At 71.5% G+C, this 55255-nt stretch carries 56 protein-coding genes, 1 tRNA gene and 1 pseudogene (1 of these 58 cut by a window edge); 36 read left to right on the top strand and 22 right to left on the bottom strand.

Going from position 1 to position 55255, the window contains the following annotated elements; genetic code table 11:
- On the top strand, positions 1-437 hold a 437-nt coding region (locus KIS93_RS13325), incomplete at its 5' end, for a TIGR03667 family PPOX class F420-dependent oxidoreductase (RefSeq protein ID WP_222107465.1).
- A gap of 367 nt (positions 438-804) precedes the next feature.
- On the opposite strand, the gene KIS93_RS13330 is transcribed toward KIS93_RS13325, so the two are convergent.
- A complete protein-coding gene (locus tag KIS93_RS13330) occupies positions 805-1656 on the bottom strand; it encodes a hypothetical protein (RefSeq protein WP_080046173.1) in 852 nt (283 codons plus the stop codon).
- A 50-nt stretch (positions 1657-1706) separates the two neighbouring features.
- Positions 1707-2864: a helix-turn-helix transcriptional regulator gene (locus KIS93_RS13335; protein WP_080046174.1), complete on the bottom strand. Its 1158-nt coding sequence runs from the start codon at positions 2862-2864 to the stop codon at positions 1707-1709.
- 46 nt (positions 2865-2910) lie between these two features.
- On the opposite strand from KIS93_RS13335, the gene KIS93_RS13340 reads away from it, so the two are divergent.
- Complete coding sequence (locus KIS93_RS13340) at positions 2911-3363, top strand: hypothetical protein (RefSeq protein WP_080046175.1); 453 nt, start codon at positions 2911-2913, stop codon at positions 3361-3363.
- A gap of 42 nt (positions 3364-3405) precedes the next feature.
- On the opposite strand, the gene KIS93_RS13345 is transcribed toward KIS93_RS13340, so the two are convergent.
- The gene (locus tag KIS93_RS13345) at positions 3406-3729 is read right to left on the bottom strand and encodes a hypothetical protein (protein WP_155129367.1); all 324 of its coding nucleotides are present in this window, start codon (positions 3727-3729) and stop codon (positions 3406-3408) included.
- Positions 3730-3806: 77 nt separating this feature from the next.
- On the opposite strand from KIS93_RS13345, the gene KIS93_RS13350 reads away from it, so the two are divergent.
- Positions 3807-4574, top strand: a complete 768-nt coding sequence (locus KIS93_RS13350; protein ID WP_080046177.1) for an SDR family oxidoreductase — start codon at positions 3807-3809, stop codon at positions 4572-4574.
- 10 nt (positions 4575-4584) lie between these two features.
- On the opposite strand, the gene KIS93_RS13355 is transcribed toward KIS93_RS13350, so the two are convergent.
- The 7 genes from KIS93_RS13355 to KIS93_RS13385 form a co-directional block, all read right to left on the bottom strand.
- The gene (locus KIS93_RS13355) at positions 4585-5079 is read right to left on the bottom strand and encodes a hypothetical protein (RefSeq protein ID WP_080046178.1); all 495 of its coding nucleotides are present in this window, start codon (positions 5077-5079) and stop codon (positions 4585-4587) included.
- Positions 5080-5118: 39 nt separating this feature from the next.
- Positions 5119-6915 carry a Na+/H+ antiporter NhaA gene (nhaA, locus tag KIS93_RS13360; protein WP_080046179.1) on the bottom strand — a complete coding sequence of 599 codons (1797 nt, stop codon included), beginning with the start codon at positions 6913-6915 and terminating at the stop codon, positions 5119-5121.
- 54 nt (positions 6916-6969) lie between these two features.
- Entirely contained in the window at positions 6970-7662 is a 693-nt protein-coding gene (locus KIS93_RS13365; protein ID WP_186404210.1) for a GAP family protein, read from the bottom strand.
- A 128-nt stretch (positions 7663-7790) separates the two neighbouring features.
- On the bottom strand, positions 7791-9161 hold the full coding sequence (locus KIS93_RS13370; RefSeq protein ID WP_080046181.1) for a Dyp-type peroxidase: 1371 nt from the start codon (positions 9159-9161) through the stop codon (positions 7791-7793).
- Between the two features lie 158 nt (positions 9162-9319).
- The gene (locus KIS93_RS13375; protein WP_080046182.1) at positions 9320-10279 is read right to left on the bottom strand and encodes a lytic polysaccharide monooxygenase auxiliary activity family 9 protein; all 960 of its coding nucleotides are present in this window, start codon (positions 10277-10279) and stop codon (positions 9320-9322) included.
- A 97-nt stretch (positions 10280-10376) separates the two neighbouring features.
- Positions 10377-11687: a HAMP domain-containing sensor histidine kinase gene (locus tag KIS93_RS13380; RefSeq protein ID WP_080046183.1), complete on the bottom strand. Its 1311-nt coding sequence runs from the start codon at positions 11685-11687 to the stop codon at positions 10377-10379.
- A 10-nt stretch (positions 11688-11697) separates the two neighbouring features.
- Positions 11698-12375 (bottom strand): response regulator transcription factor, encoded by a 678-nt coding sequence (locus tag KIS93_RS13385; RefSeq protein ID WP_080046184.1) that lies wholly within the window; start codon positions 12373-12375, stop codon positions 11698-11700.
- A 27-nt stretch (positions 12376-12402) separates the two neighbouring features.
- Between KIS93_RS13385 and KIS93_RS13390 the strand changes: the two genes are divergently transcribed.
- Positions 12403-12864, top strand: coding sequence for a hypothetical protein (locus KIS93_RS13390; RefSeq protein ID WP_155129370.1), 462 nt, complete (start codon positions 12403-12405; stop codon positions 12862-12864).
- Between the two features lie 82 nt (positions 12865-12946).
- Entirely contained in the window at positions 12947-13327 is a 381-nt protein-coding gene (locus KIS93_RS13395; protein WP_080046186.1) for a hypothetical protein, read from the top strand.
- On the opposite strand, the gene KIS93_RS13400 is transcribed toward KIS93_RS13395, so the two are convergent.
- The gene (locus KIS93_RS13400) at positions 13303-13797 is read right to left on the bottom strand and encodes a 2-thiouracil desulfurase family protein (RefSeq protein WP_080046187.1); all 495 of its coding nucleotides are present in this window, start codon (positions 13795-13797) and stop codon (positions 13303-13305) included. The two genes, KIS93_RS13395 and KIS93_RS13400, sit on opposite strands and share 25 nt — an antisense overlap.
- A complete protein-coding gene (locus tag KIS93_RS13405) occupies positions 13767-15125 on the bottom strand; it encodes a DHA2 family efflux MFS transporter permease subunit (RefSeq protein WP_155129373.1) in 1359 nt (452 codons plus the stop codon). The genes KIS93_RS13400 and KIS93_RS13405 overlap by 31 nt, the downstream gene beginning before the upstream one ends.
- Positions 15126-15169: 44 nt before the next feature.
- Here KIS93_RS13405 and KIS93_RS13410 point away from each other — a divergent pair, with 44 nt between their 5' ends.
- The 6 genes from KIS93_RS13410 (at position 15170) to KIS93_RS13435 (ending at position 19521) form a co-directional block, all read left to right on the top strand.
- Entirely contained in the window at positions 15170-15871 is a 702-nt protein-coding gene (locus tag KIS93_RS13410) for a TetR/AcrR family transcriptional regulator C-terminal domain-containing protein (RefSeq protein ID WP_168018972.1), read from the top strand.
- Positions 15872-15882: 11 nt separating this feature from the next.
- On the top strand, positions 15883-16245 hold the full coding sequence (locus KIS93_RS13415) for a hypothetical protein (protein ID WP_080046190.1): 363 nt from the start codon (positions 15883-15885) through the stop codon (positions 16243-16245).
- Complete coding sequence (locus tag KIS93_RS13420; RefSeq protein ID WP_222107466.1) at positions 16242-16619, top strand: hypothetical protein; 378 nt, start codon at positions 16242-16244, stop codon at positions 16617-16619. Before KIS93_RS13415 ends, KIS93_RS13420 begins: the two co-directional genes overlap by 4 nt.
- Before the next feature lie 31 nt (positions 16620-16650).
- Positions 16651-17313, top strand: coding sequence for an SRPBCC family protein (locus KIS93_RS13425; RefSeq protein ID WP_080046191.1), 663 nt, complete (start codon positions 16651-16653; stop codon positions 17311-17313).
- A gap of 157 nt (positions 17314-17470) precedes the next feature.
- Positions 17471-18700 carry a CynX/NimT family MFS transporter gene (locus KIS93_RS13430; protein ID WP_230465889.1) on the top strand — a complete coding sequence of 410 codons (1230 nt, stop codon included), beginning with the start codon at positions 17471-17473 and terminating at the stop codon, positions 18698-18700.
- Positions 18697-19521, top strand: coding sequence for an alanyl-tRNA editing protein (locus KIS93_RS13435; RefSeq protein WP_080046192.1), 825 nt, complete (start codon positions 18697-18699; stop codon positions 19519-19521). The genes KIS93_RS13430 and KIS93_RS13435 overlap by 4 nt, the downstream gene beginning before the upstream one ends.
- Before the next feature lie 3 nt (positions 19522-19524).
- Here the strand turns inward: KIS93_RS13435 and KIS93_RS13440 are convergent, their stop codons facing one another.
- Positions 19525-20415 carry an RNA polymerase sigma-70 factor gene (locus KIS93_RS13440; protein ID WP_080046193.1) on the bottom strand — a complete coding sequence of 297 codons (891 nt, stop codon included), beginning with the start codon at positions 20413-20415 and terminating at the stop codon, positions 19525-19527.
- Positions 20416-20489: 74 nt separating this feature from the next.
- On the opposite strand from KIS93_RS13440, the gene KIS93_RS13445 reads away from it, so the two are divergent.
- From KIS93_RS13445 to KIS93_RS13455, 3 genes are all read left to right on the top strand, one after another.
- Positions 20490-20562 (top strand) — tRNA-Ala (locus KIS93_RS13445).
- 18 nt (positions 20563-20580) lie between these two features.
- Positions 20581-21021 (top strand): GNAT family N-acetyltransferase, encoded by a 441-nt coding sequence (locus tag KIS93_RS13450; protein ID WP_222107467.1) that lies wholly within the window; start codon positions 20581-20583, stop codon positions 21019-21021.
- 54 nt (positions 21022-21075) lie between these two features.
- Complete coding sequence (locus KIS93_RS13455; RefSeq protein ID WP_080047617.1) at positions 21076-22023, top strand: helix-turn-helix transcriptional regulator; 948 nt, start codon at positions 21076-21078, stop codon at positions 22021-22023.
- A 3-nt stretch (positions 22024-22026) separates the two neighbouring features.
- Here the strand turns inward: KIS93_RS13455 and KIS93_RS13460 are convergent, their stop codons facing one another.
- The 3 genes from KIS93_RS13460 to pdxR form a co-directional block, all read right to left on the bottom strand.
- Positions 22027-23478, bottom strand: a complete 1452-nt coding sequence (locus KIS93_RS13460) for a pyridoxal-dependent decarboxylase (RefSeq protein ID WP_080046195.1) — start codon at positions 23476-23478, stop codon at positions 22027-22029.
- A gap of 114 nt (positions 23479-23592) precedes the next feature.
- Entirely contained in the window at positions 23593-23790 is a 198-nt protein-coding gene (locus KIS93_RS13465; RefSeq protein ID WP_080046196.1) for a DUF4236 domain-containing protein, read from the bottom strand.
- 23 nt (positions 23791-23813) lie between these two features.
- Positions 23814-25250, bottom strand: coding sequence for a MocR-like pyridoxine biosynthesis transcription factor PdxR (pdxR, locus tag KIS93_RS13470; RefSeq protein ID WP_155129376.1), 1437 nt, complete (start codon positions 25248-25250; stop codon positions 23814-23816).
- A gap of 76 nt (positions 25251-25326) precedes the next feature.
- On the opposite strand from pdxR, the gene KIS93_RS13475 reads away from it, so the two are divergent.
- On the top strand, positions 25327-26073 hold the full coding sequence (locus KIS93_RS13475; RefSeq protein WP_080046198.1) for a metallophosphoesterase: 747 nt from the start codon (positions 25327-25329) through the stop codon (positions 26071-26073).
- 45 nt (positions 26074-26118) lie between these two features.
- On the opposite strand, the gene KIS93_RS13480 is transcribed toward KIS93_RS13475, so the two are convergent.
- Positions 26119-29508, bottom strand: coding sequence for an alpha-L-arabinofuranosidase C-terminal domain-containing protein (locus tag KIS93_RS13480; RefSeq protein ID WP_155129379.1), 3390 nt, complete (start codon positions 29506-29508; stop codon positions 26119-26121).
- 229 nt (positions 29509-29737) lie between these two features.
- On the opposite strand from KIS93_RS13480, the gene KIS93_RS13485 reads away from it, so the two are divergent.
- From KIS93_RS13485 to araA, 12 genes are all read left to right on the top strand, one after another.
- Positions 29738-30718 carry a LacI family DNA-binding transcriptional regulator gene (locus tag KIS93_RS13485; RefSeq protein WP_080047619.1) on the top strand — a complete coding sequence of 327 codons (981 nt, stop codon included), beginning with the start codon at positions 29738-29740 and terminating at the stop codon, positions 30716-30718.
- A 76-nt stretch (positions 30719-30794) separates the two neighbouring features.
- Positions 30795-31787: an ABC transporter substrate-binding protein gene (locus KIS93_RS13490; RefSeq protein ID WP_186404211.1), complete on the top strand. Its 993-nt coding sequence runs from the start codon at positions 30795-30797 to the stop codon at positions 31785-31787.
- Positions 31788-31889: 102 nt separating this feature from the next.
- Positions 31890-33401: a sugar ABC transporter ATP-binding protein gene (locus KIS93_RS13495; protein ID WP_080046200.1), complete on the top strand. Its 1512-nt coding sequence runs from the start codon at positions 31890-31892 to the stop codon at positions 33399-33401.
- Complete coding sequence (locus tag KIS93_RS13500; RefSeq protein ID WP_080046201.1) at positions 33398-34411, top strand: ABC transporter permease; 1014 nt, start codon at positions 33398-33400, stop codon at positions 34409-34411. Before KIS93_RS13495 ends, KIS93_RS13500 begins: the two co-directional genes overlap by 4 nt.
- Positions 34408-35391 (top strand): galactofuranose ABC transporter, permease protein YjfF, encoded by a 984-nt coding sequence (gene yjfF / locus KIS93_RS13505; RefSeq protein WP_080046202.1) that lies wholly within the window; start codon positions 34408-34410, stop codon positions 35389-35391. The genes KIS93_RS13500 and yjfF overlap by 4 nt, the downstream gene beginning before the upstream one ends.
- Before the next feature lie 195 nt (positions 35392-35586).
- On the top strand, positions 35587-36696 hold the full coding sequence (gene chvE, locus KIS93_RS13510; RefSeq protein WP_080047620.1) for a multiple monosaccharide ABC transporter substrate-binding protein: 1110 nt from the start codon (positions 35587-35589) through the stop codon (positions 36694-36696).
- Positions 36697-36747: 51 nt separating this feature from the next.
- On the top strand, positions 36748-38277 hold the full coding sequence (mmsA, locus tag KIS93_RS13515; RefSeq protein WP_080046203.1) for a multiple monosaccharide ABC transporter ATP-binding protein: 1530 nt from the start codon (positions 36748-36750) through the stop codon (positions 38275-38277).
- 5 nt (positions 38278-38282) lie between these two features.
- Positions 38283-39542, top strand: coding sequence for a multiple monosaccharide ABC transporter permease (gene mmsB, locus KIS93_RS13520; RefSeq protein WP_186404212.1), 1260 nt, complete (start codon positions 38283-38285; stop codon positions 39540-39542).
- Between the two features lie 35 nt (positions 39543-39577).
- The gene (locus KIS93_RS13525) at positions 39578-40591 is read left to right on the top strand and encodes a LacI family DNA-binding transcriptional regulator (RefSeq protein ID WP_230465890.1); all 1014 of its coding nucleotides are present in this window, start codon (positions 39578-39580) and stop codon (positions 40589-40591) included.
- A gap of 56 nt (positions 40592-40647) precedes the next feature.
- Positions 40648-42267, top strand: coding sequence for a ribulokinase (gene araB / locus KIS93_RS13530; RefSeq protein ID WP_080046204.1), 1620 nt, complete (start codon positions 40648-40650; stop codon positions 42265-42267).
- Positions 42267-42923 carry an L-ribulose-5-phosphate 4-epimerase gene (locus tag KIS93_RS13535; RefSeq protein ID WP_080046205.1) on the top strand — a complete coding sequence of 219 codons (657 nt, stop codon included), beginning with the start codon at positions 42267-42269 and terminating at the stop codon, positions 42921-42923. The genes araB and KIS93_RS13535 overlap by 1 nt, the downstream gene beginning before the upstream one ends.
- The gene (gene araA / locus KIS93_RS13540; RefSeq protein WP_080046206.1) at positions 42920-44386 is read left to right on the top strand and encodes an L-arabinose isomerase; all 1467 of its coding nucleotides are present in this window, start codon (positions 42920-42922) and stop codon (positions 44384-44386) included. Before KIS93_RS13535 ends, araA begins: the two co-directional genes overlap by 4 nt.
- Positions 44387-44572: 186 nt before the next feature.
- Here the strand turns inward: araA and KIS93_RS13545 are convergent, their stop codons facing one another.
- Positions 44573-44923: a PLD nuclease N-terminal domain-containing protein gene (locus KIS93_RS13545; RefSeq protein WP_168020513.1), complete on the bottom strand. Its 351-nt coding sequence runs from the start codon at positions 44921-44923 to the stop codon at positions 44573-44575.
- A gap of 80 nt (positions 44924-45003) precedes the next feature.
- Between KIS93_RS13545 and KIS93_RS13550 the strand changes: the two genes are divergently transcribed.
- The 3 genes from KIS93_RS13550 (at position 45004) to KIS93_RS13560 (ending at position 47514) form a co-directional block, all read left to right on the top strand.
- Positions 45004-46212, top strand: a complete 1209-nt coding sequence (locus KIS93_RS13550) for an FAD-binding protein (protein ID WP_080046207.1) — start codon at positions 45004-45006, stop codon at positions 46210-46212.
- 91 nt (positions 46213-46303) lie between these two features.
- A complete protein-coding gene (locus tag KIS93_RS13555; RefSeq protein WP_080046208.1) occupies positions 46304-47086 on the top strand; it encodes an LLM class flavin-dependent oxidoreductase in 783 nt (260 codons plus the stop codon).
- 35 nt (positions 47087-47121) lie between these two features.
- A complete protein-coding gene (locus KIS93_RS13560) occupies positions 47122-47514 on the top strand; it encodes a DUF3224 domain-containing protein (RefSeq protein WP_080046209.1) in 393 nt (130 codons plus the stop codon).
- Between the two features lie 12 nt (positions 47515-47526).
- Here KIS93_RS13560 and KIS93_RS13565 read toward each other — a convergent pair whose 3' ends face one another.
- On the bottom strand, positions 47527-47943 hold the full coding sequence (locus tag KIS93_RS13565; RefSeq protein WP_080046210.1) for a hemerythrin domain-containing protein: 417 nt from the start codon (positions 47941-47943) through the stop codon (positions 47527-47529).
- Entirely contained in the window at positions 47940-49262 is a 1323-nt protein-coding gene (locus tag KIS93_RS13570) for an MFS transporter (protein ID WP_080046211.1), read from the bottom strand. Before KIS93_RS13570 ends, KIS93_RS13565 begins: the two co-directional genes overlap by 4 nt.
- A gap of 22 nt (positions 49263-49284) precedes the next feature.
- Here KIS93_RS13570 and KIS93_RS13575 point away from each other — a divergent pair, with 22 nt between their 5' ends.
- Positions 49285-49923 carry a TetR/AcrR family transcriptional regulator gene (locus KIS93_RS13575; RefSeq protein WP_080046212.1) on the top strand — a complete coding sequence of 213 codons (639 nt, stop codon included), beginning with the start codon at positions 49285-49287 and terminating at the stop codon, positions 49921-49923.
- 75 nt (positions 49924-49998) lie between these two features.
- Entirely contained in the window at positions 49999-51084 is a 1086-nt protein-coding gene (locus KIS93_RS13580; protein WP_080046213.1) for a 50S ribosomal protein L11 methyltransferase, read from the top strand.
- 80 nt (positions 51085-51164) lie between these two features.
- Here KIS93_RS13580 and KIS93_RS13585 read toward each other — a convergent pair whose 3' ends face one another.
- Positions 51165-52136, bottom strand: a complete 972-nt coding sequence (locus KIS93_RS13585) for a helix-turn-helix domain-containing protein (protein WP_080046214.1) — start codon at positions 52134-52136, stop codon at positions 51165-51167.
- A 42-nt stretch (positions 52137-52178) separates the two neighbouring features.
- On the opposite strand from KIS93_RS13585, the gene KIS93_RS65100 reads away from it, so the two are divergent.
- The 4 genes and pseudogenes from KIS93_RS65100 (at position 52179) to KIS93_RS13600 (ending at position 54260) form a co-directional block, all read left to right on the top strand.
- Positions 52179-52829 carry a hypothetical protein gene (locus KIS93_RS65100; protein WP_246005278.1) on the top strand — a complete coding sequence of 217 codons (651 nt, stop codon included), beginning with the start codon at positions 52179-52181 and terminating at the stop codon, positions 52827-52829.
- The gene (locus KIS93_RS65105; RefSeq protein WP_246005279.1) at positions 52829-53197 is read left to right on the top strand and encodes a 3-oxoacyl-[acyl-carrier-protein] synthase III C-terminal domain-containing protein; all 369 of its coding nucleotides are present in this window, start codon (positions 52829-52831) and stop codon (positions 53195-53197) included. The genes KIS93_RS65100 and KIS93_RS65105 overlap by 1 nt, the downstream gene beginning before the upstream one ends.
- A gap of 228 nt (positions 53198-53425) precedes the next feature.
- Positions 53426-53706, top strand: a pseudogene (locus KIS93_RS65110) (isoprenylcysteine carboxylmethyltransferase family protein).
- A gap of 5 nt (positions 53707-53711) precedes the next feature.
- Positions 53712-54260 carry a TIGR03086 family metal-binding protein gene (locus KIS93_RS13600; RefSeq protein ID WP_080046217.1) on the top strand — a complete coding sequence of 183 codons (549 nt, stop codon included), beginning with the start codon at positions 53712-53714 and terminating at the stop codon, positions 54258-54260.
- Here KIS93_RS13600 and KIS93_RS13605 read toward each other — a convergent pair.
- Positions 54229-55255: the 3' portion of an asparagine synthase-related protein gene (locus KIS93_RS13605; RefSeq protein ID WP_230465892.1), read on the bottom strand. 698 nt of this gene lie beyond the right edge of the window; only the last 1027 of its 1725 coding nucleotides appear in the window; the start codon falls outside the window, past its right edge; the stop codon is at positions 54229-54231. The genes KIS93_RS13600 and KIS93_RS13605 overlap by 32 nt on opposite strands.

Raw genomic sequence — 55255 nt, forward strand, 5'->3', positions numbered from 1 at the left:
GAGCGATCGGAGGGGTGATGGCCGGAGTGATTCCCGACAGCGCGTTCGGTGAGCGCGTGCGTGAGCGGCTGGCGGAGGAGCGGGTCATCTGGTTGACCACGATCGGGCCCGATGGGACGCCGCAGCCCAATCCGGTGTGGTTTCTCTGGGAGGGTGGGGACAGCCTGCTGATCTACAACCGGGCCAACGCTCGGCGTCTTGCCCATCTGCGTCGCGGGCCGCAGGTGTCGTTGCACTTCAACACCGATGAGGCTGGTGGGGACGTGGTGGTTTTCAAGGGGGAGGCGGAGATACTCGAAGGGCATTTGCTGGCGGGGGGAGTGCCTGGGTATGTCGGCAAATATCGGGATGGGATCGCGAGGTGGGGGCTGGAGAACTTCGAGCAGGACTATCCCATCGCGATGCGGGTGCGGCTCACCGCCGTCAGGGGTTTCTGAGGAGGGCTGAGTGCAAGGCCGGCGCCCGAGGCCGTGAGGGGGCGGCTGCCCGAGAGGATGGCGGGCGGCGTTGGTGGGCGGGCCTCAGCGGGAGCCGGTGTCCGAGGGGATGGCTGGCGGTGCCCGAGGGGACGGGTGGCGGTGTCCGAGGGGATGGGTGGCGGTGCCCGAGGGGATGGGTGGCGGTGCCCGAGGTGGGAGGGGTGGCGGAGTCCGAAGTGGGAGGGGTGATGCTGAGGCGGTGGCTGGCGTGCGGGCGGGGGTGGTGAGCGGTGCTGAGGGGTTTGTGGGGTTGCTTGTCTGTGGCGTTATGGGCTGTGTTGGTGCGTGTGGGGCGTTGCCGGGAGCGTCAGTGCTCGTTCAAGGGCTAAGTGGTGGTGGCTGTCAGGGAGTGCCACCAGTGTTCTCGGTGGGTGGAACGTAAGAGGCGGTTGTGGAGGACGTGTAGCACCTTGGCGTTGTGGGTGTTCACGTGGAGTTCATCGGACTCGGTGAGGTGGCGGAGGGGGCGGCCCTGGCAGGTGGAGCAGGCGCATGTGCCGTCTCCCAGGCGTTCCACCGGGACGAATTCCAGCCGGTCCGGGACGAATGCGCTGCGGGCGCCGCCTCGGCGCCAGCCGCCCTGGGTTTCGTGCGGCTCCGGGTAGAGGTGGCGCAGGACCTCGCGGACGCCGATGGCGGCCCAGTCCGCGCCGTACGCCAGCGCGCCCAGGGCGGCGATCCCGGTCGAGAGCAGGGGGAACGGGAGCGGGCGGTGCGGGGGGCCGTCCTCGATCACCAGTGCCACCGGTGATCCGTAGTCGGCGATCGTGCGGAGCAGGGTGGCGCGGTCGTTCGTGACCCAGCGCGCGTGTACGGGGAGCACCGCGATGGCGCCCTCCCAGTGGAGGGATTGGTCGAGGATGGAGTTCAGGGCTTTGTGGTCGCCTTTGCTGATATATCCGGAATCGGTTAGAGGGGCCGTGGCGCCCGCTTCCACCTGGTCGGCGATCCAGTCCGCCGAGAGTCGTGCCGTGCCCCGCACCCGGGCGGAGCCGGCGTATCTGCGGCGGTCGGCGAGTAGCGGGCCGTCGTATCCTGCCCTGCGCACCATGCGGATGGCGTCGTGGCCGGCCTGGCCGGTGAAGACCAGGCCGGAGCGGGGGTGTCCGGCCAGGGCCGTCGCGTCGTAGACGTCCCTGACGCTGACCTGGATCAGCAGGCGCTCGTGGAGGTCCATCGCGCGCGCATCCTCGGGGCAGAGGGGTGTCTTGTTGTGAAATATCCCCTTCAGGGGGTGCGGTAACGCTGGGCGAGGGCGTTCACGGTCTCCGACAGCCGGGTACGCAGCGCCGCAGGAGACAGCACCTCGGCGTCCGTTCCCAGTCGCAGGAACTCCCCGACCGCGTGCTCGATCGACTCGATCGGGACCGTCACGCGCGTCCAGCCCTCCTCGTCGGGTGGCAGGGCGCTCTCCCTGGCCGCCGCCACCACTCCAGGCGTCATGAGGTCGGGCAGCCGCTCCACGCCGCGCGGTGACAGCCGCACCACGGCCTCGCCCCATCGCAGCCTCGCCTCGAACGCGGCCAGATGGTCCGCCCAGTACGCGGCCAGGTCGAAACCGTCAGGGCGGGTGAAGCCTTCTGGGAGGGGCTGGAGGTCGAGGATCTGCGAGACGCGGTAGGTGCGGATGTCCTGGTGGTGGGGTGAGCGGCCCTGGAAAGTGGGGGTCTCATCTGACGTGACGGCGTGGATGGGGGCGGGGACGATCTCGGGGCTGGGGCTGGGGCTGGGGCTGGGGCTGGGGCTGGGGCTGGTGGGCGTGGGGATGGTCTCGGATCCGGGGGCTGCGTCCTGGGGCGCGGGGTCCTGGTCGTTCGCCGGGCGGGCCACGAGGTACCAGCGGCCGGCCTTGACGACCAGCCCGTACGGCTCCAGCCGCCGCACCACCTCCTGCGGCTCCTTCCATCGCCGGTACCTGATCTGGATGCGCCGCTCGTTCCAGACGGCGTCGGCCACGGCGGGCAGGTAGGTCGTCGGGTCGGGGTCGCGGTACCAGGTGGGGGCGTCGAGCAGCAAGCGTTCCTGGATGCGGCCGGCGCGGTCGCGTAGCTCGACGGGGAGGGCGGCCATCAGCTTGAGCTGTGCCGCCGCCACCACCGTGCCGAGCCCGAGCTCGGCCGCCGGGCCGGGCAGGCCGGCCAGGAAGAGGGACTCCGCCTCGTCCGCCGTCAGGCCGGTGAGGCGGGTGCGGTAGCCGTCGAGGAGCCGGTAGCCGCCCTTGGGGCCCGCGTCGCCGTACAGGGGGATGCCGGCGGAGTGCAGGGACTCGACGTCGCGGTAGATCGTGCGTACGGACACCTCCAGCCGCTCGGCCAGCTCCTGCGCGGTCATGCGGCCGCGCGTCTGGAGGAGCAGCAGGATGGAGACCAGGCGGGAGGCGCGCATATTCCCTGACACTACCTGTCAGTGACCCTGCCGTACGTTTCCCGACATGAACGACTTCGACTTCCTCGCTGGTCATTGGAACGTGGCCAACCGGCGCCTCATCAGCCCCCTGTCCGGCAGCGACGTCTGGGACGAGTTCCCCGGCAGGTCCGTCGCCACCCGGCACTTCGGCGGGGCGGCCAGCTTCGACGAGATCGAGTTCCCGACGAAGGGGTTCAGCGGACTGACGTTGCGGGTGTACGAGCCGCGGACCCGGCAATGGTCCATCTACTGGGCCAGCAGCGCCAGGGGTGTGCTGGACACCTCGCCCATGGTGGGCGCGTTCGAGGGGGGCAGGGGTGTCTTCTACGGCGAAGAGAGCCACGAGGGGCGGCGGGTGCGCTGCCGGTTCGTCTGGACGGTCGCCGGCGCCGATGCCGCCCGCTGGGAGCAGGCGTTCTCGGACGACGGCGGCCGCACCTGGGAGACGAACTGGACGATGGATCTCAGCCGGGCGTGACCGTCGATGGCGGCAGCGCCCCGGCGCCCGTGTCGGCGGATCTCAGGCGAGGGTGACCGCCGCCGGCCGCAGCGCTCCCGTGCCGGAGTCGGCGGTGGCGGAGCGTACCCAAAGGATCGCGGCCACCGCCACGGCGGCGAGGAGCAGCACCAGGCCGCCCACCACGATCACCCACCACCAGCCCGATCTCGGCGGCTTGGTCTCGTAGAGGGGCACGTCGGGGAGCATGTCGGGGGTGTAGGGGAGGCGGCGCGTGCTGGGCGCGTCGGGAGGCCCCTGGTCGTCCGGCTGCCCGGGATGGGGGTGGCGGTGCCGGATCGTCTGGTTGGGGTCGGGCTGCTGCGGGCCGGGCTGCTCTGGCGTCATGGTCCCCTCGGGCGCGCTGCGCTGGGTCGGGTACGTCAACATTGTCACACTTGGGCGTGCTACCCCGTCCAGGTGTCATGACAGCAGTACTTGTGACGGGTGGCAGCGGGCGCCTCGGCCGTGTCGTCCTGGAGAAGCTGGTCGAGGCGGGGTACGAGGTGCGCGCCACCAGCCGGACGGCACGGTCGGCCGGCGGCGGCGTGCGGTGGATGGTCGCGGACCTCACCACCGGCGCGGGGGTGGCGCAGGCCGTGGCGGGGGCTGAGGTGATCGTGCATCTCGCCTCCGCGCCCTACAAGGGCCGGTACACCCGGCGGGTGGAGCTCGACGGCACGTCGGCGCTGCTCGCGGCGGCTCGGGAGGCGGGGGTGCGGCATCTGATCTACGTCTCGATCGTGGGGGTTGATCGGGTGCCGTGGGGATATTTCCGGACCAAGCTGCAAGCGGAGGGGCTTGTCCGGGGCGGCGGTGTGCCGTGGACGATCGTCCGGGCCACGCAGTTCCACGAGTTCGTGGAGCTGGCGCTCAAGGGCATGGCCGGGGTGGGCGTGGTCGTCGCCGACCCCGGTGTGCTGGTGCAGCCGGTGGACGTGCGGGACCTGGCCGGGCATCTCGTCGCGCTGGCCGGGCGGGGACCCGGCGGTGAGGTGGAGGAGTACGGCGGGCCCGAGTCGCTGACGATGGCCGACGCCGCGACGAGCTGGCTGCGGGCCCGGGGGTTGCGGCGGCCGGTGCTGCGCCTGCGGCTGCCCGGCGGGATGGGCCGCGCCGCCCGCGCCGGACTGCTCACCACGGAGGCTCGGCCCGCGAAGATCACCTGGGAGGAGTACCTGCGCCACTCATGATGGGACGGGTTCAGCTCTGGCCGGGGCCGAAGGGGGGCTGCGGGGGCGTCTGCCAGCCGGGCGGCTGCTGCTGCGGCCCAGGCTGCCAGCCCGGCTGGCCCGGCTGGCCCGGCTGGGGCCCAGGCTGCCATTCGGGCTGGCCCTGGGGCTGCCAGCCCTGCTGCCACGCCCCCGGCGCCCCCTGCTGGGGCTGCGGCTTCCTGGGCATGACGACCGCCGCGATCAGCAGCCCGGTCCCGATCGCCTGCATGAGCATGGAGATCGCGCCGAGGATGAAGGCGAGCGTCTGGTAGCCGCCGTACCCCATCGAGTCGACCAGGCTGGGCGTGAGGAAGGAGAAGACGATGCTGACCACGCCGCCCACCAGCAGCACGATGCAGCCCGCCATGCCCACCACGGACGCGCGCTCGTGCTCCTTCCTGCGCACCGCCATGAGCGCGACACCGCCCAGCAGCACGATGAGCGTCAGGATCAGGTTGAAGGCGTTGAAGACGGTGGAAAGCATCAATCAGCTCCAAGGGGGTCGTTGAGCGACTTGACGACGTTACGCGGACTCCCGGCTTTCTTCCACCGCGCGCGTGATCGAATCGAGATCGTGGCCGCCTTCGTAGCGCACGCCGTTCACGAAGAGGGTCGGGGTGCCGCGCACGCCGCTGTCGCGGCCGGAGGTCTCGTCGACGGCGATGCGGGCGGCGTGGCGGGAGACGTCCGACCAGGGGTCGACGTCCAGCTCGGCGGCGTAGTGCTCGAGGTCGGCGTCGGTGAGGAAGCGCTGGTTGTCGTACAGGATGTCGTGCATCTCCCAGAACCTGCCGCGGTCGGCGGCGGCCTCGGCGACGATGGCGGCGGCGTTGGCGCGCGGGTGCAGGGTGCGCAGCGGGAAGTGGCGGAAGACGAGCCGCACGTCGGGGTTCTTCCTGAGGACCTCTTCGAGGATGGGGTGGAGGCGGCCGCAGTAGGGGCATTCGAAGTCGCCGTACTCGACGAGGGTGACGCGCGCGTCGGCGGGGCCGCGCACGTGGTCGCCGGGGCCGACGGGGACGGCGAGCGTGGTGGGCAGGTCCTCGGCGGGCTCGGCCTCGGGCGGGGCGCAGACGCCGCCGCGGTCCCACGCGAGGCGGAAGATCAGCCAGCCCATGCCGGCGGACAGCAGCGAGCCCGCGAGGATGCCGATCTTGGCTGGGGCGTGCAGGTCGGAGCCGGCGAACGCGAGGTCCACGATGAACAGCGCGACGGTGAACCCGATGCCCGACACGGCGGCCCCGCCCAGGAGCTGCCCCCACACGAGGTTGCCGGGCAGGACGCCCCAGCCGAGGCGCAGCGGCAGCCAGGTGCCGAGCGAGATCCCGGCGAACTTGCCGAGCAGCAGCCCCAGTGCCACGCCGATGGCGACGGGCGAGGTGACGGCGGCGCGCAGGGTCTCGCCGTCGAGCTGGACGCCGGCGTTGGCCAGGGCGAAGACGGGCACGATGACGTAGCTGCTCCACGGGTGCAGCCGCAGCTGCAGGCGCTCGTTGACGGAGACGGCCCGCTGGACGCGCAGCGCGGCCTCGCGGGCGGCGCGGGCGCTGGGCTCGCTGGTGAACTCCTGGACGGCCTCCCCGGCGAGCAGCAGCTTGTGGTCGGTGGGCGCGTACACGAAGACGAGGACCCCGAGCGCGATGCCGATCAGCGTGGGGTGGATGCCGCTCTCCAGCGTGGCCACCCACAGCGCGAACCCCAGCACGATGTACGCCGGCGCCCGCCAGATCTTCAGCCACCGCAGCGTCATGATGGCGGCCAGCAGCACCGCGGCGGTGATGAGGGCGGTCACGGACAGCTCGTCGGTGTAGAAGATCGCGATGATGATGATCGCGAGGACGTCGTCGACGATGGCCAGCGTCAGCAGGAACGCGCGCAGCGGGTCGGGGCAGCGCGCTCCGACCACGGCGAGCAGGCCCAGCACGAAGGCGGTGTCGGTGGCGATCGGCACGCCCCAGCCGCCGGCGCCGGGGCCGCCGTAGTTGAGCAGCAGGTAGACGCCGGCGGGCACGAGCATGCCGCCGAACGCGGCGACGGCGGGCACGGCGATGAGGCGCCGGTCGCGGAGCTGCCCGAGCCGCACCTCGTAGGAGACCTCCAGGCCGATGAGGAAGAAGAAGACGGTCATGAGGCCGTCGTTGACCCAGTGGCGCAGGTCGAGGGAGAACTCGGCGCCGCCGAAGGAGATGCCCATCGAGGTGTGCCAGAACGCCTCGTAGGTGCCGCCCCACGGCGAGTTCGCCCAGAGCAGGGCCAGCGCGGTGGCGACGAGCAGCACGCTGGTGCTGCCGGCCTCGGTACGCAGGAACGCGCGCAACATATCGGATCTCCCCCCGGAGATCTGATCCTAGAGGCGTCCCGTGACCGCGCCCTGTCAGGGGGAGGGCGAGAAGAACAGGTAGGCGGCCGCGTCCCTGGCCAGCAGGAACCCGACGATCGCCAGGCCCCAGCTCAGCATCGACGACGAGTGCTTGGCCAGCCACGCCCGCAATCGCTCCAGCTTCGGCTCCAGCCAGGCGCCCGCGACCGCGCGCAGGCTCATGAGCGCCAGCGTCGGCAGGATCATGATCAGCACGTAGGCGGCCAGCAGCGGCACCCACTGGGCCGCCGCGAGCTCCGAGGTGGTCATCATGCCGATCGCGGCCAGGTACGGCACCATCGTGGCCACTTCGAGCACCCCGGCGGTCAGCCCCACCAGCACCATCGTGCGCGGCCCGCCGGCGCGGGGCTCGAAGGTGCGCTCGGGCAGGCCCCGCTTGGCCCGCCATTTGGGGTCGAAGCGCCAGCTCAGCGCGAACAGCGCGACGCCGAGGGCAAGCTGTACGACGTAGGCGGCCGTGCTGTCGAGCACGTCGCCGAAGGCGTTCATCGCGGTGGACAGCCCGAGCATCAGCGCCACGCCCACCAGGAAGTAGAAGACCGTCACGGTGGCGAGGTAGATCAGCAGCCGCGCGTTGCGGGAGCGGTCGAGACTGAGCATGAGGTAGACGGGGATGCCGAGGGTGCCGAAGCTCGTGCTGTCGAGCACCGCCAGGCCCGCCAGAGTGAGCAGCAGCGCGATGGTCATGCCGGACATCATCGCGAGTAAGGCCAGGTGGCCGCCTCCTCCGGCGGATCGAAACCGGTGTACATCCTTCTGCCCATGCCCGCACGGCCGGGGGAGCGCCGCCCCGGCCGCGCGGGCGTCGGGCGGTGCTACAGGTTGCGCAGGTAGGCCAGGGACGGGGCGAAGAAGTACTCGCCGCCCTTCATGGTGACGGTCTGCGCTACCTGGGCCTGAGGAGCGGACTTGTCCGGCTTGCCCCACACCTTGGGGTAGGTCACCTTGATGTCGCGGTTGCCCTGCCCGATGACGGGGTCGTGACCGGTGCCCTCGACCTCGAAGTCCGGATTGTCGGCCCAGCTCTGCTGGGTGAACTCGAACTGGTCGAGCAGGCTGCCGTTGAACGCCATGAACAGCAGCCCGACCTCGCCGCTCGGCCGGTGCTCCGGCGGCGAGTCGTCCCACGGGTCGTCGGTGCGCTCGCCGTAGGTCTGGCCGCGCCTGGCCATGATCACGTTACGTCCGAACGAGCGCGGGTTCGTCTTCCTGACGTGCCCGGAGAACGGGCACTTCGAGCCGTCGTCGCCGTCGAAGGTGAAGTCGTTGACCACGGTGCCGCCGCCCGGCTTGGGCTTGAGCGTCAGGGGCGTGCCGTCCTTGAACCGGCCGACGAGCATGGCGCCCGCCCGCTCCCGGTCGACTCCGCTCAGGCCCAGCGCGTCGGCGAGGTCCCGCTCGATCTCCTTGAACGCCCGCACGTTCTGCTCCAGCTTCCTGAACACCAGGTAGCTGCCGTGGTGGCGGGACGGATCCGGCGCGAACGGGTCCGGCACCAGGACGTTGCTCAGCGGGAACGCCGGGTCCCAGTGCTCCTTCGGCTCCCTGTCGACCTCGTCGGCCAGGAACAGCGGCTGGCTGCGGCCGTCCACGTAGCCGAAGTGCTCGATGCCGTCGCCGGCCGGGTTGCGCATGCCCTGCCCGCGCTCCTCGCCGAGCAGCCGGGCGCTTTCCGGCAGCCGGCCCAGGATCTCCTTGCGCAGCCGCGCCACCGGCTCCGCCTCGGCGTCGCCGATGAGGATCACCGCGTGGATCTCGCGCTGGTAGACGCGCTCCCACGCCTCCACGGGCGGGTCGTTCACCTCGGCGATCCGCCGCTTCATGCCGTCGCGGAAGACCGGGTCGCCGAACTTGCGCACGTCCTGCACCGAGTGGCCGAGGTCGCGGTAGCCGGCCTTGCTGATGCCGAGCCCCACGTACGGGGTTCCGCGGCGGCGGCCGGCCGCGAAGTCCCGTACCTCCCGCAGGTGCTCGCGTGCCGACTTCATCTTCGTCGTCGCGACCCAGCGCAGGAACGCCCTGCCCGCGGCCACGTCGTTGAACCGGACGAACAGCACGGATAGGTGCTCACGGACGTGAGCCCGCAGGATGTTCGGCTGGAGGTTGTCGAGCATCGCCACGGTGTCCGCGTCGAGCGTGGCCGAGTCCCAGGCCAGGGGTCGTTCGTTGTTCAGGTCGACAGGCATTGCCGTGTCCCTTCCCCGTATCCGATGAAAATCGGGCCCCCTTGGCGCGCTACGGAACATCGCTCCCCAGCGATCCCCCGTCTTCCAGCGCGTCCCACCGGTACGACTCGCGGGCGGCGGGGAAAGTTTCCAGGAAACGGGCAGGCGAGATTTCCCGATCAGCCGGCGGTGAGCGTGGTCCTGGCGACGTCGCCGTTCTCGCAGCGCACGGTCACGGCGTACGTGCCGGGCCTGGCCGGCTTCAGGGTCGGGGACCAGGTGGCGGCGGGCGTGGCGGGGCGGTTCCGGGCGGGGCTGAAGGCGGCGGAGGTGATGTCGCGCACCCGGGAGGCGCCGCACACGGCCGTCACCTTCACGCGCGCGCCCGTGGCGGGGGAGACGCCTACGCCCGCGTTGATGCCGCCCGTCGGAGTCGGAGCCGGGGTGGGCTTCGGGGTGGCGGTCGGTGTGCCGGTGGGGGTGGGGGCGGGTGACGGGTTGCTCTGCCCGAAGACCACGTCCGAGCAGGAGTAGAACGCCTCCGGGCTGTCGCTGCGCTGCCAGATCGCGTAGATGAGGTGGCGGCCCTGGCGGGACGGGAGCTTGGCGGTCATCGTGTAGAAGCCGTCGGTCACGGCCGGGTTCGTGACGGTGTGGAACGGCGTGGACTCCAGGTCCGACCACTTCAGCGGCCTGGCCGGGTCGTAGCCGTCCTTGGTGAGGTAGAGCTCGAAGGAGCCCTTGTGCGGGGCGGTCGCCCGGTACTTGAAGGTGTGGGTGGCGCCCGCGGTCATCGTGGTCGCCGGCCAGTCGGCGCGGGCCTGGTCGAAGCCCCGGTACTTGTCGCGGCCGGCGCTGCACAGCTTCCCGTCGGGGATGATCTGGCGGTGGCGGCCGGCGGCGTCGGCGATGTTGACCTCGTTCCAGTCGTACAGGGGCTGGGTGCCGCCGATCGCGACGGCCTGCTTGCACGCGGCCGATCTGGGGCTCTCCGGGCCCTCGCCGTAGCAGACCATCGTGCGGCTGGGCGGATTGCTCATGGTGCCGTGGGCGGAGGCGGTGCCGGGGGCGACGGCGAGCACGAGCAGCGTGGGGGCGGCCAGGGTGGTGGCGACGAGCGCCTTGCGGTTGATCTGCATGCAGAACACCTTGGAGCACCAGAAAAGCCGAAATATGGGGCTTAAGTGTCCTTTAAGGCTGGCTTAGACAGCTCTTCAGAGCGCGGCGCGGACGTCTTCAGAGCGCGGCGCGGGCGTCGCCGCCGCGCGGCGCGGTCGGCTTTTCGGAACGCAGCCAGACCTGCACCTGGGCCCCGCCCAACGACGAGCGGTCCAGCCGCAACGACCCGCCGGTCGACTCCGCCAGCCGCCGCGCGATGTCCAGCCCCAGCCCGGTGGACCCGCTGCCGCTGGCACCCCGCTCCAGCGCCGCCTCCGGGTCGGGGATGCCGGGCCCCGCGTCGGCCACCAGGATGCCGACCACGTCGCGGCCCTCGTGCAGCGTGACGCTGAACGCCGTCCCCTCGGGCGTGTGCCGGAACACGTTCCCGAGCAGCGCGTCCACCACCGCCGTCAGCTCCCCCGCCGGTACGGGCGCCCGCACCGGCAGCGTGGCCCCGACGAGCCGCCACGGCCGCCCCTGGTCCTCGGCCAGCGCCGACCAGAAGGCCAGCCGCTCACGCAGCACCTCCGCAGCGTCGCACGACCGGGCCGTCCGGGAGGGGCGGCGGGCCGCCGAGATGACCGTGGTGACCTCGGTTTCGAGCCGGGCCAGCGCCTGCCGGCTCGGCTCCGCCTCCGGGCCGAGCTGGTCGAGGCTGAGCTTGAGCGCGGTCAGCGGCGTGCGCAGCCGGTGCGAGAGGTCGGCGGCCAGCTCCCGCTCGGCCGCGAGGAGCTGCGTGACCCGGTTGGCCATGGTGTTGAACGCGTTGGCCGCCGCCTTCAGCTCGGGCGGCCCGTCGGGGTGGATGCGCTCGCTGAGGTCGCCGGAGCCCAGCGCGCCGGCGGCCGTGCCGAGGCGGCGCGCCGCTCGTACGACGCGGGCCCCGAGCCGGTCGCCGACCAGCACCGAGCCGAGCACGAGCACCACGGCCACGCCCGTCAGCACCGCCCACGAGGTGAGCACGCCCCGGTTGAGGTCGTCGGCGGGCACGAACACCTCGATCACCGCGCCCCGGTCGCCGTCCAGCGCGACGGGGCGCAGCAGCACGTACCCGCCGTCCAGCTCGACCGTGCTCGCCCTGGTGCGGGCGGCGGCCCCGGCGACCTGCGCGGCGGGGGCGCGCGGCGTGCCGACCGTGGCGCCGCCCTGGACGTGCACGGCCAGCAGGCCGCGCCGCCCCGCCTCGGTCCGCGCCATCGCGTGCCCGAGGTCGTCGCTCCTGGTCGTCAGGGCCAGCACCGGCACCAGCGCCGACGCCTGCCGCTCGGCGCCCGCGACGGCCCTGCTCTGCGCGGTCTCCCTGACGATCAGCGCCAGCGGCACCAGGAAGGCCAGCGCGACCATGGAGGTGACGGCGACCATCAGCGCCGCGAGGGTCCTCCTCATCGGCGGCCTCTCACCGGGGCGCCGACAACATGAACCCGACGCCGCGTACGGTGTGCAGGTACCGGGGCCGGGCGGCGCTCTCGCCGAGCTTGCGGCGCAGCCACGACAGGTGCACGTCGATCGTCTGGTCGTCGCCGTAGGCCAGCCGCCACACCTCGGCCAGCAGTTCCTTGCGGGTCACCACCCGGTCGGCGCGGGCGGCGAGGTAGGCGAGCAGGTCGAACTCGCGCCTGGTCAGCGCGAGCGGACCGCCGTCGAGCGCGGCCTCCCGCCGGTCCACGTCCACGACCAGGCCGCCGACCGCGATCGTGCGGGGCGCGGGCGCGGACCTGGCGCGGCGCAGCACCGCGTCCAGGCGGGCGCTCAGGTGGTCGCCGGAGAACGGCTTGACCAGGTAGTCGTCGGCGCCGGCGCGCAGCAGCCGGACGATCTCGGCCTCGTCGTCGCGGGCGGTGGCCACGATGACCGGCACGTCGGAGACGCCGCGCACCATGCGCAGCGCCTCGGAGCCGTCGAGGTCGGGCAGGCCGAGGTCGAGGATGACGGCGTCGGGAGGGGACTGCGCGATCTCCCTGAGCGCGTCGAGGGCGCAGCCGGCGCTGCGGACGGCGTGCTGCCGCCGGCCCAGCTCGTGGATGATCGCCGATCTGACGAATTCGTCGTCTTCGACTACGAGGACCGTCGCCATGGGGCCCCACCGTACATAATGCCTCTCATGCGGCGAGCCCTGAGATACGCGGCGATCTGGTGCGGCGCCACCGTGGTCGCGGTGTCGGTCTCGTGGTTCGGCGTGCGCGGGGTGCTGCGCGAGGAGTTCGTGGACGACGTGGACGTGGAGCCGTTCCTGGCGCAGACGATCGCGGCCGGCGCGCGGACGAAACCGCCGGCCACGCCGAAGCCGACCCCGGCGAGGACACCCGCGACGAAGCCGCCGGTGAGATCCAAGACGCCCGCCCCAACCCCGTCGCTCAAGGTGATGAAGGTGAAGGGCGGCGAGGTGGCGTTCACGCTCGGCCCCGAGGGCTGCCGCCTGATCTCGGCCACCCCGGCGGGCGGCTACACCGCCACGATCGCCCGCGCCGACGGCTGGATCCGGGTGGACCTGGCCAGGGACGGGCACGGCACGGGCGTGTTCTGCATCGGCCACGAGCGGCGTACCGACACCTGGGAGTACTAGAGGCCGCCTACGCCTCCAGGCGTAGGCGAGGCGACTACTCAGAGCCGATTCCGCCCGCCCGGCCGCGTGGCAGCGTGGAGTCATGGACGCACTCCGGAGGTCGCTGGGCGCGCTGTCGCTGCTGTACGCGCTGGTCTTCGTCACGTTCGCGCTGCTGCACGCCGGCGTCGGGCTGGGGCCGTTGTGGCAGCCGGTGATCGTGCCGGCCGCGATCGTGGAGACGCTGTGCTGCTTGGTGCTGGTCGGCGGCGGGTACGGCGCGCTGGCCCGGCGGCCGTGGGCCTGGGACGGCCTGCTCTACACGCACGCGGCGGCGCTGGGCGGCGTGCTGCTCGGGATCTTCGCGCTGGCCTTCGGCCCGGAGGACGGGAACACGCTGCTCACCTGGTATCACAGCATCATGGCGATCATGCTGGCGGCCGGGCTGAGCGGCGCCTTCTACGCCTCCAGGGTGCGCAGGTAGCCGGCGGCCTCGGGCACCTGCTCCTCGTTGAAGACCCGGATGCCGCTCCGCTCCAGCAGCGCCGTGGTGACGCCCTGACCCGGCACCTTGTGCCCCTGGAAGGTGCCGTCGTAGACGGCGAGCGCGCCGCACGAGGGGCTGCCCTCCTTGAGCACCGCGACGCGGATGCCGTGCGTGCGCGCCACGGCCAGCGCCTGCCGCGCGCCGGCCAGGAACTCGGCGGTCACGTCGGACCCGTCGCTCGCCAGCACGCGGGCGGCGCCGGCCAGGACGGCCGCTCCGCCCGCGCCGCCCTCGATCTCGGCGGCGGGTCTCGGCACGGGCAGCCCGCCCGACACCTCGGGGCAGAACGGCACCAGCCGCCCCTCCTCGCGCCACCCGGCGAGCCACGCGTCGGAGCTGGTCTTCGCGCCGCCGTCGTAGCGCACCTTGCGGCCCATCAGGCAGGCGCTGACGAGGATCTTCTCCACGTACCCGATCCTATGAGCGCGATCGGCAGCAGCGTGACGGCGGCCAGCGCGACCGCCACCCAGAACGTGCTGGCGAACGGGTGCGCCGCGCCCGCCCTGGTGAACACCTGCAGCAGCACGGCCATGAGCGCGACCCCGAACGGCGCGGCGACGCGCAGCGTGATCGTGCTCAGCGTGGTCGCCGCCGGGATGGCGGCGGGCGCCAGCGTCTTGTACGCCGCCGCCATCACGGAGGTGGCGACGAGCCCGTGGCCGAGCCCGAGCGTGAACATCGGCACGAACCCCCCGCCCGCCAGCGTGAACGCGGCGATGCTGGCCGCCACCAGCAGCACGCCCGCCGCTCCGACGCCGCGCGGCCCCCTGCTGTCGGTGAGCTTGCCGGCCAGCGGCATCGTGATGGCCGCGCCGACGCCCATCGGCGCGAGCAGCAGCCCGGCGTCCAGCGCGGAGCCGCCCGCGGCGAGCTGGCTGTAGAGCGGGACGAGCACGGTGAAGCCGAGCATCGCGGCCGAGTAGCAGGCCAGGGCGAGCACCGCGGCGGCGAACGTGCGGTCGCCGAACAGCCGCAGGTCCACCAGCGACGTGCCGCGCAGCGCCCGGACGGCGAAGGCGGCGATCAGGGCCACGCCGATCCACAGCGCGGGGTGCAGGAGCGAGGCCCCGTCGCCGACCTCGGACAACCCGTAGACCACGGCGACCAGGCCGGGGGAGAGCAGGGCCAGGCCGAGCACGTCCAGCCGCTCGCTCCGCCCCGCACCGGCCTCGCGGGGCAGCAGGAGGAGCGCGGCGAGCAGGGCCACGGCGCAGACGGGCACGTTGACCAGGAACAGCCACCGCCATCCCGGGCCCTGCACGATCAGGCCGCCGAGGGGCGGCCCGAGCACGGGCACCAGCATGGCGGGCACCGAGATCAGGCTCATCGCCCGGCCCATCCGCTCCTTGCCCGCCGCCTGGGCCAGCATCATCTGCCCAACGGGCTGGAGCAGGCCGCCGCCCAGCCCCTGGACGACGCGGAAGACGACCAGGCTGCCCAGCGACCAGGCGGCGGCGCAGAGCGCGGAGCCGGCGACGAACAGCACGAGCGAGACGAGCCAGACGTTCCTGACGCCGAACCGGCCGACGGCCCAGCCGGTGACCGGCACCGTCATGGACATGGCGAGCAGGTATCCGGTGGCCGCCCACTGGATGCCGGCGAGCGAGGTGTGGAAGTCGCGGGCCAGGGTGCCGAGCGCGACGTTGACGATCGTGGTGTCGAGCATCGTCATGACGACGCCGAGCAGGACGACGAGGCCGGTGGTCCAGGAGGAGTTTCGTACGGCGTATCGCATGTCGTACACCGTAACACTTTCGTACGCTGTCTAAAATGGGCGGCGTGACGTCGATCTGGTCGAGACCTCAGCCGCCCCGCCGCCCCGTGCTCAGCCGGGAGGCGATCGTGGCCGCGGCCATCGCCGTGGCCGACGCCGAAGGGCTCGACGCGGTCTCGATCCGGCGGGTGGCCACCGAGCTGGGCGCCCGCGCGATGACGCTGTACTCCTACATCGAGCGCAAGGAGGACCTGCTCGCGCTGATGGCCGACGAGATCGCCGCCGAGGCGGTGGTCGAGGAGCCGCTGCCCGCCGACTGGCGCGAGGCGCTGCTGCTGCTCGCCCGGCGCGAGCGCGAGCTGGTGCGGCGGCACCCGTGGCGGGTCGACCTGGTCGGCCAGCGGGTGCCCGTCGGGCCCAACGCGCTGCGGCACGTCGAGCAGAAGCTGGCCGCCTTCGACGGGCTCGGCATCGACCGGCTGACGGCCTGGCGGTTCCTGGCGGTGTTCAACGACTACATGACCGGGTTCGTGGTCAGGGAGGCCCTGGAGCGCCGGGTGCCCAGGGAGCAGGGGTTCGACGACACGGAGCGGGCCGCGCTGGCGGAGCCGTACATCAAGGAGCTGATCGAGGGCGGCGCGTTCCCCCGGCTGGCGCCGATGATCGAGCAGGGCGTGCAGGGCGCCGGCGACACCTTCGAGCGCGGCCTCAACTGGGTGCTGGACGGGATGGAGGGCTCTCTCGGGGGCGGCGCTCCCGGGCGATAGCCTTACCCCCGATGAACACCACCGTCTCCACGATCGTCATCTCCGGCTCGCTGCTGCTGATGCTGATGAGCCTGATCGTCGCGATCCGCGACCGGCCGATGGGCATGGTGCTGCTGGTGGGGTTCGCCCTGCTGGAGGTGGCCGTGCTGGTGCAGGCGGGGTTCGTGATCGCGGGGGTGGCAGGGGGCGCGGGGCCTGACGACAAGGTCACGCTGTTCGGCTACGTCGGCGGCGAGGTGCTGATCCCGCCCGCCGGCGTGTTCCTGGCGCTGGCCGAGCGGAGCAGGTGGGGCCCGGCGATCCTGACCGTGGCCGGGTTCGCGATCGCGGTGATGACGGCCAGGCTCCTGCAGATCTGGCAGGGCGTGGCGTGACCACCTCCATCGGCACCGGGCCCGGCCGGGCCCTGATCGCGGTCTACGGATTGTTCTCGCTGGCCGCGGGGTCGCGGGCGGCCGTGCAGATCGCCACCAGGTTCGGTGAGGCGCCGCTGGCGTACGCGCTGTCGGCGTTCGCGGCGGCGGTCTACATCCTGCTCACGGTCGCGCTCTGGCGCGGCGCGCGCCGCCTCGCGCTGGTGGCGCTCGGCATCGAGCTGGCCGGCGTGCTGGTCGTCGGCACGCTCAGCCTGCTCGACCAGGCCGCCTTCCCCGACGAGACCGTGTGGTCCGTCTACGGCAAGGGTTACCTGTTCATCCCCCTCGTGCTGCCGCTCGTGGGCCTGTTCTGGCTGCGCCGCAGGCGTTAACGTCCGGCCTGCCGGGGCAGTGGCAGACCCCATGAGCACGATCGAACATTCCGAAGACGTCAGGGTCCCCATCCGGGTGGCCTACAACCAATGGACGCAGTTCGAGAGCTTCCCCGAGTTCATGGAAGGCGTGGAGTCGGTCAAGCAGCTCAGTGACACGCGGACGGCCTGGGTCGCGGAGATCGCCGGCGTCAGGCGCGAGTTCGAGGCGGAGATCACCGAGCAGCATCCCGACGAGCGCATCGCCTGGCGCACGCTGGACAGGCCGCACCAGTCCGGCGTGGTGACCTTCCACCGGATCGACGACGACACGACCCGGGTGACGCTCCAGATGGAGTACGACCCCGAGGGCTTCCTCGAGACGGCGGGCGACTGGCTGCAGCTCGTACGCATGCGCGTGACCGGTGACGTCAAGCGCTTCAAGACGTTCGTCGAGTCGCGCGGCGGCGAGACCGGCGGCTGGCGGGGCGACGTGCCGGGGCCGCACCAGCGCGAGCACGAGCACGGCTCCACCTACGGCGACAGCGCCGGGAACGTGCCTCCGGGCACGGTGGGGGGCGACTACCCGCCGGCCGGTGGCGGCGGCGCGACGCCGGGCGGCACGCTGCCGCCTCCCGGGCCGGTGCCTCCGGGCACTCCTGGAACGCCCGGCACGCCAGGGGGTCCGGGGCAACCGCCCCGCCCCGTCCTCTGACCTGCACCGACGAGCCCCGTCCGCCGACTGGCGGGACCCGTCTGCGAGACCCCCGGAGCCCGGCTCCGGGGGTTTTGTCATGCTCTGACCTTGTACCGCCAGGAATAAATACCTATTTCGGTCCTGTTAAGGTGGCATTCGTCCCATGATTTGATGAATGGAGGACCTTCCCTTCATGAGCGTGCTCGCCCAAGAGTCCCGAGGCAGAACCACCCCATTGGCCTGGCTCCTCGTGCTGGGAATCGTCCTCGCCGCACTCAACCTGCGCACCGGCGTCACCAGCGTCGGCCCCCTGCTCGACCAGCTCGCCGCCGGCCTCGGCATGTCGAGCGTCGGCACGGGGCTGCTGACCACCCTGCCCGTGCTGGCCTTCGCCAGCGTCGGCGCGATCACCCCGACGCTGGCCAGGCGGATCGGGGAGCACCGGCTGCTGCTGCTCGCCCTCGTCACGCTGGGCGCCGGCCTGCTGGTCCGGTCGCTGGTCGGCTCCGCCCCCGTGTTCCTGCTGAGCAGCGCGGTCGCGCTGTCCGGCGGCGCCGTCGGCAACGTGCTGATCCCGACGCTGATCAAGCGCCACTTCCCGGCCCGTACCGGGATCATGACCACCGTCTACACCACGGCCCTGGCCGCCGGCACCATGCTGGCCGCCGCCGCGACCGTGCCGATCGAGCGCGCGTCGGGGAACTGGCACATCGCGCTCGGCGTGTGGGCGGCCCTGGCCGCTGTCGCCGCCATTCCGTGGCTTGCGCTGCTGCGCAGTGAGCCGGAGCGGGACACGGGCAGCCGGGACGCGGGCCTGCGCGGCCTGCTGAAGAGCAAGCTGGCCTGGATGATCGCGATCTACTTCGGCACCCAGTCGATGATCGCGTACATCATGTTCGGCTGGCTCGCCACCATCCTCACCGACAGCGGCTACAGCACCTCGGAGGCCGGGCTGATCCTCGGCGTGTTCACCGCGCTGAACATCCCCGTCTCCATCGCGGTGCCGATGATCGCCTCCCGCTTCCGCGACCAGCGGCCCACCGTCGTCGGGCTCGTCGTCTTCTACGTGATCGGGTTCCTCGGGCTGTGGTTCGCGCCCCCCTCGACGGCGATGGTCTGGGTCGTGTTCATCGCGGTCGGGATGGGCTCGTTCCCGCTGGCGCTGATGATGCTGGCGCTGCGCACCCGCACGCCGGAGACCACGGCCGCGCTGTCCGCCTTCGGGCAGAGCGCCGGCTACCTCATCTCGGGCGCGGGCCCGCTGCTGGTCGGCGTGCTGCGCGAGGCCACCGGCGGATGGGCGGTGCCGTACACGCTGATCTTCGTGGTGCTCGTCGCCCAGCTCCTGACCGGCCTGTACGCCGGCCGCGAGCGCTACCTGGAGGACGAGAGAATGGCGGGGTGAACTCCACCCTCGTCACCTTCCCCGGCGGCCGCACCCGCGGCCGCTCCACGATCGTCGAGGCCGTGCCGGTGGGGGAGCGGCACGGCCTCGTCGTCTCCGAGACCCCGTTCCACCCCCTCGACCACACCTGGCCCGACCAGCCCGCCGACCGCGGCACGATCGGCGGCCTGCCGGTCGCCGACTGCGTGACCGGCGCCCGCTCGCCGGAGGGCGAGATCCTGCTCGGGGCCGGCATCCCGGTCCGCCGCGGCGACGAGGGCTGGGGCTGGCTGGTCGTCCACGTGACCGACACCCCGCTGCCGGTGGGGGCCGAGGTGGACCTGGAGGTGGACGCCGCCTACCGCGCGGCGCTGTCCGCCGGTCACACCGCCTGCCACCTGGCCGCGCTCGCGCTCAACGCCGCCCTGGCCGGCCACTGGCGCAAGGAGATCCGGCCCGACTCGCTCGGCCGCCCCGACTTCGACCAGGCCGCCATCACCTCCTCGCGCATCACCCCGCACGGCAGCGTGGACGTCTACCGCCTCGGCAAGTCGCTGCGCAAGAAGGGCTTCACCGCCGACGGCCTCGACCCGGAGAAGGTCGCGCTGGAGGTCAACGACCGGCTGGCCGCCTGGGTGGCCGCCGACGCGCCCGTCCGGGTGGAGGTGCCCGGCCCCGAGCTGACGGCCCGCCGCACGTGGCACTGCTCGCTGCCGGAGGGCGAGGCCGCCATCCCGTGCGGCGGCACGCACGTGAGCCGCACGGGCGACCTGGCCGGCGTCCGGGTGACGCTGACGCTCGACGACGCCACGCTCACCATGCACACGGAGTGCGGCGGCTGAGGCTCAGGCGGGCTGCAGATGGCCGATCTTGTCCGGGTTGGCCATCAGGTAGATGGTCTCGATCTTCCCGTCGCTGATCAGCAGTGACAGGACGCTGACCACCCTGCCGCCCGCCGAGATCACGATGGCGGGCGCGTTGTTCAGCGTGGCCAGCGCGAACGACATGCCCTCGACCTCCGCCATGCCGATCGAGACCATGAACTTCGCGATGTTCGCCGGCGTGCGGATCGACTGGAGGTAACGCCCGACGTTCTCGGCGCCGGTGATGACCCGCAGCGCCGCCCTGGCCTTGCCGCCGCCGTCGCTGACGATCGTCACCTGGTCGGAGAAGAGCTCGATCAGCGCGTCGAGGTCGCCGCCGGTGGAGGCGCCCAGGAACCGCTCGGTGATGCGCCGGCGCTCGCCCTGGTCCACGTCGAAGCGTGGCCGCTTGTCCCGCACGTGCTCCCTGGCCCGCCGCGCGAGCTGCCGGGTGGCCGCCTCGGTGCGCCCGATGGTCTCCGCGATCTCCGCGAACGGCAGGTCGAACGCCTCCCGCAGCACGAACACCGCCCGCTCCAGCGGCGACAACGTCTCCAGCACCACCAGCATCGCCATCTCCACGGAGTCGGCCAGCTCGGCGTGCTCGGCCACGTCCGGCGCGGTGCTGATCGGCTCCGGCAGCCACGGCCCCACGTACGACTCGCGCCGCGACTTCGCCGACCGCAGCCGGTCGATCGCCAGCCGCGTCGTCACCGTGATCAGGTACGCCTTCGGATCCTCCACGGCCGACTCGTCCACCCCGGACCAGCGCAGCCACGCCTCCTGCACCACGTCCTCGGCGTCGGCCACGCTGCCCAGGATCCGGTAGGCGACGGCGACCAGCAGGCTTCGATGATCCTCAAATGTCGGCATAAAACCTAAGACGTACCACGAACCCGCGGCGTGACACGAGCGGTGCGGAACTCCGTTACACTTGTTGATCGCAAGGGGCTATAGCGCAGTTGGTAGCGCGCCTCCATGGCATGGAGGAGGTCTGGGGTTCGAATCCCCATAGCTCCACCCCTTAGAGTCGTCCGCGTGGTGATCATCACAGCGGAGACCTCGTTCGACGAGGCAGAAATCTTCCACCTGTACGACTCCGTCGGCTGGACCGTCTGGACCCGCGACATCGCCAAGGTGTGCCGGGCGCTGGCGAACTCGCACCTCGTGCTCGCGGCCAGGACCGACGACGGGCGGCTGGTCGGCCTGGCGCGCACGGTGTCCGACGACGAGGTCGTCTGCTACGTTCAGGAGCTGCTGGTCGACAAGGAGTTCCAGGGGCAGGGCATCGGGCGGCGGCTGCTGGAGCAGCTCATGGAGCGCTACGCGCACTGTCGCTACTTCTTGCTGACGACCGATCACGAGTCCACCCCCGACGGGCCAGCCAACCACGCCTTCTACCGCCGGATGGGGCTGGTCGAGCACCACGAGCAGGGGTTGTCGGCGTTCGGGCGGCGCGTGGAGGGCGAGAACGACTGAGTCCATGCCGTAAGTGCTCATCGGATGAGCACTTCCGCGCGGAGAATGGCGGTCATGCGAGCCGATCGACTGGTGGCCGCGCTGCTGCTCATGCAGGCGCGCGGCCGGGTGACCGCCGCCGAGCTGGCCGAGAGGCTGGAGGTGTCGGTGGCCACCGCGCGGCGCGACCTCGAAGCGCTGTCCGCCGCGGGCATCCCCGTCTACCCGCAGCCGGGCCGGGGCGGCGGCTGGTCGCTGCTGGGCGGCGCCCGTACCGACCTGACGGGGCTCACCGCGCACGAGGCCCAGGCGCTCTTCCTGCTCGCCGGCCCGTCCGCGCCGGACGCGCCCGAGCTCAGGTCCGCGCTGCGCAAGCTGCTGCGGGCGCTGCCCCAGACGTTCAGGGACGAGGCCGAGGCCGCCGCCGGCGCGGTGGTCGTCGACCCCGCCCGCTGGGGCGAGCCGGACAAGGAGCGGCCCGAGCTGGTGCGCGTCCTGCAGCGCGCCACCGTGCGCCGCCGCCGGGTCAGGCTCGTGTACGAGGGCCGCCGCGACCGCGAACGCACCGAACGCCTGGTCGACCCCTGGGGGCTCGTGGACAAGGACGACATCTGGTACCTGCTGGCGGGCACCGAGCGCGGGCAGCGCACGTTCCGCGTGGACCGGATCGCCGCGGCCGAGGTGACCGAGGAGGAGTTCGAGCGGCCGGACGGGTTCGAGCTGTCGCGGGCCTGGGCGGGCGTCGTCGAGGAGATGGAACGGCGCCGCTCCACCGTCTCCGCGACCGTGCTCATCCCCGCCCGGCTGCTGCCCATCCTGCGCGACCACTTCGGCCGCCACTGCGAGAGCCTGGGGGAGGCGGCGGACGGGCGGGTGCGGGCGCGCGTGGCCGCGCCGATGGCGCTGACGATCGCCGAGCAGCTCGCCGGGTGGGGCGCGCGCGTGGAGGTCGAGGAGCCCGACGAGGTACGCGCGGAGCTGGCCAGGATCGGCGCCGAGCTGGTCGAACGCTACGGGCACTAGCCGTCAGGGGAGGGTGGCGGCCAGGGCCTCGCGTTCCCAGCGGATCTGCGCCCACGCCTGCTCCACGTGCCGCCGCTCGGTCGCCGCCGCGCCGACGGCCAGCCGCAGCACCACCCGGTCGGCGATCTTCGTGTGCGTCAGGTACATCGACCCGCTCGTGTTCAGCAGCTCCATCAGCCGCAGCGTGGCCCGGTCCGCTGCGGCCGCGTCCAGGCCGGGCCACAACGGGCGGAAGCACACCAGGCCGAGCGGGTGCTGCTCGTGCAGCTCGAAGCCCGGGTCCGCGCCGACCCACCCGGCCAGCTCGGCCGCCAGCGCGACGCCCTTGCGGATGTGCTCCCGCAGCCCTTCGGCGCCGTACCAGCGGATCACCGACCACAGCTTCAGCGCCCTGAACCGGCGGCCCAGCGGCACCTGCCAGTCCCGGTAGTCGACGACCGAGCCGGAGGAGGTGGCGGCGTTCCTCAGGTACTCGGGCAGGATCGACAGCGCGCCCACGAGCGGGGCCCGGTCGGCGGTCCACAACACGCCGCAGTCGAAGTTGGTCAGCAGCCACTTGTGCGGGTTGGTCGCGTACGAGTCCGCGTACTCGGCCACGCCGTCGTTCAGCCACCGCAGCTCGGGGCAGATCGCCGCGACCCCGGCGTAGGCGGCGTCCACGTGCAGCCAGACGCCGTGCTCCCGGCACGCCTGCCCGATGGCGGGCACCGGGTCGACGGCGGTGGTGGAGGTGGTGCCGACGGTGGCGCACACCATCGCGGGGACGGCGCCCGCGGCCACGTCCTCGGCCAGTAGCCGGCGCAGGTGCGACGGGTCCATGGCCAGCGTGCGCGGATCCACGTCCACCACCCGCACGCCGGCCGCGCCCAGCCCGGCGATCCGGGCCGCCTTCTCCAGGGACGAGTGCGTCTGCGACGTCACGTACACCGTGTAGCGCCGGTCGATCCCCTCGGCCGCGACCCGGCCGCCGCTCGCCCGGTGCAGCGCCGCCAGCAGCGCGACCAGGCACGCGCTCGACGCGGAGTCCTGGATGACGCCGCCGCCCGCCGCGTCCGTGCGGAAGCGCTCCGGCAGCCCGATCAGCTCGGCCAGCCAGTCGACCACCACCGTCTCCAGCTCCGTGCACGCGGGGCTGGTCACCCACAGCATCCCCTGTACGCCCAGCCCGCTGGACAGCAGGTCGCCCAGGATGGCCGGGCCGCTGGCGTTGGAGGGGAAGTAGGCGAAGAAGCTCGGATGCTGCCAGTGCGTGATGCCGGGCAGCAGGATGCGCCCCAGATCCGACAGCACGCTCTCGAACGGCTCCCCGCGCTCGGGTGGCGAGGCCGGCAGGGCCTGCCGGATCTCGCCCGGCTTGACCTGGGACAACACGGGGTGGGACTCGATGCCGGCGAGGTAGTCCGCGATCCAGTCGACGACCTGCTTGCCGTGGCGGCGGAACTCCTCAGGTGTCATGTGAGGGCTCATCCGCCCACTTTGTCCGCATGGGCGGGGCCGAGGGAAGGGGACGGGCCGGAGGCTTTCGCCTCCGGCCCGTTCTATCTCAAGCGGTCCGCCGACCGCCGAGGGTCAGTAGGGGTAGCGCTTGCCACCGAACGTCTTGCCGACGTGGAACCCGCCGGGCAGGTGCACCGACACGTGCCGGCGGCCGTCGGGGGTGGTGGAGACGTGGAAGCGCCGATTGCCGAAGCTGTGGCCTACGCCGTGCCGTGACAGGTTGATCCGGAACGGCCCCACTTTGATTGACTTGCGGTAGTGCCAGCCCATGTCCCTCCTTCGCCATCGTGCGCTCACTGGGTAGAACGTGCGGGGCGGGCCCGCGGTTCCCAGCGCGCCAGCGTGCCCGCCAGCGCCTCGAGCGCGCGGGGGTAGGCGCGTTCGGACGGGGCGGCGTACCCGATGAGGAGCCCGTCGCGGCCCTCGCCGTGCCAGAGCGGGGAGGCGGGGCGCAGGGCGATGCCGGCGCGCTCGCACGCGGCCAGCACCTCGGCCTCAGGCGGGCCGCCCGCGGGGAGCAGGAGGAGCGCGCGCAGGCCGGCGGCGACGCCCGGCAGGCAGGCATGGGGCAGGCGGGCGCGCAGCAGCTCCAGGCGGCGGCGGTAGCGCAGGCGGGCGGCGCGGATGTGGCGGTCGTAGGCGTGGGTCTCGATCAGCCGGGCCAGCACGAGCTGGCCGAGCACCTCGGTGTGCGCGTCGGCGTACCGCTTGGCCTCCGTGAGCGGGCCGATCAGCGCGGGCGGCACCGCCATCCAGCCCAGCCGCAGGCCGGGGCCCAGGGACTCCGACGTGGTGCCGCAGTACACGACCCGCTCCGGCGCCGTGCCCTGGAACGCCCCGACCGGCTGGCGGTCGTAGCGGAACTCGCCGTCGTAGTCGTCCTCGACGACCAGCCCGCCCCACTCGCGCAGGGCCAGGCGGCGGGACGGGTGCAGCGGGACGCCCATGGGGTACTGGTGGGCCGGCGTGACGACCGCGGCGGCCACGTCCGGGGTGAGGGCGCCGGTCCGCGCGCCCAGCTCGTCCACCGGCAGCGGGACGACCTCGCGCCCGGCCCTGCGCACCACGTCGCGGTAGAAGTCGTGGCCCGGGTCCTCCATCGCGAACGGGCCCTCGACGACCTGAGCGAGCAGGTTGATCGCCTGGACGAAGCCCGTCGTGACGACGATCAGGTCGGGCGTGGTGAGGACGCCGCGGGTCCTGGCGAGGTAGGCGGCGAGCGCGGTGCGCAGCTCGATCCGGCCGCGCGGGTCGCACGGTCCGAGGACGGCGGCGGGCATGGTGTCGAGCACGTGGCGGGTGGCCCGCATCCAGGCCCGCGCCGGGAACGCCGACAGGTCCGGCTGCCCGGGCCGCAGGTCGTGCACCGGAACGGCCTCCGGCTCGGACGCCGCTGCTCGGGCCGGCGCGGCGGGCGCGGTGGCCGGGAGGTTGGCGGCCGGGAGCTGGGGTGGGAGGGCCGCGATCTCCGTGCCGGAGCCCGGGCGCGTGGTCAGGTAACCCTCGGCGACGAGCTGGTCGTACGCCGCGCTGACCGTCCCCCGTGACAGCCGCAGCTCGGCCGCGAGCGCGCGGCTGGAGGGCAGGCGGGTGCCGTGCGGCAGCCGCCCGTCCCTGACCGCCCGCCGCAGCGCCTCCTCCAGCGCCCGCCGCCGCCCGCCCCGGGCGGGCAGCTCCAGATGCAGGTCCAGGTGCAGATCCACCCCGGAACCGGCCCAATTCTCGCGCACGGAACTGGACCTTACCTCTGGGCCGGTCCCCGGGTTTACGGTGGGTGAGCAGCCGGAGCAGGAAGGACCGAGCCTCATGATCGTGATCGCTCACGTGAGCGACATCCACATCGGCGCCACCCCCGAGAGCGTCGCCCGCGCCACCGCCGTCATGCGGTATCTCGACGCCCTCCCCGGAGACCTCGACGCCGTGCTCGTCACCGGTGACATCGCCGACCACGGCGAGCGGGAGGAGTATGAGGAGGCGGCCAAGGTGCTCGCCGCGCGCCACCCCGTCCTGGTCGGGCCGGGCAACCACGACGTCCGGCGGGAGTTCCGCCGGTCGCTGCTGGGCGAGGAGCCGGCCGACGGGCCGATCAACCAGGTGCTGCGCACCGGGCGCGCGGTCTACGCGATGTGCGACTCCTCGATCCCCGGGCGGAGCGAGGGGGAGCTGACGGAGGAGACGCTCACCTGGCTGGAGGGCGTGCTGGACGGCACGGACCTGCCGGTGTTCGTGGCCTTCCACCACCCGCCGGTGCTCCTGCACGGCCCGGTGGACCAGATCGGGCTGCGCGCGCCCGAGCGGCTGGAGTCGCTGCTCGCGGGCCGGGCCCAGGTGCCCGCCGTGCTGACGGGGCACGCGCACACGGCCGCCGCCGCGACGTTCGCGGGGCGGCCGCTGCTGGTGGGCGGCGGGGTGGTGTCCACGTTGAAGCTGCCGTGGGAGGGCGGCACGAGTCTGGACAACTGCGCCGACTACGCCCTGCCGCCGCTGATCGCCTTCCACGTGTTCGACGACGAGGGGCGGGTGACGACGCACTTCCGCGCCGTCCCGGTGTGAGGCTCACGGGGGCGGGCACCGGGAAGGACGCCCGCCCCCGCGAGGTCAGCGCTCGGTCAGCTCGATGAACGTCACCGAGTACGCGGGGAAGTCGTAGGTGAAGGCCGAGGAGAAGCCGCTCACCTGCCGCCGCACCGGCGCCACCCGGTCCGGGTCGGCGATCGAGTTGGTGTCCGACGGCGCGCCGGTCAGCGTGGTGACCGTGGCCGTCGGCCGGAACCGCGCGGAGCCGAGGTCCACGCTGCCGCGCACGGCCGTGTCCTGCGCGTTGACCACCTTCAGCGTCACCGACCTGCCGTCCCTGGAGACCACCTGGTACAGCGGCTCCACCCGGGAGCTGTCGACGAAGTCGTTGACCTGCTGCCCGTCCAGCCAGGTCGTGATCCGGCGCCCGCTGACGCGCACCTTCAGGTGGTAGTCGCGACCGGTCTCGACCGTGGTCGAGGAGGTGGCGATCGAGGACTTGCCGCCGCCCACGGCCTTCTCGACGGCGGACTGGGTGTTGTTCCAGCCGCCGACGTTCCACCAGTAGAAGTTGCCGGTGTCGCGGACGCCGAACATGAGCAGGAAGCCCTCGGCGCCCGCCGTCTTGCGGGCGGTCGCCTCGATCGTGTAGTTCGACCAGTCGGCGGAACCGGCCGTGGATCGGGCGTCCTCGACCTGCGCGCTCTGCGCGTAGGCGCCGTCCTGCACCGCCCAGGTGCCCGGGCCGGGCGTCCACTTGCCCGCGCCGGCCGAGAAGTCGTCCGACAGGAGCACGGTGCCGTCGGCGGCGGTGACCTTGACGTCGTCGTAGCGGACGGCGGTGTTCCAGGCGCCGAGGCCGATCGCGCCCTTGATGTCCTCGACGGGCCTGCCCTCGCCCTCGAACGTGCTGGGCACGACGCGCTCGCCCACGTTCGTGGAGAACAGGCGCTGGACGTGGTAGCTCGGCGACCCGTACGCCTCGTCGTTGTCGAACCAGATCAGGTCCGGCGTCCAGTCCACGTAGTCCACGTTGGCCAGCAGCGGCGCGTACGAGGCCAGCCGCACCACGTCGGAGTTGCGTTCGAGCCCCGTCATGTACGACGCCTCGGCCAGCGCGTTGAAGAACGTGTTGCCCCTGGAGGCGTACTCGCCGACGAACACCTTCGGCCCCTCGCGGTCGTAGGCGTCGTAGCGGTGGTTGTTGGCGAGGAACCAGTCGGGGTTGTTGTAGTAGTGCTCGTCGACGAGGTCGGCCTTCTGGTCGCGGGCGAACTGCCACATGCGGTCGAACCAGGCGCCCTGCGAGGTCTGCCCCGCGTTACTGATGATCTTGATGTCGGGGTACCTGGCCCTGATCGCGTTCGCGAACTTCGGGTAGTTGGTGAAGAACTCCGGATAGATCTCCTCGTTGCCGAGCCCGATGTACTCCAGCCCGAACGGCTTCGGATGGCCCATCTCGGCCCGCTTCCTGCCCCACGTCGAGGTGACCGGCCCGTTGGCGAACTCGATCAGATCGAGGGTGTCCCGCACCCACCGGGCCAGCTTGGCCTCGTCGGTGAGCGGCCGGTTCTCGCCGCAGCCGTTCACGCCCACCGACAGCACCGGCAGCGCCTCGGCCCCGATGTCCTCGGCGAACTGGAAGTACTCGTAGTAGCCGATGCCGTAGCTCTGGTTGTAGCCCCAGAAGTTGAAGTTCGTGGGCCGCTCCTCGACCGGGCCGATCGTCTCCTTCCACTGGTAGATGCGGCGGCGGTCGCCGGTCTCCGCGTACGGGTCGTAGGTGCCGACGTTGGTGACGCAGCCGCCGGGGAAGCGCAGGAAGCGCGGCTTCAGGTCGGCGATCAGCTGGGCCAGGTCGGCCCGCATGCCGTGCCCCTTGAACGTGCGGCGGGGGAACAGCGAGACCATGTCCAGGTCGGTCCGGCCGGCGGGCGCCTGGACGACGAGCCGGCCCGCGTCGGTGGTGCCCGAGGCGGTGAACGACGCCCGGTACTTGGCCCAGCCGCCCGCCTTGACCCGCACGGTCATCGTCCCGAGCACGGTGGAGCCGTCCTCGACGGTGATCGTGAGGGGGCCCGCCTCGGCGCGCCTGGCCCAGACGGAGAAGTCGTAGCGCTCGCCCTTGACGAGCGGCAGGCCGCGGTTGAAGCCGGCGTTGCGCACCCCGGCCGTGCCCTGGCCCGTCACGTCGAGCCGCAGGTAGTTGCGGTTGTTCGGGTTGAGCGGGTCCTCGCCGGTGACGGCGGGGGTGACGGTGGCGCCGCGCTCGGCCTTGCTCCACGCGGTCAGCCCCGTGTACGAGGGCTCGTCCACGGAGTCGAACTCGAACGAGCGGTTCTGGACCAGCTCGGCGTAGAGGCCGCCGTCGGCGGCGTGGTTGATGTCCTCGTAGAAGACGCCGTACAGGTCGGGGCTGACCTTGGTGCCCTTGGCCCCGGTGTCCACGCTGAGCTTGCCCGAGGTGTAGCCCTCGATCCGGAACTTGGCGGGGTCCGCCCCCATGACGAGTTTCCCGCCGGCGATCGCGAGGCCCTGCCCGCCCGAGGTCACGGTGACCTTGCCGCCGCCGGCGTCCTTGATCTGGAAGACCGAGCCGTTCCCGCCGAGCCGCACCGGCGTGGTCGCCTCCAGGTACCTGCCGGACTCCTTGAGCCTGACGCCGTCGCCGCCGGGCTCGGCGGTGAGCATCAGCGCCGTCATGGGCGCCTTGGCCGAGGCCCGCACGACGCCCGAGCGGTCGGCCGACAGGTACGGCAGCGCCGCCGCCCGCAGCGTGAACGGACCCTCCGGCACCACGGCCGCCCCCTCGGCCGCCCTGATCGCGAAGTAGTCGAAGTCGGCCCGCATGGAGGTGCCGTTCTGCGCCGAGAGCCCGAACAGCCCGACCTGCCCCACCTTGATCGCGGCGCTCAGTTTGGACGCCTGCACCCAGGCCGTGCCGTCCCAGTAGGAGGAGGTGAACTCGTCGCCCGTCCTGGCCAGCTTGAGCACCTCGGCCGTGGAGCCGGGCCGGGCGGCGAAGGCGGAGGTGAAGGCGGCGCCGACCTCGGTGGCGGTCTCGATCACCGGCCCGCCGGCGAACCCGACGTGGGCCAGCCCGGCGCGGACGTAGTTGTCCCAGTCCTGCCAGGCGAGCAGGCCCGCGCTCTGGTAGTCGAGCGCGACGGGCGCGCTGAGCTTGGCGACCACCTCGAAGTCGCCGTCGGGGACGTCCACGAGGAAGAGGTTCCTGGCGGTGTTGGTGGCCTGGTGGGTGTCGCCGGTCAGCGTGTCGAGGTGCAGGGCGCCGCCGGACAGGCTCCAGCGGGAGTCGTCGGGCGAGAGCACGCTCCAGTCCGCGCCGAGCGTGGTGCCGTCGAACTGGTCCACGACGGCCCCTTCGGGGATGGGGTCCGCCGCGGCGGCGGAGGCAGGGGGAGCGGTGAGCAGACCGGCTAAGAGCAGGGCGGACAAGGCGATGCGCAGCATGAGTGGGGGGCTCCTCGGATGTTGTTAGCGTTAACAATCAAGTGAGCGTTAACAACCGCGATCGGCGACAACGTAAGGAGCGCTCAGGGGTGGCGTCAAGGGGTCGCTGTGTAACCCGACCGTAATGCGGCGAGCTCTTGACGACACACGTTGTTAGCGTTCACAGTCGGGGCCAAGCCAGGAAAGGAGCACGGCCGTGGGATCCACCCTGGGGCGCCGCCTGCCGGTCATGGCCGACGTGGCCAAAGAGGCCGGCGTGTCGCATCAGACGGTCTCCCGCGTGCTCAACGACCATCCGAACGTGCGCAGCGAGACCCGGACGCGGGTGCTCGAAGCGATCGACAAGCTCGGCTACCGCCGCAACCTCGTCGCCCGCGCCCTGGTCACCAAGCACTCCAGAACGCTCGGGGTGGTCAGCTTCGACACCACGCTGTACGGCCCGGCCAGCACGGTCTACGGCATCGAGCAGGCGGCCAGGGCGGCCGGCTACTTCGTCAGCATCGTCAGCCTCAAGTCGATCGACCGGGCCGGCGTGCGCGACGCCCTCGACTACCTGGCGGACCAGGGCGTGGACGGCATCGTGGTGGTCGCGCCGCAGCGCTCGGCCGCCGAGGCCCTGGCCGACCTGCCGCTCGGGGTGCCCACCGTAGCCGTCGAGGGCGGCGAGGCGGGGGAGGTGTCCGTGGTCTGCGTGGACCAGGTCGCGGGCGGCCGGCTCGCCACCGAGCACCTGCTGTCGCTGGGCCACGAGACGGTCTGGCACGTCCGGGGGCCCTCCGACTGGCTGGAGGCCGAAGGGCGCGTGGCGGGGTGGCGGGCCGCGCTGGAGGAGGCGGGCCGCGAGGCCCCGCGACCGCTGGCCGGGGACTGGAGCCCGCGCTCGGGATACGAGGCGGGCCGCAGCCTGGCGAGCATGAGGAACGTGACCGCGGTGTTCGTCGCCAACGACCAGATGGCGCTGGGCGTGCTGCGGGCGTTCACGGAGCAGGGGGTGAGGGTGCCCGAGCAGGTGAGTGTGGTCGGCTTTGACGACATTCCCGAGTCGGAGTTCTTCTCGCCGCCGCTCACGACCATCAGGCAGGACTTCGACGCGGTGGGCAGACACAGCATCGAGGTGCTCGTACGGCAGCTCGAAGGCGGGCCCCAGGAGCGGGAGCGGCTGGTGGTGCCGCCCACGTTCGTGGCCCGGGTCAGCACGACCAGGGTGTGAGGCCGTACGGGGAAAGGCAGGACGCGCCGGCGCCCGGTTGGGTTGTTAGCGCTCACATGAGAAGGGAACCCCCCACGTGTTCAAGAGGATCTCGGCCATATTGCTCGCGGGTCTCACCGCGATGTCGGTGGCTTCGTGCGGCAGCGGCGGCGGTGGCGGTACCACCAGCGCGGGTACGGGCGGCGGCGGTGACGCGATCACCATGGGCTTCTCGCAGGTCGGTGCGGAGAGCGGGTGGCGCACCGCGAACACCAAGTCGGTGCAGGACTCGGCGAAGAACGCGGGCATCACGCTGAAGTTCTCCGACGCGCAGCAGAAGCAGGAGAACCAGATCAAGGCGATCCGGTCGTTCATCCAGCAGAAGGTGGATGTGATCGCCTTCTCGCCGGTGGTGGAGTCGGGCTGGGACACGGTGCTGATGGAGGCCAAGAACGCGAAGATCCCGGTGATCCTGACCGACCGGGCGGTGGATTCCAAGGACACCTCGCTGTACAAGACGTTCCTGGGCTCGGACTTCGTGGAGGAGGGCAAGAAGGCCGGGCAGTGGCTGGTGCAGGAGTACAAGGACTCCAAGGATCCGGTGAACATCGTGGAGTTGCAGGGCACCACGGGGTCGGCGCCGGCCAATGACCGCAAGGCCGGGTTCGCGGAGGTGATCGGGGCGGATCCGAAGTTCAAGATCGTGGCGTCGCAGACCGGTGACTTCACCCGGGCCAAGGGCAAGGAGGTGATGGAGGCGTTCTTGAAGTCGACGCCGGACATCGACGTGCTGTACGCGCACAACGATGACATGGGTCTGGGTGCGATCGAGGCGATCGAGGGCGCGGGCAAGGTGCCGGGCAAGGACATCAAGATCATCACGGTGGACGCGGTGAAGGACGGCATGCAGGCGCTGGCCGACGGGAAGATCAACTTCATCGTGGAGTGCTCGCCGCTGCTCGGCCCGCAGCTGATGGACCTGGCCAAGAAGGTCGTCAAGGGCGAGCAGGTGCCGGCCCGGGTGGTGACCGAGGAGACCACGTTCACGCAGGAGCAGGCCAAGCAGGTCCTGTCCTCCCGCCAGTACTGACCCGCCGCCGGCCCGCCGCTGGACGGCGAGCCGGCACGGGCGTAGGGACGAAGTGAGGCGGCCCGGGACATCGCCGGGCCGCCGTCTCGGGAAGGAAGGCGGATGGCCGTACCCGCGCCGGTCCTGACGATGACCGGGATCGGCAAACAGTTTCCGGGGGTGAGAGCCCTGGACGAAGTGGACCTGCGGCTGCTGCCCGGCGAGGTGCACGCGCTCATGGGGGAGAACGGCGCGGGCAAGTCCACATTGATCAAGGTGCTCACCGGCGTCTACCCCGCCGACACGGGCACCATCGAGCTGAACCAGGCGCCGGTCGCCTTCGGCAGCCCCCTGGAGGCGCAGCAGGCCGGCATCAGCACGGTCTACCAGGAGGTCAACCTCTGCACGAACCTGTCGGTGGCCGAGAACATCCTGCTCGGCCGCGAGCCGCGCAAGAGGGGCCGCATCGACTGGAAGCGCATGCGGGCCAGGGCCGGCGAGCTGCTGTCGCGGCTGGAGCTGAGCCTCGACGTCTCCGCGCCGCTGTCGTCGTACTCGCTGGCCATCCAGCAGATGGTGGCCATCGCGCGGGCGATCGACATCGACGCCCGGGTGCTGATCCTCGACGAGCCGACCTCCAGCCTGGACGCCGACGAGGTGCGGCAGCTCTTCCGGGTGATGCGGCGGCTGAAGGAGGAGGGCATCGCGATCCTGTTCGTCTCGCACTTCCTCGACCAGATCTACGAGATCTCCGACCGGATGACGATCCTGCGCAACGGGCGGCTCGTCGGGGAGTACCTGACGCGGGAGCTGCCGCAGGTCGAGCTGGTCGCCAAGATGATCGGCCAGGAGCTGGCCGTGCTGGAGCGGCTGCACGGCACCGCCAAGGTGTTCGACCGGCCGCTGGTCGAGGCGCGGGAGCTGGGCCGTACAGGCGCGATCGAGCCGTTCAGCCTGACCATCCACGAGGGTGAGGTCGTCGGGCTGGCGGGGCTGCTCGGCTCCGGCCGTACGGAGATCGCCCGGCTGCTGTTCGGCGCCGACCACGCCAGCACGGGTGAGATCGCGATCGGCGGCACGCCGCAGTCGTTGCGCACGCCGCGCGTGGCGATGAGTCACAAGATCGCGTTCTGCTCGGAGAACCGCAAGGCCGACGGCCTCATCCCCGACCTCACGGTGCGGGAGAACATCATCCTGGCCCTCCAGGCCACCAGGGGCTGGACCAGGCCCGTGCCGCGCGAGCAGCAGGACGACCTGGTGGAGCGGTACATCAAGGCGCTGAAGATCAGCCCGCCGAACCCGGAGCACCTGGTGCGTGACCTCAGCGGCGGCAACCAGCAGAAGGTGCTGCTGGCTCGCTGGCTGATCCTGGAGCCCCGGCTGCTGATCCTCGACGAGCCCACCCGCGGCATCGACGTCGGCGCCAAGACCGAGATCCAGCGCCTGGTCGCCGAGCTGTCCGACGGCGGCATGGCGGTGCTGTTCATCTCGGCCGAGCTGGAGGAGGTGCTGCGGCTCAGCCACAAGGTGGAGGTGCTGCGTGACCGGCGGCTGGTGGCCGACCTGCCCAACGACGAGCGGCTGACCACCGACGTCCTGATGGAGACCATCGCGAGCGGAGGGCGAGCGTCATGAAGCGCCTCCTGTGGCCGGCCGTGGTGCTGGCCCTGCTGCTGGTGCTGAACGTGTTCTTCACGCCCAGCTTCTTCTCGATCGAGGTCAAGGACGGCCACCTGTACGGCAGCCTGATCGACATCCTGCGCTTCGGCGCCCCGCTGATCCTGGTGTCGCTGGGCATGACGCTGGTCATCGCGACCGGCGGCATCGACCTGTCGGTGGGCTCGGTGGTGGCGATCTCGGGCGCGCTGGCCTGCCTGCAGATCAGCGAGGACGCGAGCGTGTTCACCGCCGTGGCGCTGGCGCTCGGGCTGTGCCTGGTGCTGGGGGCCTGGAACGGGTTCCTGGTCGCCGGCATCGGCATCCAGCCGATCATCGCCACGCTCATCCTCATGGTGGCCGGGCGGGGTCTGGCCCAGCTGATCACCGACGGGCAGATCATCACCGTCAACAGCCCGGCGTACAAGGTGATCGGCGGCGGCTACTGGCTGACCGTGCCGTTCGGCATCCTCATCGTGATCGGGGTGCTGGCGATCAGCGCGTTCCTGACCCGGCGGCTGGCGCTGGGCATGCTGATCGAGTCGGTCGGCAGCAACGCCGAGGCCAGCAGGCTCGCGGGGATCAGGGCGCGCGGGATCATCATCATGGTCTACGCGTTCGCCGCCCTGTGCGCGGGCGTGGCCGGGCTCATGATCAGCTCGAACGTCTCCAGCGCCGACGGCAACAACGCCGGCCTGTGGATCGAGCTGGACGCGATCCTGGCCGTGGTGATCGGCGGCACGTCGCTGGCCGGCGGCCGGTTCTCGCTGAGCGGCACCGTGCTGGGCGCGCTCATCATCCAGACGCTGACCACGACGATCTACTCCATCGGGGTGCCGCCGGAGACGACGCTGCTGTTCAAGGCGCTCGTCGTGACCGCGGTGTGCCTCATCCAGTCGCCGTCCTTCCGGGCCAAGGTGTTCCGCGGGCGCGGCCGGGCGAAGCCGTCGAGCGCCGCCCCCGAGCAGAAGGTGAAGGTGACCGCGTGACGACGCTCACGGTCGGCCGGGCCTCGGTGCCGGCCAAGTACCTGCCCGTCCTCGTGACCGGGTGCCTGTTCGTGGCCATGTTCGTGGCCGGGGGGATCCGCTACGAGGGGTTCGCCAGCGGGCAGGTCATCCTGAACGTCTTCATCGACAACGCCTTCCTGCTGGTGGTGGCGGTCGGGATGACGTTCGTGATCCTCACCGGCGGCATCGACCTGTCGGTGGGGTCGGTGGTGGCGCTGTCGACCATGATCGCTGCGAGCCTCATGGAAGGGCCGGGGTGGCCGCCGTACCTGGTGGTGCCGCTGGTGCTGGCCATCGGGTCGGGGCTCGGGCTGGTGATGGGGTACATCGTGCACGCCTTCGACATCCAGCCGTTCATCGTGACGCTGGCGGGCATGTTCCTGGCCCGGGGGCTGTGTTACACGATCGGCACCGACTCGATCCCGATCCAGGACCCGACGTTCACGGCGTTCGCGCAGACCCGGATCGACCTGTTCGGCGATCTGTGGATCTCACCGAGCGTGGTCATCGCGGTGGTGGTCGTGCTGGTGGCGGTGTACGTGCTGCACTACACCCGCTTCGGCCGCTCGGTCTACGCGACGGGCGGCAGCGAGCAGTCGGCGTTGCTCATGGGGCTGCCCGTGGGCCGCACGAAGATCACCGTCTACACGGTGAGCGGGTTCTGCTCGGCGCTGGGCGGGGTGCTGCTGTCGTTCTACATGCTCTCCGGTTACGGTCTGCACGCGGTGGGCATGGAGCTCGACGCGATCGCCGCGGTGGTCATCGGCGGCACTCTGCTGACCGGTGGCAGCGGGTTCCTGCTGGGAACCGTGCTCGGGGTGCTCGTACTCGGGCTGATTCAGACGATCATCAGTTTCGAAGGGACGCTGTCATCTTGGTGGACCAAGATCTTCATCGGAATGTTGCTCTTCGTCTTCATCCTGCTGCAACGCCTGTTCTCGGCCCGCTCACGCCGCTGACCTGCGTAAAAGTTACCTGAGTGTTTCTGTGAGGTTATGTCCGAGCGTTGACATAAGCTTTGTTAGCGATAACAATCAGCGGAAACGGGTGCGAACTTTGTTCTGATTCGTCACGTTCTGTGATCGAATCCCTCACTTATCACCGGCAGCCGCCGCGTCCTGCGTCTGCCGCGACCCCCATGGAAAGGGATGCTCATGAGGTTGGGACGAATCGGGGGCGTGGTGTCCGCCATCGCGCTCGCCGCGACCATGACGGCATGCGGTTCGAGCACGAAGACCGTCGACACGGAGGCCTCCGCCTCCGCCGCCGCCGGCAACGCGGGCGCCCTCATCGGCGTCACCATGCCCACCAAGTCCTCCGAGCGCTGGATCCACGACGGTGACAACGTCAAGCAGCAGCTCGAGAAGCTCGGCTACAAGGTCGACCTCCAGTACGCCGAGAACGACATCCCGACGCAGGCCAACCAGATCGAGAACCAGATCACCAAGGGAGCCAAGCTCCTGATCATCGCCTCGATCGACGGAACCGCGATCACCTCGCAGCTCCAGCAGGCCGCCGACGCGAAGATCCCGGTCATCGCCTACGACCGGCTCATCCGCAACAGCCCCAACGTCGACTACTACGCCACCTTCGACAACTTCAAGGTCGGCGTCCAGCAGGCGACCTCGCTGCTGAAGGGCCTGGGCGTCGAGGACGGCAAGAAGGGTCCGTTCAACGTCGAGCTGTTCGGCGGCTCCCCCGACGACAACAACGCCACGTTCTTCTGGAACGGCGCCATGTCGGTGCTCAAGCCGAAGATCGACGACGGCACCCTCGTGATCAAGTCGGGCCAGACCGACTTCAAGCAGGCCGCCATCCTCCGGTGGGACCCCGCCACCGCGCAGAAGCGCATGGAGGACATCATCACCAAGACCTACACCGGTAGCACCAAGGTCGACGGTGTGCTGTCGCCCTACGACGGCCTGTCGATCGGCATCCTGTCGGCGCTGAAGAGCTCCGGCTACAGCAAGCCGTACCCGATCGTCACCGGCCAGGACGCCGAGCTCCAGTCGGTCAAGTCGATCGTGGCCGACGAGCAGTACTCCACCATCTTCAAGGACACCCGCAAGCTCGCCGAGCAGACGGTCAAGATGGCCGACTCCGTGCTCAAGGGCCAGCAGCCCGAGGTGAACAACACCAAGGACTACGACAACGGCAACAAGGTCGTGCCCTCGTACCTGCTCGACCCGGTGATCGTCGACAAGTCCAACTACAAGGAAGTCATCATCGGCGGCAACTACTACACCGAGGACCAGCTCAAGTAGGGGTTCAGCCCCGGGGACGCCGTCCCCGGGGCTTTTCCTGAGCGAGGGGATATGACCGAGCACATCTTGCGGATGAGCGGGATCACCAAGACGTTCCCCGGCGTGAAGGCGCTGCAGGACGTCAACCTGTCGGTACGGCGGGGCGAGATCCACGCGATCTGCGGCGAGAACGGCGCCGGCAAGTCGACGCTGATGAAGGTGCTGTCCGGGGTCTACCCGCACGGCGACTACGAGGGCGAGATCTACTTCGAGGGCAAGCGCTGCGAGTTCGGCGGCATCCGCGACAGCGAGCACGCCGGCATCGTCATCATCCACCAGGAGCTGGCGCTGAGCCCTCAGCTGTCGATCGCGGAGAACATCTTCCTCGGCAACGAGCGCGCCAAACGCGGGATCATCGACTGGAACCGCACCAACTACGAGGCCGGCGAGCTGATGAAGCGGGTCGGCCTGCGCGAGAACCCGACGACGCCCATCTCCGACATCGGCGTGGGCAAGCAGCAGCTCGTCGAGATCGCCAAGGCCCTGTCGAAAGAGGTGAAGCTGCTCATCCTCGACGAGCCGACCGCGGCGCTCAACGACGACGACTCCGCGCACCTGCTCGACCTGCTGCGCGGGCTGCGCGACGAGGGCATCACCTGCGTGATCATCTCGCACAAGCTGAACGAGGTGACCGCGATCGCCGACTCCGTCACGATCATCCGTGACGGCCGCACGATCGAGACGCTGGACATGGTGACCGACCACGTCACCGAGGACCGCATCATCGCCGGCATGGTCGGGCGCGCCCTCGACAACCGCTACCCGCCGCACGAGTCGAAGATCGGCGAGGAGGCGCTGCGGATCGAGGACTGGACGGTCTACAGCCCCAGCCAGCCCGACCGGAAGGTCGTGGACGGGGCCGCGCTCACGCTGCGGCGCGGGGAGATCGTCGGGCTCGCGGGGCTGATGGGCGCCGGGCGTACCGAGCTGGCGATGAGCCTGTTCGGGCGCACGTACGGCGTGCACATCTCCGGCAAGGTCTTCAAGGACGGCAAGCCGATCGAGATCCGCAACGTCCAGGACGCGATCAACCACGGCATCGCCTACGCCTCCGAGGACCGCAAGCGGTACGGCCTCAACCTCATCCAGGACATCAAGACCAACATCAGCGCCGCCGGCCTCAAGGGCCTGGCCAGGCGCGGCTGGGTGAACGACAACGAGGAGTACCGGGTCGCCGAGCAGTTCCACAAGAGCATGAACATCAAGGCCCCGAGCGTCAACAGCGTCGTGGGCCAGCTCAGTGGCGGCAACCAGCAGAAGGTCGTGCTGTCCAAGTGGATCATGACCGAGCCGGAGGTGCTCATCCTCGACGAGCCGACCCGCGGCATCGACGTCGGCGCCAAGTACGAGATTTACACGATCATCAACCGCCTGGCCGACGAGGGCAAGGCGATCCTGGTGATCTCCAGTGAGTTGCCTGAGCTGCTCGGCCTGTGCGACCGCATCTACACACTCTCGGAAGGTCGCATCACCGGCGAGGTTTCCCGCCAGGAGGCCACCCAGGAAAGCCTCATGCGCCTCATGACCAAGGGACAGGAGTAGCTCTGATGAGCAGCATCAGCCCCGCCGACGTGAAGGTCGGCGCCACGGGCGACGGCGGAGCGCCACGGCAGCCGGGCAAGGTGTCACTCGGCGGCATGTCGCTCAACCTGCGTTCCAGCGGCATCTACATCGCCTTCGCGGCGATCATCGTGCTGTTCTCGGTCCTGACCGACGGCGCGCTGCTCACGCCGCAGAACATCTCGAACATCATCGTCCAGAACTCCTACGTCCTGATCCTCGCGATCGGGATGATCCTGATCATCATCGCCGGGCACATCGACCTGTCGGTCGGCTCGGTGGTGGCGGTCACGGGAGCGCTGGCGGCGGTGCTCATGGTGAACATGGGCTGGCCGTGGCCCCTGGCCCTGCTGGCCACGCTGGTGGCCGGCGCGCTCATCGGGGCCTGGCAGGGCTACTGGATCGCCTACTTCGGCATCCCGGCCTTCATCGTGACCCTGGCCGGCATGCTGCTGTTCCGGGCGCTGACGATGACCGTCCTGGGCAACCAGGGCATCGGCCCGTTCCCCGACCAGGTCCGCACGCTGGCCAACGGCTTCACCGACGGCTACCTCGGCAACATCGGCCTCGGCCCGCTCGGCGGCGCCGACCTGTTCAGCCTGCTGATCGGCATCGTGGCGATCGCCGGGATGGTCACCGCCCAGCTGCGCACCAGGAACGCCCGCAAGGGCTACGGCCAGTCGGTCGAGCCGATGGCGCTGTTCTGGCTGAAGATGGCCGCGGGCGCGGCGATCATCCTGTTCCTGGTGGTCCAGCTCGCCCGGTTCAAGAACCTGCCGTGGGTGCTGGTCCTGCTGGCGATCCTCGTGCTCGGCTACTCGATGATGGCCAACCGCACGGTCTTCGGCCGGCAGATCTACGCGATCGGCGGCAACCTCCAGGCGGCCATCATGTCCGGCGTGAAGGTCAAGTCGGTCGTCTTCTGGATCTTCGTGAACATGGGCGTGCTGTCGGCCGTCGCCGGCATCATCTTCGCCGGCCGGCTCAACCAGGCGGGCCCCACCGCCGGTGACAGCTTCGAGCTCGACGCCATCGCGGCGGCCTTCATCGGCGGCGCGGCGGTGCAGGGCGGCGTCGGCAAGGTCGTGGGCGCCATCACCGGCGGCCTCATCATGGCCGTGATCAACAACGGCATGTCCCTGATCGGCTCGCCCAGCGAGCGGGTCATGCTGGTCAAGGGCATCGTGCTCCTGGCGGCCGTGGCGTTCGACGTCTGGACCAAGCGCAGGGCAGGGGCCTCCCGCTAAGTAAGATCCCTACAGCCCAGCGAAAGGAGAGACCGTTGACGACCCCCAAGCGCCGCCTGCCGGTCATGGCCGACGTGGCCAAGGAGGCGGGCGTGTCGCATCAGACGGTCTCCCGGGTGCTCAACGACCATCCCAACGTGCGGGCCGACACCCGCGCCCGGGTGGAGGCGGCGATCACCCGGCTGGGCTACCGGCGCAACCTCGTGGCCCGCGCCCTGGTCACCAAGCGGTCCAGGACCCTCGGCGTGGTCAGCTTCGACACCACGCTGTACGGTCCCGCCAGCACGATCTACGGCATCGAGCAGGCGGCCAGGACCGCGGGCTACTTCGTCAGCATCGTCAGCCTCAAGTCGATCGACGCCGACAACGTGCGCGACGCCATCGACTACCTGGCCGAGCAGGGCGTGGACGGCGTCGTGGTGGTCGCCCCGCAGCGCTCGGCCGCCCGCGCCCTGGAGAGCCTGCCCGCGGGCCTGCCCGCGGTGGCGGTCGAGGGCACGCACCGGGCCGACGTGTCGGTGGTGTGCATCGACCAGATGGAGGGCGCCAAGCTGGCCACGCGGCACCTGCTCGACCAGGGCCACGACACGGTCTGGCACGTCAGCGGCCCGCACGACTGGATGGAGACCGAGGGCCGGCTCGAAGGCTGGCGGGCCGCGCTGGAGGAGGCGGGCCGGCCGGTGCCGGAGCCGCTGGCCGGCGACTGGAGCCCGCGCGCCGGCTACGAGGCGGGCAAGAGCCTGGCCGCGATGGACGGCGTCACGGCCGTGTTCGCCGCCAACGACCAGATGGCGCTGGGGGTGCTGCGTGCCCTGTCGGAGAAGGGGGTGCGGGTGCCGCAGCAGATCAGCGTGGTCGGCTTCGACGACATCCCCGAGTCGGAGTTCTTCTCGCCGCCGCTCACCACCGTCCGCCAGGACTTCGACGTGGTGGGGCGGCACTGCATCGAGGTGCTGCTGCGGCAGATCGACCTCGGGCACGCCGCGTACGAGCGCCTGGTCGTGCGCCCCAGCTTCGTCGTCAGGTCGAGTACGGCGCCCATCCGGTAGATGATGTGCATGCCCCCGAAGAACCCCTGGAGTTCAATGTGAGCGCTAACAAGTATGTGGTCGGAGTGGACTTCGGCACGCTTTCCGGGCGTGCCGTCGTCGTACGGGTGAGCGACGGCGCCGAGCTGGGCAGCGCCGTCCACGAGTACGAGCACCGCGTCATCGAGCACACGCTGCCCGGCACGGACGTCCGCCTCGGCCCCGACTGGGCGCTGCAGTCGCCGCAGGACTGGATCGACGTGATGAGGATCGCCGTGCCGCAGGCGATCGCCGCCGCCGGCGTGCCCGCCGAGGAGATCATCGGCATCGGCACCGACTTCACCGCCTGCACCGTCCTGCCCACCACGGCCGACGGCACACCCCTGTGCTTCGAGACGCCCGCCGAGCCGCACGCCTGGCCCAAGCTGTGGAAGCACCACGCCGCCCAGCCGCACGCCGACCGCATCAACGAGCTGGCCGCGCGCCGGGGCGAGAGCTGGCTGCCGCGCTACGGCGGCAAGATCTCCTCAGAGTGGGAGTTCGCCAAGGCGCTGCAGGTGCTCGAAGAGGCCCCCGAGGTCTACGCCAGGGCCGAGCGCTGGATCGAGGCCGCCGACTGGATCATCTGGCAGCTCACCGGCGTCGAGAGCCGCAACATCTGCACCGTCGGCTACAAGGGCGTCTTCCAGGACGGCAGCTACCCGTCGGAGGAGTACCTCGCCGAGCTGAACCCCGGCTTCGCCGGCTTCGTCGGCAAGCTCGCCACCGGCACCGTCGGCGACAAGGTGGGCGAGGTGACGCTGGCGCCGCTGGGCGGCCTGGCCGGGCGCCTGACCGCGCGCGCCGCCGAATGGACCGGCATCCCCGAGGGCGCCGCCGTCGCCGTCGGCAACGTCGACGCGCACGTCACCGCCGCCGCCGCGGACGCCGTGCGGCCCGGCCAGATGGTGGCCATCATGGGCACCTCCACCTGCCACATCATGCCCAGCGACCAGCTCGCCGAGGTGCCCGGCATGTGCGGCGTCGTCCAGGACGGCATCGTGCCGGGCCTGTGGGGCTACGAGGCCGGCCAGTCCGCCGTGGGCGACATCTTCGCCTGGTTCGTCGACAACTTCGGCACCGACGGGCACGAGCGCCTGACCGAGCTCGCCGAGAAGCAGGCCGTCGGCCAGCACGGGCTCGTCGCGCTCGACTGGTTCGGCGGCAACCGCTCGGTCCTGGTCGACCACAACCTCTCCGGCGTGATCATCGGCCAGACCCTCGCCACCAAGCCCGAGGACGTCTACCGCGCGCTCATCGAGTCCACCGCGTTCGGCGCCCGCATGATCGTCGAGACGTTCGAGAAGTCCGGCGTGCCCGTCGAGGAGTTCATCGTCGCCGGCGGCCTGCTGAAGAACCGCTTCCTCATGCAGGTCTACGCCGACGTGCTGCGCCGCCCGCTGTCGATCATCGCCTCGGACCAGGGCCCCGCCCTCGGCTCGGCCATCCACGCGGCCGTCGCCGCCGGCGAGTACGCCTCCATCGAGGAGGCCGCCGCCGCCATGGGCAAGCGCACCGAGAACGCGTACGTGCCGGACGAGGCCCGCGCCGACGCCTACGACCGGCTCTACGCCGAGTACCGCAGGCTCCACGACTTCTTCGGAGACGGACAGATGCTGCACGCGCTGCGCGCGATCAGGAACGAGGCACAAGCTTGATGAACGACCTGCGGAAAATCGTCGCCGACCTGCACGCCGAGCTGGTCCGCTACAACCTGGTGGTCTGGACGGCCGGAAACGTCTCCGGCCGCGTCCCCGGCGAGGACCTGTTCGTCATCAAGCCCTCAGGGGTCTCCTACGACGAGCTGACGCCGGAGAACATGGTCGTGTGCGACCTCGACGGCAACCTGGTGGAAGGCGAGCACTCGCCGTCCAGCGACACCGCCGCGCACGCCTACGTCTACCGCAACATGCCAGACGTCGGCGGCGTCGTGCACACTCACTCGACCTACGCCTCGGCCTGGGCCGCGCGCGGCGAGGCCATCCCGTGCGTGCTGACCGCGATGGCCGACGAGTTCGGCGGCGAGATCCCGGTCGGCCCGTTCGCGCTGATCGGCGACGACTCGATCGGCCAGGGCATCGTCCAGACGCTCAAGGGGCACCGCTCCAAGGCCGTCCTCATGCAGAACCACGGCGTGTTCAGCATCGGCAAGGACGCCAAGGCCGCCGTGAAGGCCGCCGTGATGTGCGAGGACGTGGCGCGTACCGTGCACGTGGCCCGCCAGCTCGGCGACCCGCTGCCCATCGCGCAGGACGACATCGACCGCCTTTACGACCGCTATCAGAACGTCTACGGACAGAGGAGCCCGCGTTGAACATCTGGTTTCTGACCGGCAGTCAGGGACTCTACGGCGAGGACACGCTGCGTCAGGTGGCCGAGCAGTCCCAGCGGATCGCCGAGCAGCTCCCCATGCCGGTCGAGTGGAAGCCCGTCCTGACCGACGCGGCCGCCATCCGGCGGATCATGCTGGAGGCCAACGCCGACGACTCGTGCGCCGGCGTGATCGCCTGGATGCACACGTTCTCCCCGGCCAAGATGTGGATCGCCGGGCTCGACGCGCTGCGCAAGCCGCTGCTGCACCTGCACACGCAGGCCAACGTCGAGCTGCCGTGGGCCACCATCGACATGGACTTCATGAACCTGAACCAGGCCGCGCACGGCGACCGCGAGTTCGGGCACATCCAGACGCGGCTCGGCGTGCCGCGCAAGACCGTGGCCGGGCACGTCAGCGACCCGGCCGTGGGCGAGCGCATCCTCGCCTGGCTGCGCGCCGCCAAGGGCCTGGCCGAGGTGCGCACCCTCAAGCTGGCCCGCTTCGGCGACAACATGCGCGACGTGGCCGTCACCGAGGGCGACAAGGTCGAGGCGCAGCTGCGCTTCGGCGTCTCCGTCAACACCTACGGCGTCAACGACCTGGTCGAGGCCGTGGACGCGGCCTCCGACGCCGACGTGACCGCGCTGGTCAAGGAGTACGCCGAGCAGTACGAGGTGGCTCCCGAGCTGCTGGGCGAGCGCAACGAGTCGCTGCGGTACGCGGCCAGGATCGAGCTGGGCCTGCGCGGCTTCCTGGAGGCGGGCGGCTTCAAGGCGTTCACCACGAACTTCGAGGACCTCGGCGGCCTGCGCCAGCTCCCCGGCCTGGCCGTGCAGCGGCTCATGGCCGACGGGTACGGCTTCGGCGGCGAGGGCGACTGGAAGACCTCCGTCCTGCTGCGCACGCTCAAGGCCATGTCTGATCATGGGGCTCCGGGCGGCACGTCCTTCATGGAGGACTACACCTACGACCTCACGCCCGGCAACGAGCTGATCCTCGGCGCCCACATGCTGGAGGTCTGCCCGTCCATCGCCGCCGGCACGCCGTCGTGCGAGATCCACCCGCTGGGCATCGGCAACCGGGAGGACCCGGTCCGGCTCGTGTTCGACGCCGAGCCCGGCCCCGGCATCGTCGTCGGCCTGGCCGACATGGGCGACCGGTTCCGGCTCGTCGCCAACGAGATCGACGTCGTCGCCCCGCCGCAGCCGCTGCCCAAGCTGCCGGTGGCGCGCGCCGTGTGGCAGCCGCGCCCCAACCTGCGCACCTCCACCGAGTCGTGGCTCACCGCCGGCGCCCCGCACCACACGGTGCTGTCCAAGGCCGTCGGGCGCGAGGAGCTGGTCGACCTGGCCGAGATGCTGGGGGTGGAGCTGGTCGTCATCGACGCCGACACCACGACCGAGCGGTTCGCCAAGGAGCTGCGCTGGAACCAGGCGTACTACCGCCTGGCCCAGGGCTTCTGACCTGACCCCCGCGCCGCCGTCGTCCTCCCTCCCGCCGCACTTCGGCCGAGGTCCTTCTGGGAGGGAGGAGGAGCGTTCAGGTCCTTCACGGGAGGGGCTGAGGCTTCTCCCAGCAGGGGTTGAGGCTCCTGCGGGGGAGGAGGAGCGCTTGGGTCCTTCGACGGGAGGAGGGTGGCGGCGGGTGCGTCAGGTGTCGTCGGACGGCTTGCGGGGGGCGTTCCTGCGTTGCTGCTCGGCGCGTTCGCGGCAGCGGCGCAGGAACTCCTCGTCGTCGTCGGGGTTGGTGGCGGCGAAGCGGCCGGGGCGGTCGTACTCGGGGAAGGCGCTGGGGCGCGCCTGCGCCGGGACGGCACGCTCCGGGCGGCCGGCCACCAGCCAGGCGACGGAGCCGATCAGCGGGAACAGCAGCACGATCAGCACCCAGGCGACCTTCGGCAGGTTGCGGCAGGCCACGTCGGGCGTGGTGATCACGTCGAAGAGGCAGTAAAGCCACAGGACGAGCGTGACGAGGCCGACGGCCTCGGACAGGACGAGCACGGCACACCTCCGGTCGGCGGCACCTGAAACTAGCGGCACCCGGGCGGGCTGACAAGGTGGGGCTGTGGGAAGGTAAGGCCGTGACGCTGACCAATTGGGCTGGAAACACCACATTCCACGCAAAAGAAGTCCATCACCCGACCTCGCTCGACGAGCTCCAGCGGCTCGTCGCGGACTCCGCGAGCGTGCGCGCCCTCGGGAGCGGGCACTCCTTCAACCACGTCGCCGACACCGACGGCGACCTCGTGGTGCTCGACCGGATGCCCGCCCAGGTGGAGATCGACAGCGCCGCGGCCAAGGTGCGGGTGGGTGCGCGCACCACGTACGCGACGCTCGCGCCGCTGCTGCACCAGGCCGGGTTCGCGCTGGCGAACATGGCCTCGCTGCCGCACATCTCCGTCGGCGGCTCCGTCGCGACCGGCACGCACGGCTCCGGCGACGCCGTGCGCAGCCTGGCCGGCGCCGTGTCGGGAATCGAGCTCGTCACCGCCGACGGGTCGCTGCTGACGCTCGCGCGCGGCGACGAGGACTTCCCCGGCGCCGTGGTGTCGATCGGCGCCCTCGGCATCGTCACCTCGCTCACGCTCGACCTCGTACCGGCCTTCGAGCTGCGCCAATACGTCCGCGAGGGCCTGAGCCAGGACGCGCTGGAGCACTTCGACGAGATCATGTCCAGCGGCTACAGCGTCAGCCTGTTCACCGACTACCGCGACACCCGCGTCTGGCTGAAGTGCTCCGACGAGCTGACCGACCCCGACTGGTACGGCACCACCGCCGCCGACGGCCCCCGCCACCCGCTGCCCGCCATGCCGGCCGACAGCTGCACCGGCCAGCTCGGCGTGCCCGGCCCCTGGTACGAGCGGCTGCCGCACTTCCGCGCCGACTACCCGCCCAGCGGCGCCGGCGACGAGCTGCAGTCGGAGCTGCTGCTGCCCCGGCGGCACGCGGTCGAGGCGCTGCGCGCGCTGTTCGCGATCGGCGACCGCATCCGGCCCGTGCTGCAGATCTCCGAGGTGCGCTCGATCGCCGCCGACGACCTGTGGCTGAGCCCCTTCAACGGTCGCGAGAGCATCGGCGTGCACTTCACCTGGGTCAAGGACGTCGCCGCCGTCATGCCGGTGCTGGAGCTGGTGGAGGAGACGCTGGCGCCGTTCGAGCCGATCCCGCACTGGGGCAAGCTGTTCACCCGGTGGCCGGAGTGCCCCGAGTCCTTCCGCGCGCTGGCCCGCAGGCTCGACCCCGCCGGCAAGTTCGGCAACGACTTCACCCGGCTACTGCTGGGGGAGTAGCACCCCGCCGGGCACCTGCGCCCCCGGACGTAGCGGGTCACCGGTCCGGGGGACGATGCCAGGCGCCCGTTCGTCGGCCATCGTGGGGTGCATGACCGATCACCCGTTCAGATTCGGCGCGGTCGCCGGGCAGGCCCCCGACGCCGCCGCGTGGACCGGCCTGGCCCGGCGGGCGGAGGGCCTGGGCTACTCGACCCTGCTCGTGCCCGACACGCTCGGCACGTTCTCGCCGTTCACGGCCGCCGCGGTGGCGGCCACGGCCACCACGACGCTGCGCGTCGGCACGTACGTGCTGAGCGCGCCGAACCGCACGCCGCAGGCCGTCGCGTGGGAGAGCGCCACCCTGCACCGGCTCACCGGCGGCCGGTTCGAGCTGGGGCTCGGCGCCGGGCGGCCCGGCGCCGAGGCCGACGCGGCGGCGCTCGGCGTGCGCTTCGGCACGCCGGGCGAGCGCATCGAGCGGCTGTCCGAGACCATCGACGCCGTCCAGGACGTCCGGATCCTCGTGGCCGCCTCCGGCACCAGGCTGCTGCGGCTGGCCGCGCGCAGGGCCGACACGGTCGCGCTCGGCGTGCCGGCGCACTACACGGAGGAGCAGGTCGCGGCCAAGCTCGACGAGCTGTACGAGCTGGCCGGCGACCGCTTCCACGACCTGGAGCTGGCCATGAACCTGGCCTGCGCCGGCTCCGAGCCGCCCGACTGGGCGCTGAGCCGCTTCGGCCGCACCGGCACCGGCATCCTCACCGGCACGGTGACGGAGATGGCCGACACGCTGCGCCGCCGCCGCGATCATCTCGGGGTCTCGTACGTGTCGGTGAACGCCCAGTTCATGGACGCTTTCGCCCCGGTCGTGGAACGGCTCGCCGGTACCTGACGGAACCTGACAGGTACGGCTGCCAGGATGAGGCCATGACCGCCAAGGGAACCTTCGAGACCGCCGGCTGGACCCCGCAGCCGCCGTACGACGAGCGCGACGGCATCACGCTGGGGGTCGTCACCCTGACCAAGACCTTCTCCGGCGACCTGACCGGCACCAGCCTCGTCACCATGCTGGTCGCCTCCACTCCGGTGGAGGAGTCCCGCTCGTACGTGGCGCTGGAGCGCATCGAGGGCACCCTGCACGGGCGGGCGGGCAGCTTCGTCGTCCAGCACGACGCCACCAGCGACAACGGCGCGCAGACGCTGCGCATCAGGGTCGTGGCCGACTCGGGCACGGGCGAGCTGCGCGGCCTGCGGGGCGAGATGGGCATCGCCATCGACCCCGACGGCGGCCACTCCTACACCTTCGACTACACGCTCTGACCGCCCCGCGGGCTAGACGCCCTCGGGAAGGGTGCGCATCCGGTTCAGGATCGGGACTAGCTGCTCCTCCTCGTAGTCCAGGTGGGCCTCCAGCTCGGTGGCGAGCCGGTCGAGCTCCGCGCGGACCCCGTCGCCCGCGGCCAGGCACGTCCTGATCTCGTTCATGAGCCGGGCCACCACCTGGTGCTCCGCGCGGAGCCTGGCCAGTGCGGCGGCCAGCTCGGGGTGCTCGGTGCCGAGGTGGGGGAAGAGCGCGCCGTCCTCGCCCTCGTGGTGCAGGTGGAGGGCGTCGCAGAAGGCCAGGCAGTGCGTACGCAGGTCGGCCGCCTCCAGCCTGGACTCCCGGAGGGCGGCCAGGTCCCTGCGGAAGCCGTCGTGCAGCTTGACGAGCTCGTCACCCCAGGCGACGAGCCGCTGTCCGTCCGTCATGCCAGTTCCTTTCGGGAGAAGGTGCCGTAGAGGGCGGCGAAGAGGGTGGCCAGCAGGCCGGCCAGGGCCGCCACGCCGAAGCTCCAGCCGGCGCCGCCGCCCGCCAGCACGGCCGCCCCGACCGCGCCGGCCACGCTGCTGCCGACGATCCTGACCAGCGCGTTGATGCCGCCGGCCGCGGCCGTCCTGGCCGGCTCCACGTGCTCGACCGCCATCGTGCCGAGCGCCGCGTAGCCGAGGCCGACGCCGAGCCCGAGCACGGTCGCGGCGCCGTACAGGTCGGTGCCGGACGACCGGGACACCGCCAGCCACAGCGCCGCGGCCGTCACCAGCGCCGAGCCGGCCGCCACCAGCGCGGAGGCGGTGAAGCGGCGCATCAGCGGGCCCGCCAGCACCGAGACCACGAGCATCAGCACCGTCGTGGGCAGCAGGTAGAGCCCGACCTGCAGCACCGACGCCCCGAGCGCGCCCTGGGCCACCGCCGAGACCGTCGTGATGGCCGCGAACAGGGCGAACCCCAGCAGGAACGAGGCCACCGTCGCCCCCACCGTCCTGCGGTGCAGGAGCATGGGCAGCTCGATCAGCGGCTCGGCGGTGCGGCGGGCCGTCACCACCCACACCGCGGCCACCACCACGGCGGCGGCGAGGAGCCCGAGCGTCCACGGCGAGGCCCAGCCCCAGACGGCGCCCTTGCTGACGGCCAGCAGCAGGCAGACCAGCCACACCGTGACCAGCCCCGCCCCGGCCAGGTCGGGCCGCCCCGCGCCGCGTACGGGGGTCTCCCGCACCACCGCCGCCACCAGGGCGAAGCTCAGCGCGCCGAGCCCCGTCAGCGCCCAGAACACCGCCCGGTGGTCCCCGTCGAGCAGCCCCGCGAGGATCATCCCGCCGCCGCTGCCGACGCCGATCGTGGCGCTGAGCACGCCGATCGCGCCCGGCAGCCGGTGGGCCGGCACCAGCTCCCTGACCAGGCCCATGGCCAGCGGCAGCAGCGGCGCGGCGGCGCCCTGGAGCACCCGGCCGGCGATCAGCGGGGCCAGGGTGTCGGAGACGGCGCCGAGGGCCGAGCCGGCGACGAGCAGGGCGAGGGCGGCCAGCGAGACGAGGCGGCGGCCGTACATGTCGCCGAGGCGCGACAGCAGCGGGATCGACACCGCGCCCGACAGCAGGCCGGCGGTGAGCGCCCAGGACACGGTGGTCGGCGGGGCGCCGAGCCGCTGCTCCAGGCCGGGCAGCAGGGGTACCAGCACCGTCATCTGGAGGGTCCCCACGGCCACCCCGAAGGCGAGCACCGCGACGACCGCGAAGTTTTTATACATGTATAAAAAGTAACATGACAGGATGCCGACGCGTACAGGACGACCGCCGAAGATCTCCCGAGCCGAGATCGTCACCGCCGCCGACCGGGTCATCGAGCAGGACGGCGTGGCCGGGCTGACCATGCGCCGGCTGGCCAAGGAGGTCGGCAGCACCGCCATGGCGATCTACCACCACGTCCGCGACAAGGACGAGCTGCTCCTGCTGCTCCTCGACAGCTACGCCGCCACCCTGCCCAAGCCCGAGCTGCCGCGGGAGCCGCGCGAACGGCTGGTCGCCGCCGCCGTCGCCATGCACGAGGCCCTGTCCGGGCGGCCCTGGGCCGTCGAGGTGCTCAGGGCCGACGACCTGCTGTCGGTCGGCGCCCTCTGGTATCCGGAGCACATCGTGGACGCCGCCATGCGCGCAGGGCTGAGCCTGGAGGAGGCCGTGGACGCGTACCGGATCGTCTGGCACTACACGGCCGGTGAGATCAGCGCCAGGGTGGCGGCGGGCAGGCGGCGCCAGGAAGGCGGGACCACCTACCGGGAGCGGGTGTTCGCCGAGCTGGACGCCGCCCAGTTTCCCCGGCTGAGCGAGGTGGGGGAGCGGTGGGCGGAGCTGACCGCCCGCGACACCTACGCCAAGGGGGTGCGGGCGCTGGCGCAGGGGCTCCTGCCCTGACGCTCGTTCCGAACGGGCTTCTCACCGGAAAATCGGTGGCCGGGCGGGCGGCGTCCGTGAAACGGTCGAGTCACGATGATCCAGTGGACCGAGGCGGGGCAGGAGCGCTCGGCGGCCTGGCGCTCCGCGCTGGGGGCGCCACCGCCCAAACGCGTCATCGTCGCCGACGACCGCATGAAGGCCGCCACCGCCTACCGCCTGGCCTGCGAAGGCACCGCGCTGCTGTGGCGCGGCGACTTCCAGAACGCCCGCCAGCTCCTGGCCGCCATGGGCCGCCGCTGCAAACCGGCCGCCCCCGGCAGCGGCTTCCACCGCCACCGCCAGGCCCAGTCGCAGCGCGCCCGCACGCTCGGCATGCTGCTCGTCCCCTACGCCGAAGGCCACGTCGTGCCGCTGCGCCGGGCGCCCGACGTGCGGGAGGCGTGCGCCGAGGTGTACGGGCCCGACGCGCCGCCCTCCGTCGGCCAGCTCCGCGAGCTGCTCGGGCTCATCGGCGCGCACGAGTGGCGCAAGAAAGGAGTGCACGTGCCGGCGCTCGGCGCCCGCGTGCACCCGCACCACGGCGTGTTCTCCCCCATCAGGGGCGAGTACGTCGAGCTGGTCGCCGAGGCGCCGCTGCCGGGCGACCGGCTCGCCTTCGACGTCGGCACCGGCACCGGTGTGCTCGCCGCCGTGCTCGCCCGGCGCGGCGTCCGGCACGTCGTCGCCACCGACCTCGACCCGCGGGCCGTCGAGTGCGCCGGCGACAACCTGGCTCGGCTCGGGCTCGACGAGCGGGTGGAGGTGGTGCGCACCGACCTGTTCCCGCCGGGACGGGCGCCGCTGATCGTGTGCAACCCGCCGTGGCTGCCCGCCACGCCCGTGTCGCCGCTCGATCACGCCGTCTACGATCCGGGCGGGCGGATGTTGCGGGGGTTTCTGGACGGGCTGGGGGAGCACCTGGAGCCCGGGGGTGAGGGGTGGCTCATCCTGTCGGACCTCGCCGAGCACCTGGGGTTGCGCAGCCGGGGTGAGCTGCTGGCCGCCTTCGACGCGGCGGGGCTGCGGGTGGCGGGGCGGCTCGACGTCACCCCGCGCCATCGGCGTCCGTCCGACGAGGACGACCCGCTGCACGCGGCCCGGGCCGCCGAGGTGACCTCGCTCTGGCGCCTCACGCACTGAGGCACCGCCCGCCCGGGCCGTACTCCGGTGCGGGTCCTTGAGGGGGAGGGGGCGCATGGGGCGGGCGGCGGGCCGGGTGGTCAGGGGCTGAAGGCTTTGCGGTAGGCCGAGGGGGAGGTGCGCATGGCGCGGGTGAAGTGGTGGCGGAAGGTCACCGGGCTTTCGAAGCCGACCGCCGCCCCGATCTCCTCCACCGGCGCCGCCGTCGACTCCAGCAAGGGGAGGCTGGCCGCGACCCGCTGGGAGATGACCCAGCGCAGCGGGCTGGTGCCGGTGCGGAGCTTGAAGCGGCGGATGAACGTGCGCTCCGACATGTGCGCCACCGAGGCCAGCTCGGCCACGGTGATCGGGGTGGCGAGGTGGTCCATAGCCCAGGCCATCGCCCTGGCGACGGCGTCGTCGTCCTCGACGGGGGTGACGGCGGCCTGGATGAACTGGGCCTGGCCGCCCTCCCGGTGCGGGGGCACGACGAGGCGGCGGGCGACGGTGTTGGCGACGCCGGGGCCGTGGTCGCGGCGGACGAGGTGGATCAGCAGGTCGAGCCCCGCGGCGCTGCCGGCGCTGGTCAGCACGTCGCCGTCGTCCACGTACAGGACGGAGGGGTTGACGCGGACGGCGGGGAAGCGCTCCTGGAGGAGGGTGGCGTAGCGCCAGTGGGTGGTGGCGGGGCGGCCGTCGAGCAGGCCGGCGGCGGCCAGCGCGAACGCGCCGGAGCAGATCGACACCATGCGCGCGCCCCGCTCGTACGCCTCCCGCAGGGCCCGCACCAGCGCCGCGGAGACGGGCCCGCGGACGTCGGCCACGCCGGGGACGATCACGGTGTCGGCCGTGGCGAGCGCGTCGAGGCCGTGCCCGGCCGTCATGGTGAACCCGCCGACGACGCGCAGCGGCTGCAGGGTCTCGGCGCAGACGGTGAGGTCGTACCAGGGCAGGTCCAGCTCGGGCCGGGGCAGGCCGAACAGCTCGACGACGCATCCCAGCTCGAAGGGCGCCATCCCGTCGAAGGCCAGGACGGCGACGCGGTGGGGCCTGGCGGGAGGGGGCAGCAGCATGACCGCATGTTAGCTGTGCCCTCTACGCGGCAGGAGGGATATATGCATATTTCGGGAGTACAGACCGTTTTGCCCGATCACCGCTACGAGCAGGCGGAGATCACCGAGGCGTTCTCCCGGCTGACCGACTGCGACGAGGAGCTGCTGAGGCGATTCCACCAGGCGACCGGGGTGCGGGGTCGCAACCTCGCGCTGCCGCTGGCCGACTACGCCAAGCTCGACTCCTTCGCGCGCGCCAACGACGCCTACGTCGAGCACGCGCTGGAGCTGGGCGAGCAGGCGCTGGCGGGCGCGCTGCACAAGGCGGACGTGCGCCCCGAGAAGGTCGATCACCTGCTGTTCTGCTCCACCACCGGCCTGGCCACGCCCTCGCTCGACGCCAAGCTGGCCCAGCGGATGGGCCTGCGGCCCGACGTGAAACGGGTGCCCGTGTTCGGCCTGGGCTGCGCGGCGGGCGCGGCCGGGCTGTCCCGCCTGCACGACTACCTGCGCGGCTGGCCCGACCACGTGGCGGTGCTGGTGTGCGTGGAGCTGTGCTCGCTGACGATCCAGCGCGACGACACCTCGATCGCGAACCTGGTGGCCAGCGGCCTGTTCGGCGACGGCGCGGCGGCCGTCGTCGCGACCGGCCGGGGCCCGGGCCCGAGGTGGTCGCCACCCGCAGCCGGCTCTACCCCGGGACCGAGCACCTGATGGGCTGGGAGGTGGGCGAGCACGGCTTCCGCATCGTGCTGGACGCGGACCTGACCGGGTTCGTGGAGGAGGTGCTGGCCGCCGACATCAGGGCGTTCCTGGCCGACTACGGCCTGACGCCCGAACAGGTCGCCACCTGGGTCTGCCACCCGGGCGGCCCGAAGGTCATCGAGAAGATCGTGGAGACGCTCGGCCTGCCGGCCAAGGCGCTCGACGTGACGTGGAGCTCGCTGCGCGAGCACGGCAACCTGTCGTCGGTCTCGGTGCTGCACGTGCTCCAGGAGACCCGCGGCCGGCCCGGCACGCCGGCCGTGCTCATGGCGCTGGGGCCGGGGTTCTCGGCCGAGCTGCTCCTGCTGCACTGGTGAGCGCCGATGGCCGCGTACGCGCTGCTCATCGGCCTGGTCGTGGCCGAACGGCTGGCGGAGCTGGTCGTGGCCAGGCGCAACCTGGCCTGGGCCAGGGCCCGAGGGGGCGTCGAGTACGGCGCGGGCCACTACCCGTGGATCGTGCTGGCTCATGTGGGGCTGCTGGCGGCGGCGCCGGCCGAGGTGTGGCTGCTCGACCGGCCGTTCGTGCCGGCGCTCGGCTGGCCCATGCTCGCCGTCGTCGTGCTGGCGCAGGGGTTGCGCTGGTGGTGCATCCGCACGCTGGGCCACCAGTGGAACACGCGGGTCGTGGTGGTGCCCGGCCTGCCGCTGGTGGACCGGGGCCGTACCGGTGGCTGCGGCACCCCAACTACGTCGCCGTGGTCGCGGAAGGGCTCGCGCTGCCCCTCGTCCACACGGCCTGGCTGACGGCCCTGGCGTTCACGATCACGAATGCGATACTTCTCGCCGTTCGGGTCCGGGTGGAGAACGCGGCACTGGCACACTAGAACGTATGAACGAGATCCTGCCACTGATGAAGGGCGCCGCCGCGCGCACCACCGAGGTCGTCCGCGCCGTCGGCGACGACCAGCTCGGGCTGCCCACCCCGTGCTCCGACTTCGACGTCAAGGCGCTGCTCAACCACCTGGAGTGGGTCGCCTCCCTGTTCGAGTCGGTCGCCGCCGGAGGGCCCTTCGTGCCGCCGAAGCAGGACTACACGGGCGACTTCCCCGAGCGGGTCGAGCGCATGCTGGCCGTCTACGAGCGCCCCGAGGCGTGGGAGGGCGTCAGCGAGGCCATGGGCGGCCTGCCCAGGCCCGTCCTGGCCAACATGGCGCTGACCGACCTCGTCGCGCACGGCTGGGACCTGTCGCGGGCGACCGGCCTCGACTACGAGGTGGACGACGAGACCGCCGCCACGCTGGTGGCGTTCTGCGCGCAGATGGCGCCGATGGGGCGCGAGCGCGGCGCGTTCGGCCCCGAGGTCCGGGTGCCGGACGACGCGCCGGCGCTCGACCGCTTCCTCGGGATCATCGGCCGGGATCCGGCCTGGAAACCGTGATCCGCGGCAGGTCCTCGGGCGCCTTGCCGGGATACAGGCCGGTCAGCAGGGTGCTCACCGTGTAGAGGTGCCAGGCCAGGGCCGGTTTCCGCACGACGGGGTCGGCGAAGAGCGCGCGCACCTCGTCCGGCTCGACGATCGGGGCCAGAGCGTCGAGGCTGCCGAGCACCTGCCGGCGCAGCACGTCCGTGAGGGCGGGGCCGGGGCTGGTGCGCCAGCTCCACCCGCCTCCGGTCTTCGTGGTGGGCAGGTGCGGGGGCGGGTCGGGCAGGCGGGTGCGGGCGGACCAGGGGAAGCGGCGCTTCGCCGGGGTGCTCTCGGCGCTCTGGACGAAGCGCCATTGCTTTCCCTCGATCGGCACGTCCCGCAATTCCGGGGCCAGCCGCAATATCAGCGTATAAATGACCTCTTCGGAGAGCCGCCAGCTCTGGTCCAGGCTCAGCGCCGCGCGTACCACGCGATTGTCGAGGAACGGCCGCACGGGGTCGCCCCGCCGCAGCGAGCCCGCGCGGGCGCTGGCCTGCCAGCGCCCCACCTTGTACCAGATGTAGAGGTGGTCCAGCGTCTCCAGCCGGTTCTCGCGCGCCAGCCACGGCCTGGCCAGCTCGCGCGCGTGCTCGTTGGCCTCGGCGGTGAACAGCTTGGCGTCCTTGGTGAACGTGGTCTCGATGCGCCGCCGCAGCGCCTGGTCGCCGAGGTCGGTCTGGAGCAGGTTCAGGCTGCCCGCGCGCAGGGTCTCGCCGCTCTGGCCGGACATGGTGGGCTTGCCGGAGTACGGCAGGTAGCTCACGATCGTCTCGTACGCCGAGGTCATGCCCTCGCACGTGCGCAGCGTCTCCCAGGCGCGGCCGAGCGGATGCTCCACCAGCACCGCGTCCTTCGCGGCGGTCTGCGGCGGGGCGATGACGGTGTGCTCGACCCCGAGCCGCTCCGCGATCATCCGGGCGATGATCACGTCGGGGTGCGTGTCCAGCCCGTTCGTCGTCGTCCTGAAC

Source organism: [Actinomadura] parvosata subsp. kistnae, from assembly GCF_900323885.1.
Lineage (GTDB): Bacteria > Actinomycetota > Actinomycetes > Streptosporangiales > Streptosporangiaceae > Nonomuraea > Nonomuraea composti.

Coding starts and splice junctions, on each gene's coding strand:
- KIS93_RS13330 (WP_080046173.1), bottom strand. CDS start 1,656: ATGGACCTCCACGAGCGCCTGCTGATCCAGGTCAGCGTCAGGGACGTC.
- KIS93_RS13335 (WP_080046174.1), bottom strand. CDS start 2,864: ATGCGCGCCTCCCGCCTGGTCTCCATCCTGCTGCTCCTCCAGACGCGC.
- KIS93_RS13340 (WP_080046175.1), top strand. CDS start 2,911: ATGAACGACTTCGACTTCCTCGCTGGTCATTGGAACGTGGCCAACCGG.
- KIS93_RS13345 (WP_155129367.1), bottom strand. CDS start 3,729: ATGACGCCAGAGCAGCCCGGCCCGCAGCAGCCCGACCCCAACCAGACG.
- KIS93_RS13350 (WP_080046177.1), top strand. CDS start 3,807: ATGACAGCAGTACTTGTGACGGGTGGCAGCGGGCGCCTCGGCCGTGTC.
- KIS93_RS13355 (WP_080046178.1), bottom strand. CDS start 5,079: ATGCTTTCCACCGTCTTCAACGCCTTCAACCTGATCCTGACGCTCATC.
- nhaA (WP_080046179.1), bottom strand. CDS start 6,915: ATGTTGCGCGCGTTCCTGCGTACCGAGGCCGGCAGCACCAGCGTGCTG.
- KIS93_RS13365 (WP_186404210.1), bottom strand. CDS start 7,662: ATGACCATCGCGCTGCTGCTCACTCTGGCGGGCCTGGCGGTGCTCGAC.
- KIS93_RS13370 (WP_080046181.1), bottom strand. CDS start 9,161: ATGCCTGTCGACCTGAACAACGAACGACCCCTGGCCTGGGACTCGGCC.
- KIS93_RS13375 (WP_080046182.1), bottom strand. CDS start 10,279: ATGCAGATCAACCGCAAGGCGCTCGTCGCCACCACCCTGGCCGCCCCC.
- KIS93_RS13380 (WP_080046183.1), bottom strand. CDS start 11,687: ATGAGGAGGACCCTCGCGGCGCTGATGGTCGCCGTCACCTCCATGGTC.
- KIS93_RS13385 (WP_080046184.1), bottom strand. CDS start 12,375: ATGGCGACGGTCCTCGTAGTCGAAGACGACGAATTCGTCAGATCGGCG.
- KIS93_RS13390 (WP_155129370.1), top strand. CDS start 12,403: ATGCGGCGAGCCCTGAGATACGCGGCGATCTGGTGCGGCGCCACCGTG.
- KIS93_RS13395 (WP_080046186.1), top strand. CDS start 12,947: ATGGACGCACTCCGGAGGTCGCTGGGCGCGCTGTCGCTGCTGTACGCG.
- KIS93_RS13405 (WP_155129373.1), bottom strand. CDS start 15,125: ATGCGATACGCCGTACGAAACTCCTCCTGGACCACCGGCCTCGTCGTC.
- KIS93_RS13415 (WP_080046190.1), top strand. CDS start 15,883: ATGAACACCACCGTCTCCACGATCGTCATCTCCGGCTCGCTGCTGCTG.
- KIS93_RS13425 (WP_080046191.1), top strand. CDS start 16,651: ATGAGCACGATCGAACATTCCGAAGACGTCAGGGTCCCCATCCGGGTG.
- KIS93_RS13430 (WP_230465889.1), top strand. CDS start 17,471: ATGGAGGACCTTCCCTTCATGAGCGTGCTCGCCCAAGAGTCCCGAGGC.
- KIS93_RS13440 (WP_080046193.1), bottom strand. CDS start 20,415: ATGCCGACATTTGAGGATCATCGAAGCCTGCTGGTCGCCGTCGCCTAC.
- KIS93_RS13455 (WP_080047617.1), top strand. CDS start 21,076: ATGCGAGCCGATCGACTGGTGGCCGCGCTGCTGCTCATGCAGGCGCGC.
- KIS93_RS13460 (WP_080046195.1), bottom strand. CDS start 23,478: ATGACACCTGAGGAGTTCCGCCGCCACGGCAAGCAGGTCGTCGACTGG.
- KIS93_RS13465 (WP_080046196.1), bottom strand. CDS start 23,790: ATGGGCTGGCACTACCGCAAGTCAATCAAAGTGGGGCCGTTCCGGATC.
- KIS93_RS13475 (WP_080046198.1), top strand. CDS start 25,327: ATGATCGTGATCGCTCACGTGAGCGACATCCACATCGGCGCCACCCCC.
- KIS93_RS13480 (WP_155129379.1), bottom strand. CDS start 29,508: ATGCTGCGCATCGCCTTGTCCGCCCTGCTCTTAGCCGGTCTGCTCACC.
- KIS93_RS13485 (WP_080047619.1), top strand. CDS start 29,738: ATGGCCGACGTGGCCAAAGAGGCCGGCGTGTCGCATCAGACGGTCTCC.
- KIS93_RS13495 (WP_080046200.1), top strand. CDS start 31,890: ATGGCCGTACCCGCGCCGGTCCTGACGATGACCGGGATCGGCAAACAG.
- KIS93_RS13500 (WP_080046201.1), top strand. CDS start 33,398: ATGAAGCGCCTCCTGTGGCCGGCCGTGGTGCTGGCCCTGCTGCTGGTG.
- chvE (WP_080047620.1), top strand. CDS start 35,587: ATGAGGTTGGGACGAATCGGGGGCGTGGTGTCCGCCATCGCGCTCGCC.
- mmsA (WP_080046203.1), top strand. CDS start 36,748: ATGACCGAGCACATCTTGCGGATGAGCGGGATCACCAAGACGTTCCCC.
- mmsB (WP_186404212.1), top strand. CDS start 38,283: ATGAGCAGCATCAGCCCCGCCGACGTGAAGGTCGGCGCCACGGGCGAC.
- KIS93_RS13535 (WP_080046205.1), top strand. CDS start 42,267: ATGAACGACCTGCGGAAAATCGTCGCCGACCTGCACGCCGAGCTGGTC.
- KIS93_RS13555 (WP_080046208.1), top strand. CDS start 46,304: ATGACCGATCACCCGTTCAGATTCGGCGCGGTCGCCGGGCAGGCCCCC.
- KIS93_RS13560 (WP_080046209.1), top strand. CDS start 47,122: ATGACCGCCAAGGGAACCTTCGAGACCGCCGGCTGGACCCCGCAGCCG.
- KIS93_RS13565 (WP_080046210.1), bottom strand. CDS start 47,943: ATGACGGACGGACAGCGGCTCGTCGCCTGGGGTGACGAGCTCGTCAAG.
- KIS93_RS13570 (WP_080046211.1), bottom strand. CDS start 49,262: ATGTATAAAAACTTCGCGGTCGTCGCGGTGCTCGCCTTCGGGGTGGCC.
- KIS93_RS13575 (WP_080046212.1), top strand. CDS start 49,285: ATGCCGACGCGTACAGGACGACCGCCGAAGATCTCCCGAGCCGAGATC.
- KIS93_RS13580 (WP_080046213.1), top strand. CDS start 49,999: ATGATCCAGTGGACCGAGGCGGGGCAGGAGCGCTCGGCGGCCTGGCGC.
- KIS93_RS13585 (WP_080046214.1), bottom strand. CDS start 52,136: ATGCTGCTGCCCCCTCCCGCCAGGCCCCACCGCGTCGCCGTCCTGGCC.
- KIS93_RS65100 (WP_246005278.1), top strand. CDS start 52,179: ATGCATATTTCGGGAGTACAGACCGTTTTGCCCGATCACCGCTACGAG.
- KIS93_RS65105 (WP_246005279.1), top strand. CDS start 52,829: ATGGGCTGGGAGGTGGGCGAGCACGGCTTCCGCATCGTGCTGGACGCG.
- KIS93_RS13600 (WP_080046217.1), top strand. CDS start 53,712: ATGAACGAGATCCTGCCACTGATGAAGGGCGCCGCCGCGCGCACCACC.